Origin of the sequence: Streptomyces sp. NPDC057302 (assembly GCF_042667685.1) — a bacterium.
Lineage (GTDB): Bacteria > Actinomycetota > Actinomycetes > Streptomycetales > Streptomycetaceae > Streptomyces.
The window spans coordinates 1-55,906 of record NZ_JBHUZJ010000044.1; the positions used below are offsets into that span (position 1 = coordinate 1).

56 protein-coding genes (1 of these 56 cut by a window edge) are annotated in these 55,906 nt (G+C 71.2%); 34 read left to right on the forward strand and 22 right to left on the reverse strand.

What is annotated here, in order from left to right; genetic code table 11:
• Positions 1-17: 17 nt before the first annotated feature.
• Together ileS and ACFUPX_RS26990 are read right to left on the reverse strand one after the other, a co-directional pair.
• Positions 18-3,167, reverse strand: coding sequence for an isoleucine--tRNA ligase (ileS, locus tag ACFUPX_RS26985; RefSeq protein WP_383328014.1), 3,150 nt, complete (start codon positions 3,165-3,167; stop codon positions 18-20).
• Positions 3,168-3,533: 366 nt separating this feature from the next.
• Positions 3,534-3,725 carry a DUF1059 domain-containing protein gene (locus ACFUPX_RS26990; protein ID WP_383327836.1) on the reverse strand — a complete coding sequence of 64 codons (192 nt, stop codon included), beginning with the start codon at positions 3,723-3,725 and terminating at the stop codon, positions 3,534-3,536.
• A 329-nt stretch (positions 3,726-4,054) separates the two neighbouring features.
• Between ACFUPX_RS26990 and ACFUPX_RS26995 the strand changes: the two genes are divergently transcribed.
• From ACFUPX_RS26995 to ACFUPX_RS27015, 5 genes are all read left to right on the forward strand, one after another.
• Positions 4,055-4,954, forward strand: a complete 900-nt coding sequence (locus ACFUPX_RS26995; RefSeq protein ID WP_383327839.1) for a TraR/DksA family transcriptional regulator — start codon at positions 4,055-4,057, stop codon at positions 4,952-4,954.
• Between the two features lie 78 nt (positions 4,955-5,032).
• Entirely contained in the window at positions 5,033-5,629 is a 597-nt protein-coding gene (gene lspA, locus ACFUPX_RS27000; protein WP_383327842.1) for a signal peptidase II, read from the forward strand.
• 62 nt (positions 5,630-5,691) lie between these two features.
• Positions 5,692-6,633: an RluA family pseudouridine synthase gene (locus tag ACFUPX_RS27005; protein WP_383327845.1), complete on the forward strand. Its 942-nt coding sequence runs from the start codon at positions 5,692-5,694 to the stop codon at positions 6,631-6,633.
• Complete coding sequence (locus tag ACFUPX_RS27010) at positions 6,630-7,136, forward strand: GNAT family N-acetyltransferase (RefSeq protein WP_383327848.1); 507 nt, start codon at positions 6,630-6,632, stop codon at positions 7,134-7,136. Before ACFUPX_RS27005 ends, ACFUPX_RS27010 begins: the two co-directional genes overlap by 4 nt.
• Positions 7,137-7,237: 101 nt before the next feature.
• Positions 7,238-8,827: a Na+/H+ antiporter gene (locus ACFUPX_RS27015; protein WP_383327851.1), complete on the forward strand. Its 1,590-nt coding sequence runs from the start codon at positions 7,238-7,240 to the stop codon at positions 8,825-8,827.
• Positions 8,828-8,841: 14 nt separating this feature from the next.
• On the opposite strand, the gene ACFUPX_RS27020 is transcribed toward ACFUPX_RS27015, so the two are convergent.
• Positions 8,842-9,933, reverse strand: coding sequence for a mechanosensitive ion channel family protein (locus ACFUPX_RS27020; protein ID WP_383327854.1), 1,092 nt, complete (start codon positions 9,931-9,933; stop codon positions 8,842-8,844).
• A gap of 30 nt (positions 9,934-9,963) precedes the next feature.
• Between ACFUPX_RS27020 and ACFUPX_RS27025 the strand changes: the two genes are divergently transcribed.
• Positions 9,964-10,533 (forward strand): dienelactone hydrolase family protein, encoded by a 570-nt coding sequence (locus ACFUPX_RS27025; RefSeq protein WP_383327857.1) that lies wholly within the window; start codon positions 9,964-9,966, stop codon positions 10,531-10,533.
• A 16-nt stretch (positions 10,534-10,549) separates the two neighbouring features.
• Here ACFUPX_RS27025 and ACFUPX_RS27030 read toward each other — a convergent pair whose 3' ends face one another.
• From ACFUPX_RS27030 to ACFUPX_RS27045, 4 genes are all read right to left on the reverse strand, one after another.
• A complete protein-coding gene (locus ACFUPX_RS27030) occupies positions 10,550-11,995 on the reverse strand; it encodes a serine/threonine-protein kinase (protein ID WP_383327860.1) in 1,446 nt (481 codons plus the stop codon).
• Between the two features lie 99 nt (positions 11,996-12,094).
• Complete coding sequence (locus ACFUPX_RS27035) at positions 12,095-12,913, reverse strand: thioredoxin domain-containing protein (RefSeq protein ID WP_383327863.1); 819 nt, start codon at positions 12,911-12,913, stop codon at positions 12,095-12,097.
• Positions 12,914-12,957: 44 nt separating this feature from the next.
• Positions 12,958-13,647 (reverse strand): hypothetical protein, encoded by a 690-nt coding sequence (locus ACFUPX_RS27040; RefSeq protein ID WP_383327866.1) that lies wholly within the window; start codon positions 13,645-13,647, stop codon positions 12,958-12,960.
• Between the two features lie 79 nt (positions 13,648-13,726).
• The gene (locus ACFUPX_RS27045) at positions 13,727-15,055 is read right to left on the reverse strand and encodes a DUF2252 domain-containing protein (RefSeq protein ID WP_383327869.1); all 1,329 of its coding nucleotides are present in this window, start codon (positions 15,053-15,055) and stop codon (positions 13,727-13,729) included.
• A 190-nt stretch (positions 15,056-15,245) separates the two neighbouring features.
• Between ACFUPX_RS27045 and dnaE the strand changes: the two genes are divergently transcribed.
• Complete coding sequence (gene dnaE / locus ACFUPX_RS27050; protein WP_383327872.1) at positions 15,246-18,782, forward strand: DNA polymerase III subunit alpha; 3,537 nt, start codon at positions 15,246-15,248, stop codon at positions 18,780-18,782.
• A 103-nt stretch (positions 18,783-18,885) separates the two neighbouring features.
• On the opposite strand, the gene ACFUPX_RS27055 is transcribed toward dnaE, so the two are convergent.
• Positions 18,886-19,071, reverse strand: a complete 186-nt coding sequence (locus ACFUPX_RS27055) for a hypothetical protein (protein ID WP_383271199.1) — start codon at positions 19,069-19,071, stop codon at positions 18,886-18,888.
• 236 nt (positions 19,072-19,307) lie between these two features.
• On the opposite strand from ACFUPX_RS27055, the gene ACFUPX_RS27060 reads away from it, so the two are divergent.
• From ACFUPX_RS27060 to ACFUPX_RS27075, 4 genes are all read left to right on the forward strand, one after another.
• Positions 19,308-20,585 (forward strand): NYN domain-containing protein, encoded by a 1,278-nt coding sequence (locus ACFUPX_RS27060; protein ID WP_383327876.1) that lies wholly within the window; start codon positions 19,308-19,310, stop codon positions 20,583-20,585.
• A gap of 124 nt (positions 20,586-20,709) precedes the next feature.
• Complete coding sequence (locus ACFUPX_RS27065; protein ID WP_383327879.1) at positions 20,710-21,744, forward strand: ABC transporter ATP-binding protein; 1,035 nt, start codon at positions 20,710-20,712, stop codon at positions 21,742-21,744.
• A 52-nt stretch (positions 21,745-21,796) separates the two neighbouring features.
• Positions 21,797-22,615: an ABC transporter permease gene (locus ACFUPX_RS27070; protein WP_383327882.1), complete on the forward strand. Its 819-nt coding sequence runs from the start codon at positions 21,797-21,799 to the stop codon at positions 22,613-22,615.
• Between the two features lie 34 nt (positions 22,616-22,649).
• Positions 22,650-23,324, forward strand: a complete 675-nt coding sequence (locus ACFUPX_RS27075; protein ID WP_383327885.1) for a DUF2567 domain-containing protein — start codon at positions 22,650-22,652, stop codon at positions 23,322-23,324.
• Positions 23,325-23,441: 117 nt separating this feature from the next.
• Here ACFUPX_RS27075 and ybaK read toward each other — a convergent pair whose 3' ends face one another.
• From ybaK to ACFUPX_RS27095, 4 genes are all read right to left on the reverse strand, one after another.
• A complete protein-coding gene (gene ybaK / locus ACFUPX_RS27080; protein ID WP_383327888.1) occupies positions 23,442-23,954 on the reverse strand; it encodes a Cys-tRNA(Pro) deacylase in 513 nt (170 codons plus the stop codon).
• A gap of 33 nt (positions 23,955-23,987) precedes the next feature.
• Complete coding sequence (locus ACFUPX_RS27085) at positions 23,988-24,728, reverse strand: LON peptidase substrate-binding domain-containing protein (protein ID WP_383327891.1); 741 nt, start codon at positions 24,726-24,728, stop codon at positions 23,988-23,990.
• Positions 24,729-24,739: 11 nt separating this feature from the next.
• Positions 24,740-25,747, reverse strand: a complete 1,008-nt coding sequence (locus ACFUPX_RS27090; RefSeq protein ID WP_383327894.1) for a hypothetical protein — start codon at positions 25,745-25,747, stop codon at positions 24,740-24,742.
• 137 nt (positions 25,748-25,884) lie between these two features.
• Positions 25,885-27,399 (reverse strand): oxidoreductase, encoded by a 1,515-nt coding sequence (locus tag ACFUPX_RS27095; RefSeq protein ID WP_383328017.1) that lies wholly within the window; start codon positions 27,397-27,399, stop codon positions 25,885-25,887.
• A 251-nt stretch (positions 27,400-27,650) separates the two neighbouring features.
• On the opposite strand from ACFUPX_RS27095, the gene hisD reads away from it, so the two are divergent.
• From hisD to ACFUPX_RS27145, 10 genes are all read left to right on the forward strand, one after another.
• Complete coding sequence (gene hisD, locus ACFUPX_RS27100; RefSeq protein ID WP_383327897.1) at positions 27,651-28,985, forward strand: histidinol dehydrogenase; 1,335 nt, start codon at positions 27,651-27,653, stop codon at positions 28,983-28,985.
• Positions 28,982-30,094, forward strand: a complete 1,113-nt coding sequence (locus tag ACFUPX_RS27105; protein ID WP_383327900.1) for a histidinol-phosphate transaminase — start codon at positions 28,982-28,984, stop codon at positions 30,092-30,094. The genes hisD and ACFUPX_RS27105 overlap by 4 nt, the downstream gene beginning before the upstream one ends.
• Positions 30,091-30,684, forward strand: coding sequence for an imidazoleglycerol-phosphate dehydratase HisB (gene hisB / locus ACFUPX_RS27110; RefSeq protein WP_383327903.1), 594 nt, complete (start codon positions 30,091-30,093; stop codon positions 30,682-30,684). The genes ACFUPX_RS27105 and hisB overlap by 4 nt, the downstream gene beginning before the upstream one ends.
• A 4-nt stretch (positions 30,685-30,688) precedes the next feature.
• Positions 30,689-30,853, forward strand: a complete 165-nt coding sequence (locus tag ACFUPX_RS27115; RefSeq protein WP_202121127.1) for a hypothetical protein — start codon at positions 30,689-30,691, stop codon at positions 30,851-30,853.
• A gap of 15 nt (positions 30,854-30,868) precedes the next feature.
• On the forward strand, positions 30,869-31,513 hold the full coding sequence (gene hisH, locus ACFUPX_RS27120; RefSeq protein ID WP_383327907.1) for an imidazole glycerol phosphate synthase subunit HisH: 645 nt from the start codon (positions 30,869-30,871) through the stop codon (positions 31,511-31,513).
• A gap of 17 nt (positions 31,514-31,530) precedes the next feature.
• Complete coding sequence (priA, locus tag ACFUPX_RS27125) at positions 31,531-32,259, forward strand: bifunctional 1-(5-phosphoribosyl)-5-((5-phosphoribosylamino)methylideneamino)imidazole-4-carboxamide isomerase/phosphoribosylanthranilate isomerase PriA (RefSeq protein WP_383328020.1); 729 nt, start codon at positions 31,531-31,533, stop codon at positions 32,257-32,259.
• Positions 32,256-32,663 (forward strand): RidA family protein, encoded by a 408-nt coding sequence (locus tag ACFUPX_RS27130; protein WP_383327910.1) that lies wholly within the window; start codon positions 32,256-32,258, stop codon positions 32,661-32,663. The genes priA and ACFUPX_RS27130 overlap by 4 nt, the downstream gene beginning before the upstream one ends.
• A complete protein-coding gene (gene hisF / locus ACFUPX_RS27135) occupies positions 32,660-33,415 on the forward strand; it encodes an imidazole glycerol phosphate synthase subunit HisF (protein WP_383327913.1) in 756 nt (251 codons plus the stop codon). Before ACFUPX_RS27130 ends, hisF begins: the two co-directional genes overlap by 4 nt.
• A gap of 120 nt (positions 33,416-33,535) precedes the next feature.
• A complete protein-coding gene (locus ACFUPX_RS27140) occupies positions 33,536-34,141 on the forward strand; it encodes an ArsR/SmtB family transcription factor (RefSeq protein ID WP_383327916.1) in 606 nt (201 codons plus the stop codon).
• A 14-nt stretch (positions 34,142-34,155) separates the two neighbouring features.
• Positions 34,156-35,418, forward strand: coding sequence for an MFS transporter (locus ACFUPX_RS27145; RefSeq protein ID WP_383327919.1), 1,263 nt, complete (start codon positions 34,156-34,158; stop codon positions 35,416-35,418).
• A 23-nt stretch (positions 35,419-35,441) separates the two neighbouring features.
• On the opposite strand, the gene ACFUPX_RS27150 is transcribed toward ACFUPX_RS27145, so the two are convergent.
• On the reverse strand, positions 35,442-35,843 hold the full coding sequence (locus ACFUPX_RS27150) for a VOC family protein (RefSeq protein WP_383327922.1): 402 nt from the start codon (positions 35,841-35,843) through the stop codon (positions 35,442-35,444).
• Positions 35,843-36,478, reverse strand: coding sequence for a TIGR03085 family metal-binding protein (locus ACFUPX_RS27155; protein ID WP_383327925.1), 636 nt, complete (start codon positions 36,476-36,478; stop codon positions 35,843-35,845). Before ACFUPX_RS27155 ends, ACFUPX_RS27150 begins: the two co-directional genes overlap by 1 nt.
• Before the next feature lie 82 nt (positions 36,479-36,560).
• On the opposite strand from ACFUPX_RS27155, the gene hisI reads away from it, so the two are divergent.
• A complete protein-coding gene (gene hisI / locus ACFUPX_RS27160; protein WP_383327928.1) occupies positions 36,561-36,941 on the forward strand; it encodes a phosphoribosyl-AMP cyclohydrolase in 381 nt (126 codons plus the stop codon).
• Here the strand turns inward: hisI and ACFUPX_RS27165 are convergent.
• Entirely contained in the window at positions 36,922-37,386 is a 465-nt protein-coding gene (locus ACFUPX_RS27165) for a hypothetical protein (protein ID WP_383327931.1), read from the reverse strand. The two genes, hisI and ACFUPX_RS27165, sit on opposite strands and share 20 nt — an antisense overlap.
• Before the next feature lie 78 nt (positions 37,387-37,464).
• On the opposite strand from ACFUPX_RS27165, the gene ACFUPX_RS27170 reads away from it, so the two are divergent.
• The 10 genes from ACFUPX_RS27170 to lgt all read left to right on the forward strand — a co-directional run bounded on the left by ACFUPX_RS27170 (position 37,465) and on the right by lgt (position 45,851).
• Positions 37,465-38,967, forward strand: coding sequence for an anthranilate synthase component I (locus ACFUPX_RS27170; protein ID WP_383327934.1), 1,503 nt, complete (start codon positions 37,465-37,467; stop codon positions 38,965-38,967).
• Positions 38,951-39,643, forward strand: coding sequence for a TIGR02234 family membrane protein (locus tag ACFUPX_RS27175; protein WP_383327937.1), 693 nt, complete (start codon positions 38,951-38,953; stop codon positions 39,641-39,643). Before ACFUPX_RS27170 ends, ACFUPX_RS27175 begins: the two co-directional genes overlap by 17 nt.
• Positions 39,644-39,744: 101 nt before the next feature.
• Complete coding sequence (locus tag ACFUPX_RS27180; RefSeq protein WP_383327940.1) at positions 39,745-39,981, forward strand: HGxxPAAW family protein; 237 nt, start codon at positions 39,745-39,747, stop codon at positions 39,979-39,981.
• A 96-nt stretch (positions 39,982-40,077) separates the two neighbouring features.
• A complete protein-coding gene (locus ACFUPX_RS27185; RefSeq protein WP_383327943.1) occupies positions 40,078-40,521 on the forward strand; it encodes a DUF2752 domain-containing protein in 444 nt (147 codons plus the stop codon).
• A gap of 184 nt (positions 40,522-40,705) precedes the next feature.
• Positions 40,706-41,515 carry an indole-3-glycerol phosphate synthase TrpC gene (trpC, locus tag ACFUPX_RS27190; RefSeq protein WP_249590480.1) on the forward strand — a complete coding sequence of 270 codons (810 nt, stop codon included), beginning with the start codon at positions 40,706-40,708 and terminating at the stop codon, positions 41,513-41,515.
• 9 nt (positions 41,516-41,524) lie between these two features.
• Positions 41,525-41,746: a tryptophan biosynthesis modulator TrpM gene (gene trpM, locus ACFUPX_RS27195; RefSeq protein WP_383271168.1), complete on the forward strand. Its 222-nt coding sequence runs from the start codon at positions 41,525-41,527 to the stop codon at positions 41,744-41,746.
• Positions 41,747-41,847: 101 nt separating this feature from the next.
• Positions 41,848-43,134: a tryptophan synthase subunit beta gene (gene trpB, locus ACFUPX_RS27200; RefSeq protein ID WP_383327947.1), complete on the forward strand. Its 1,287-nt coding sequence runs from the start codon at positions 41,848-41,850 to the stop codon at positions 43,132-43,134.
• Complete coding sequence (trpA, locus tag ACFUPX_RS27205) at positions 43,131-43,946, forward strand: tryptophan synthase subunit alpha (protein ID WP_383327950.1); 816 nt, start codon at positions 43,131-43,133, stop codon at positions 43,944-43,946. The genes trpB and trpA overlap by 4 nt, the downstream gene beginning before the upstream one ends.
• Positions 43,947-44,008: 62 nt before the next feature.
• Positions 44,009-44,785 (forward strand): DsbA family protein, encoded by a 777-nt coding sequence (locus tag ACFUPX_RS27210; protein WP_383327953.1) that lies wholly within the window; start codon positions 44,009-44,011, stop codon positions 44,783-44,785.
• Between the two features lie 121 nt (positions 44,786-44,906).
• Positions 44,907-45,851, forward strand: coding sequence for a prolipoprotein diacylglyceryl transferase (gene lgt / locus ACFUPX_RS27215; protein WP_383327956.1), 945 nt, complete (start codon positions 44,907-44,909; stop codon positions 45,849-45,851).
• 60 nt (positions 45,852-45,911) lie between these two features.
• On the opposite strand, the gene ACFUPX_RS27220 is transcribed toward lgt, so the two are convergent.
• The 7 genes from ACFUPX_RS27220 to ACFUPX_RS27250 form a co-directional block, all read right to left on the reverse strand.
• A complete protein-coding gene (locus tag ACFUPX_RS27220; protein ID WP_383327959.1) occupies positions 45,912-46,745 on the reverse strand; it encodes an HpcH/HpaI aldolase/citrate lyase family protein in 834 nt (277 codons plus the stop codon).
• A complete protein-coding gene (locus ACFUPX_RS27225) occupies positions 46,742-47,929 on the reverse strand; it encodes a CaiB/BaiF CoA transferase family protein (protein ID WP_383327962.1) in 1,188 nt (395 codons plus the stop codon). Before ACFUPX_RS27225 ends, ACFUPX_RS27220 begins: the two co-directional genes overlap by 4 nt.
• Positions 47,926-48,834 (reverse strand): ribokinase, encoded by a 909-nt coding sequence (gene rbsK / locus ACFUPX_RS27230; RefSeq protein WP_383327965.1) that lies wholly within the window; start codon positions 48,832-48,834, stop codon positions 47,926-47,928. Before rbsK ends, ACFUPX_RS27225 begins: the two co-directional genes overlap by 4 nt.
• Positions 48,831-50,225 carry an ADP-ribosylglycohydrolase family protein gene (locus ACFUPX_RS27235; protein WP_383327968.1) on the reverse strand — a complete coding sequence of 465 codons (1,395 nt, stop codon included), beginning with the start codon at positions 50,223-50,225 and terminating at the stop codon, positions 48,831-48,833. Before ACFUPX_RS27235 ends, rbsK begins: the two co-directional genes overlap by 4 nt.
• Positions 50,222-51,409: an ADP-ribosylglycohydrolase family protein gene (locus ACFUPX_RS27240; RefSeq protein WP_383327971.1), complete on the reverse strand. Its 1,188-nt coding sequence runs from the start codon at positions 51,407-51,409 to the stop codon at positions 50,222-50,224. The genes ACFUPX_RS27235 and ACFUPX_RS27240 overlap by 4 nt, the downstream gene beginning before the upstream one ends.
• Entirely contained in the window at positions 51,360-52,520 is a 1,161-nt protein-coding gene (locus tag ACFUPX_RS27245; protein WP_383328023.1) for an ADP-ribosylglycohydrolase family protein, read from the reverse strand. Before ACFUPX_RS27245 ends, ACFUPX_RS27240 begins: the two co-directional genes overlap by 50 nt.
• 98 nt (positions 52,521-52,618) lie before the next feature.
• The gene (locus ACFUPX_RS27250; RefSeq protein WP_383327973.1) at positions 52,619-53,626 is read right to left on the reverse strand and encodes an ADP-ribosylglycohydrolase family protein; all 1,008 of its coding nucleotides are present in this window, start codon (positions 53,624-53,626) and stop codon (positions 52,619-52,621) included.
• A gap of 213 nt (positions 53,627-53,839) precedes the next feature.
• Here ACFUPX_RS27250 and ACFUPX_RS27255 point away from each other — a divergent pair, with 213 nt between their 5' ends.
• Both ACFUPX_RS27255 and gltB read left to right on the forward strand, forming a co-directional pair.
• Positions 53,840-54,571: a VIT1/CCC1 transporter family protein gene (locus ACFUPX_RS27255; protein WP_383327975.1), complete on the forward strand. Its 732-nt coding sequence runs from the start codon at positions 53,840-53,842 to the stop codon at positions 54,569-54,571.
• Positions 54,572-54,880: 309 nt separating this feature from the next.
• Positions 54,881-55,906: the start of a glutamate synthase large subunit gene (gene gltB / locus ACFUPX_RS27260; RefSeq protein WP_383327978.1), read on the forward strand. Its footprint extends 3,570 nt past the window's final position; only the first 1,026 of its 4,596 coding nucleotides appear in the window; its start codon is at positions 54,881-54,883; the stop codon falls past the right edge of the window.

A 55,906-nucleotide genomic window follows, 5' to 3' on the forward strand; every position in this document is an offset into this window, starting at 1 on the left:
GGCCTTCGTCGATGCGCTTACGCCTTGCGGAGGCGGAACGTCAGGGACAGCGACTCGTCCGTGAACGTCTCGCCGTACGCGTCGTCGGCCTCGCCCTGTCCGAAGTCCGTGGCGAGCACCTCGTCCGCGATCAGCTCGGCGTGGTCGGACAGGGCCGTGATCACGGCCGGGTCCGTGGAGGTCCAGCGCAGGGCGATCCGGTCCGCGACGTCCAGGCCGCTGTTCTTGCGGGCCTCCTGGATCAGGCGGATCGCGTCACGGGCGAGGCCCGCCCTGCGCAGCTCCTCGGTGATCTCCAGGTCGAGGGCGACCGTGGCACCGGAGTCGGACGCCACCGACCAGCCCTCGCGCGGGGTCTCCGTGATGATGACCTCGTCCGGGGCCAGCGTGATCTTCTCGCCGTCGACCTCGACCGATGCCGTGCCCTCGCGCAGGGCCAGGGACAGCGCGGCAGCGTCCGCGTCGGCGACGGCCTTGGCGACCGCCTGGACGCCCTTGCCGAACCGCTTGCCCAGGGCGCGGAAGTTCGCCTTCGCGGTGGTGTCGACCAGTGAGCCGCCGACTTCGGAGAGCGACGCGAGCGAGGAGACGTTGAGCTCCTCGGTGATCTGGGCGTGCAGCTCCGGGTTGAGCGACTCGAAGCCGGTGGCCGCGATCAGGGCGCGGGACAGCGGCTGGCGGGTCTTGACGCCCGACTCCGCGCGCGTGGCGCGGCCCAGCTCCACCAGGCGGCGGACGAGCACCATCTGGCGCGACAGGTCCGGGTCGATCGCCGACAGGTCGGCTTCCGGCCAGGACGTCAGGTGGACCGACTCCGGTGCGTCCGGTGTGACCGTCACCACCAGGTCCTGCCAGACCCGCTCGGCGATGAACGGCGTCAGCGGGGCCATGAGGCGGGTGACCGTCTCCAGTACCTCGTGCAGGGTGCGCAGGGCCGCCTTGTCGCCCTGCCAGAAGCGGCGGCGGGAGCGGCGTACGTACCAGTTCGAGAGGTTGTCGACGAACGTGGACAGGAGCTTGCCCGCGCGCTGGGTGTCGTAGCCCTCCAGGGCCTGGGTGACCTGGTCGGTGAGCGCGTGCAGCTCGCTGAGCAGCCAGCGGTCCAGGAGCGGGCGCTCCGCGGGCGCCGGGTCGGCGTCGCTGGGGGCCCACTTCGACGTACGGGCGTACAGGGCCTGGAAGGCGACCGTGTTCCAGTACGTGAGGAGCGTCTTGCGGACGACCTCCTGGATGGTGCCGTGGCCCACGCGGCGTGCCGCCCACGGGGAGCCGCCGGCCGCCATGAACCAGCGCACGGCGTCGGCGCCGTGCTGGTCCATCAGCGGGATCGGGTCCAGGGTGTTGCCCAGGTGCTTGGACATCTTGCGGCCGTCCTCGGCGAGGATGTGGCCGAGGCAGACCACGTTCTCGTAGGACGACTTGTCGAAGACGAGCGTGCCGACCGCCATCAGCGTGTAGAACCAGCCGCGGGTCTGGTCGATGGCCTCCGAGATGAACTGCGCCGGGTACCGGCTCTCGAAGAGCTCCTTGTTCTTGTGCGGGTATCCCCACTGCGCGAACGGCATCGAACCGGAGTCGTACCAGGCGTCGATGACCTCGGGGACGCGCGTCGCGGTCTCCTGGCAGGTCGGGCAGGGGAAGGTCACCGCGTCGATGTACGGGCGGTGCGGGTCGAGCTCCGACTGGTCGGTGCCCGTCAGGTCGGAGAGCTCGGCGCGGGAGCCCACACAGGTCAAGTGGCCTTCCTCGCAGCGCCAGATGGGCAGCGGGGTGCCCCAGTAGCGGTTGCGGGAAAGGGCCCAGTCGACGTTGTTGGTCAGCCAGTCGCCGAAGCGGCCGTGCTTGACCGAGTCGGGGAACCAGTTGGTCTTCTCGTTCTCCTGGAGGAGGCGGTCCTTGATGGCCGTCGTGCGGATGTACCAGGACGGCTGCGCGTAATAGAGGAGCGCGGTGTGGCAGCGCCAGCAGTGCGGATAGCTGTGCTCGTACGGGATGTGCTTGAAGAGCAGACCGCGGTCCTGGAGGTCCGCGGTGAGCTTTTCGTCGGCCTTCTTGAAGAAGACACCGCCCACGAGCGGGACGTCCTCCTCGAAGGTGCCGTCGGGGCGCACGGGGTTCACGACCGGGAGGCCGTACGAGCGGCAGACCTTGAGGTCGTCCTCACCGAAGGCGGGGGACTGGTGGACCAGACCGGTGCCGTCCTCGGTGGTCACGTAGTCGGCGTTGACCACGTAGTGCGCGGGGGCGGGGAACTCCACCAGATCGAAGGGGCGCTGATAGGTCCAGCGCTCCATCTCGGCGCCGGTGAAGGTCTGGCCGGTGGCCACCCAGCCCTCGCCGAGCGCCTTCTCGAGGAGCGGCTCGGCGACGACGAGCTTCTCGGAATCCGCCGAGCCGTTCGTCGCGACGACGTACGTGACGTCCGGGTGCGCGGCGACCGCGGTGTTGGAGACGAGGGTCCACGGGGTGGTCGTCCACACCAGGAGGGCGGCCTCGCCCGCGAGGGGCCCGGAGGTGAGCGGGAAGCGGACGAAGACGGAGGGGTCGACGACCGTCTCGTAGCCCTGCGCCAGCTCGTGGTCGGAGAGGCCGGTGCCGCAGCGCGGGCACCAGGGGGCGACGCGGTGGTCCTGGACCAGGAGGTCCTTGTTGAAGATCTCCTTCAGGGACCACCACACCGAGTCGACGTACTCGGGGTTCATGGTGCGGTACGCGTCGTCCAGGTCGACCCAGTAGCCCATACGGGTCGTGAGGTCGGCGAAGGCGTCGGTGTGCCGGGTCACGGAGTCGCGGCACTTGGCGTTGAACTCGGCGATGCCGTACGCCTCGATGTCCTTCTTGCCGTTGAACCCGAGCTCCTTCTCGACCGCGAGCTCGACGGGCAGGCCGTGACAGTCCCAACCGGCCTTGCGGGCCACGTGATAACCCCGCATGGTGCGAAAGCGCGGGAAGACGTCCTTGAAGACGCGGGCCTCGATGTGGTGGGCGCCCGGCATGCCGTTGGCGGTGGGCGGGCCCTCGTAGAACACCCACTCGGGGCGCCCCTCGGACTGCTCCAGGCTCTTGTCGAAGATCTTCTGCTCGCGCCAGAAGTCGAGCACGGCGTGCTCGAGGGCGGGCAGGTCGACCTGGGCGGGCACCTGGCGGTACTGCGGCTGCGTGTGCAACGGCTGCGTGTTCAACGCGCTTCCTCCGGCGGACGATTCCGTTCCGTCGGAGGGACGAGAGCCGCTTGTCGCGCTCCCGCGGTACCACCCTCCTTGGCCTCCCTGACGCGTGTGGCGTCCGGGAAAGCCCCCTCATTGGGGTAGCGATACCGGGTCTACTGGCCGGCGGCGGGCCCGGGGGCCCACTGCCGGTGGTTCTTCCGGCGGCTCAGGGGTGATCTTCGCGTCGTGCCTGCCCCCGGGCTCACACCGTCCCCGGGTCGCTCATGGCCGCGTACGCCGCTACTCGTCCCCATCCACGCTTCTCGCTCCGGCCAGTGTACGGGGACGGGGTGCACGGGGCCGACCGGATTTCGGGGCGCCGCCTCAGGCGTGCTGGGGGACCTCGTCCCGCAGGGAGTCACGGACCATCTTCCGCAGCTCGGGGCTGTCGGTGTGCCCGTGGACGGACACGGCGTGCTCGCTGGCGGCGCGGACCACTTCTTCCTCCTCGCCGGAGATGGCGAGGGAGCAGTTGGTCTCGCTCGGGAATTCGCGGCAGTCGGCTGTTTTACGCATGACGCACCTTCTCCTGTCATGACTTATTTTATGCCTGATTTCTGCCTAGAAACGGTCTCCGGGCCGGTCTCGTCGAGGCCCCTTCGAGGACCCTTCGGGACCGGGCCGACTGACCCGAATGGCGACATGCGGAGCGCCCGGATCCTGGCCCCTCGCACCGGCCGGATTACCCGGCTGGGAGCTGGGCACAACGCATGCATGCTCGCCGCGCCGGACCCGTGGGGCGGGCGTACCTAGCGGCGTGCCCCGTTGCCGCGGGCCCTGAGTCGATTTATCGTCCCAGCACGATTTGCGCGAGCAAGATCACAATATGTGAAGGGGCCGCGGCCATGGTGGCGAAGAAGACCGCCGTACAGCATTCGGCGTCAGGCAGCACCACGGGCGCGGCCACAGGGCGCGAGGAGCCCACGGGCGAGAACGGCGCGGCCGGGAAGACCACGAAGAAGGCGGCGGCCAAGAAGGCCGTCGCCAAGAAGGCGGCCGTCAAGAAGGCCGTCGCCAAGAAGGCGGTCGCCAAGGTCGCCGACGCGGGCAAGAAGACACCGGCCGGGGATGCCTCCGCCAAGGAGGCCGCCGCGGCAGAGAAGGCTCCCGCCGCGAAGAAGGCCCCTCCGGCGAAGAAAGCCGCTCCGGCGAAGAAAACAGCTGCCAAGAAGAGCACGGCCAGGAAGAGCACGGCCAAGAAGACGGCCGCGACAGCGGCCGAGGGTGCGGCTCAGGCCGCGGAGACGACGGGAGCCACGACAGTGGTCACGAAGAAGACTCCGGGCACGGCGACGGCAGCGAAGAAGCCGACCGCGGTGCCCAAAGCGCGTGTCGCCGCCGCGGAGCCGGGCGAGCTGGCCGTCCGGCCCGGCGAGGACCCCTGGACCCCGGAGGAGGTCGCTGAGGCCCGAGCGGAGCTCCAGAGCGAGGCGCTGCGGCTCGGATCCGAGATCTCCTCCTCCGAGGACGCCCTCGCGGGTCTGATGCGGGACTCCGGGGACGGCGCGGGCGACGACGACGCGGACACCGGCACGAAGAACATCACGCGGGAACACGAGATGTCGCTGGCCGCCAACGCGCGCGAGATGCTCGAACAGACCGAGCGCGCCCTGGAGCGGCTCGACGCCGGTACGTACGGCATCTGCGAGAACTGCGGCAATCCCATCGGCAAGGCGCGCATGCAGGCCTTCCCTCGCGCGACCCTGTGCATGGACTGCAAGCAGAAGCAGGAACGACGCTACTGAACACGGCCTGACCACCTGCTCCCGCACGTGTGTGCATTACCCTCGTCCCCAGTCAGGTACCTAGGTCGAGGGACTCACGTGGCAGAGGCGGAGCGCATCATCGGTACGCCGGACAACCCTGAGGCGGCGGGGCAGGACGAGAAGGCTTCGTCCGACGAGCAGGTCTCGCCGGACGAGCAGCGGCCCAAGGGCAAGCGCAAGATCCTCGTCCTGTTCGCGGTGGCCGTGCTCGCGTACGCCCTGGACCTCGTCACCAAGATGATCGTCGTCGCGAAGCTGGAGCACCACGAGCCGATCGAGATCATCGGTGACCTGCTGCAGTTCAACGCCATCCGGAACGCGGGCGCGGCCTTCGGGATGGGTGAGGCCTTCACCGTCATCTTCACCTGCATCGCGGCGGCCGTGATCGTGGTGATCGTCCGCCTGGCCCGCAAGCTCTACAGCCTGCCGTGGGCGATCGCCCTCGGCATGCTGCTCGGCGGCGCCCTGGGCAACCTCACCGACCGGATCTTCCGTGCTCCCGGAGTGTTCGAGGGAGCGGTGGTCGACTTCATCGCGCCGAAGGGCTTCGCGGTGTTCAACCTCGCGGACTCGGCGATCGTGTGCGGCGGCTTCCTGATCGTGATTCTCTCCTTCCGCGGCCTGGACCCGGACGGGACCGTCCACAAGGACTGAGCAGGGTTCCGGGCGGGGGCTCGTGGTGCGGGAGTGTCGGTGGCCTCCTGCATACTCAATGGGTGAGCACGATTCCCGAGATCCGTACCCTGCCCGTGCCGGACGGCCTGGAGGGCGAGCGCGTCGACGCCGCCATCTCTCGCATGTTCGGTTTTTCCCGCACGAAGGCCGCCGAGCTGGCGGCGGCAGGCAAGGTGATGGTCGACGGCAGCGTGGTCGGCAAGTCCGAGCGTGTGCACGGCGGCGCCTGGCTGGAGGTGGAGATGCCGCAGGCGCCCGCTCCGGTGCAGATCGTCGCCGAGCCCGTCGAGGGCATGGAGATCATCCATGACGACGACGACATCCTCGTGATCGTCAAGCCGGTCGGCGTGGCCGCGCACCCGAGCCCCGGCTGGACCGGCACCACGGTGATCGGTGGCCTCGCGGCCGCCGGGTACCGCATCTCGACCTCCGGAGCCGCCGAGCGCCAGGGCATCGTGCACCGCCTCGACGTGGGCACCTCCGGTCTGATGACGGTCGCCAAGTCGGAGCGCGCGTACACCTCCCTGAAGCGGCAGTTCAAGGAGCGCACGGTCGACAAGCGTTACAACGCGCTGGTGCAGGGCCACCCCGACCCGATGAGCGGCACGATCGACGCCCCCATCGGGCGCCACCCGAACCACGACTACAAGTGGGCGGTCACGGCCGAGGGCAAGCCCTCCGTCACGCACTACGACCTCATCGAGGCGTTCCGCGCGGCCTCGCTGCTCGACATCAAGCTGGAGACGGGGCGCACGCACCAGATCCGCGTGCACATGGCGGCCCACCGCCACCCGTGCGTGGGCGACCTGACGTACGGCGCCGACCCGACGTTCGCCAAGCGGCTCGGCCTCACCCGCCAGTGGCTGCACGCGGTGCGGCTCGGCTTCGAGCACCCCGGTGACGGGCAGTGGGTGGAGTTCGAGAGCACCTACCCGGACGACCTCCAGCAGGCCCTCGACCGGGTGCGGGCCGAGAGCGAATGAGCACCGGGGTCAGCTGCCGGGTAGCGGCCGAAGCCGACGACCTGGAGGCCTGCTTCAGGGTCCGCAAGGAAGTCTTCGTCGTCGAGCAGCAGGTCCCCGAGGATCTTGAGTACGACGCGTACGACGCCGGGGCCGTGCACGTGCTCGCGGTCCGCGAGGACGGGCTGCCGCTGGGCACGGGCCGCCTGCTGTCCGGCGCCGCCGCCGCGGCGAAGAACGGCGGAGACCCCGACGTGGGCGCGCTCGGCCGGCTCGCGGTGACGCGGGCCGCGCGCGGACTCGGAGTCGGTGCGGCCCTGGTGCGGGCGATCGAGGACGCGGCACGCGCGCGTGGCCTCACCGCGATCGACCTGCACGCGCAGACGCACGCGCTGGGGTTCTACGAACGGCTGGGGTACGTCGTCTACGGCCCCGAGTTCCCGGACGCGGGCATCCCGCACCGGGCGATGCGCAAGCCGCTGGACCAAGGCGCTGTCTCTCCGCCCGGCTCTCCTGGCGCGTAAGGGCTCCGAGGGGCATTGGCCCGGTTCGCGGTGAATGCGTGGCAGGGTTGAGGTCTTGATCGTCCCAGCCTCGAACTGTCTCAACCGCCAAAGGACGCACCGTGGATCAACTGGCGCTGCTGCTCGTCCTTCTGCTCGGCGCCGTCGTGACGGTGCCGCTGGGGGACCGGCTCGGGCTGCCCGCGCCCGTGCTCATGACGCTGGCCGGGATCGTTCTCGCCTTCGTCAGCTGGGTCCCGAACGTCGAGCTCCCGCCCGACTACATCCTCCCGCTGGTCCTTCCCCCCTTGCTGTACGCGTCCGTCCAGCGCACCTCCTGGCGGCAGTTCGCGGCCAACAGACGCCCCATCTTCCTGCTCGCCGTGGCCCTCGTCTTCGTCACGACGGCCGCGGTCGCCGCCATCGCCAACTCGGTCGTACCCGGGCTGCCGATCGCCGCCGCCGTGGCGCTCGGCGCGCTCGTGGCGCCGCCCGACCCGGTCGCCGCGACCGCCGTCGCCGGATCGCTCGGGCTGCCGCGGCGGCTCGTGTCGATCCTGGAGGGGGAGGGCCTCTTCAACGACGTCACGGCGATCGTGCTCTACCACGTGGCGATCGCGGCGGCGGTGAGCGGAACGTTCTCGTGGCCTTCGGCGGTGGGGCAGCTGGTGCTCTCCGCGGTGGTCGCCGTCGCCATAGGGCTGGCGCTGGGCTGGCTCACCAACAAGCTCATGGGGCTGCTCGGCGAGGCCACCCTGCAGACCGGCCTGACGCTGCTCGTGCCCTTCGTGAGCTACGTCCTGGCCGAGGAGCTGATGGGCTCCGGAGTCCTCGCCGTACTGACCACCGCGCTCTACCTCGCGGAGCACGCCGCCGACGCCGACGACGTGCTCGGGCGGATCACCGGGCAGACGTTCTGGCAGATCGTCGACACCCTGGTCACCGGCGTCGCCTTCGGCCTCATCGGGCTCGAACTGCACAACGTCTTCGGCACGGCGAGCGGCCGTGAGGGGCAGATGATCGGCTGGGGAGCGGCGGTCGTCGCGGTCGTCATCGGCGTACGCCTGATGTGGCTGCTGCCCGCGACCTGGCTCGCCAAGCGGCTGCACAAGCTGCGGGACATCGACGAGGAGATCCCGACGACCTGGCGCGAGACCGTGGTCATGTGGTGGTCCGGGATGCGCGGCGTGGCATCGGTCGCCCTCGCGCTCGCCATTCCGCTGAAGACGGAGAACGGGGATCCCTTCCCGGCCCGTGACGAGATCATCTTCATCGCCTTCTGCGTCATCATGGCGACCCTCGTCGTCCAGGGGCTCACGCTGCCCTGGCTGGTGCGCAAGCTCGGGGTGCGCGCGGACACCGACGTCGAGCGGGCCATCGAGCGGGACCTCGCCATCCGGGCGGCCAAGGCGGCCAAGCGCCGCCTCAAGGAGATCGAAGAGGTCGAGGAGCTCCCGGAGGACCTCTCGGAGCGGCTGCTGCGCGGGGCCTTCGACATCGGGGCCAGGATCAGCCCCGACATCGTCGACGACGAACGGCGCGAGCGGTACTCCAAGCGCGCCGACCGCCTCAAGGCGGTCCAGCGCATCCAGCGCGACATGATGTCGGCCGCCCGCCACGAGATCCTCGCCGCGCGCAGCGAACCCGGCGCCGATCCCGAGATCGTCGACCGGGTCCTGCACCAGCTGGACGTACGCAGCCTGCGGTCCTGACCGGGGAGCGGGGTTCAGCCCCGGCCGGTGCGCGGCACGATCGGCGGGGGCGGATGCGGGGGCTCGTCCTGGGGCGGCAGTTCGGCCCAGGCCGTGTTGACCCGTGGCAGCGCGTACGCGTGGTGCTCGGTCAGCCAGCGGATCAGGTGCTCGCGCACGGTGACCCGCACCGTCCAGATGTCGTCGGCGTCCTTGGCGGTGACCAGGGCGCGGACCTGGATCGTGTTCGGCGTCGTGTCCGTGACCGCAAGGCCCCAGTCCCTGCCGTCCCAGGAGGCGCACTCGCGCAGGATGTCCTGGAGCTTCTCCCGCATCTGCGTGATGGGCGCCGTGTGGTCCAGCTGGAAGAAGACCGTGCCGGTCATCTGGGAGCCGCCGCGCGACCAGTTCTCGAAGGGCTGCGAGACGAAGTACGACACCGGCATCGTGATCCGGCGCTCGTCCCAGGTCCGCACGGCGAGGAAGGTCAGCGTGATCTCGTCGACCGTGCCCCACTCGCCGTCCACGACGACGGTGTCGCCGATCCGCACCATGTCGCCGAAGGCGATCTGCAGCCCGGCGAAGAGATTGGACAGCGTGGACTGGGCGGCGACACCGGCGACGATGCCCAGTACGCCGGCGGACGCGAGCAGCGAGGTCCCGGCCGCCTGCATGGCGGGGAACGTCAGGAGCATCGCCCCGACGGCCACGACGCCGACGACCGCGGTGACCACCCGCTGGATGAGGGTGACCTGCGTACGCACCCTGCGGACGCGGGCCGGATCGCGGTGGGCGCCGGCATAGCGGGAGTAGGTCGCCTCGACGACGGCCGTCGCGATGCGGACGAGGAGCCAGGCCACCGACCCGATGAGCACCAGGGTCAAGGTCTGCGCGATACCCGCGGAATGGTCCTTGGCGATCTTGGCCTGTTCGAACGAGCCGCGCAGCAGTGCGGCACAGAGGGACAGTTGGAGTGGCAGCCGGCAGCGGCGCAGCAGACCCCACAGTGGGTTGTCGGGGTGGCGGTCATCGGTCCGGCGCAGCAGCACATCGGCCAGCCAAACCACGGCCAGCGTGAGCACGACCGAGCCGCCGACCACGATCAACGGACGCAGTACGTTCTCCATGCCCCCGAGGGTAGGTGGCACGATGGCCTCATGAACATCATGCTTTTCCACTCGACGTACGGGCTGCGGCCCGCGGTGCACGCGGCGGCCGACCGGCTGCGCGCCGAGGGACACGAGGTGACGACGCCCGATCTGTTCGAAGGGCGCACCTTCGCCACCGTCGAGGAAGGCATGGCCTTCAGGGACGAGCTCGGCAAGGAGGAGCTCCTGAAGCGGGCGATTCTGGCCGCCGCGCCCTACTCCGAGCGGGGTCTGGTCTACGCCGGGTTCTCCTTCGGCGCCGCCACCGCGCAGACCCTCGCCCTCGGCGACGACAAGGCCCGCGGTCTGCTGCTCCTGCACGGCACGTCCGACATCGCGGAGAACGCGACGGCGGACGAGCTGCCGGTGCAGCTGCACGTCGCCGAGCCGGACCCGTTCGAGACGGACGACTGGCTGAGCGCGTGGTACCTCCAGATGGGGCGGACCGGGGCCGACGTCGAGGTCTACCGCTACGCCGGGGCCGGTCACCTCTACACCGACCCCGACCTGGACGACTACGACGCCGAGGCCGCCGAGGCGACCTGGCGGACGGCGATCGGCTTCCTGGAGACCCTCTAGCCGCTGCCGCGACGGCTCAGGGGCGCGTGCAGCGGCCCACCGGGGCGCTCGCGGGCGGCTTGCACTGCAGGCCGTAGTCGCCGCCGCTGGAGCTGAGGTACCGCCCGACGCATTCGTCGCCGGCCGTCCTGCCGCGCTCGGCGCAGAACCGCAGGGCGGCGCGGCCGTCCGCGAAGGGCCCGGGAGCGTAGATCACCCAGAAGCCCGGCCGCAGCGAGGCGTAGTCGTCCGTGCGCAGATACCGCGCCTCCGGCACGTCCTCGCGCACGGCCGCCAGCCTGCGGTCACGAACTGCCGTGCCGGAGCCGACCGGCTCGGAGAAGAGCTGGGCCATCCAGCTGCCCGACGCGGCCGGGGCGTCGGGGGAGCCGTCCGGGCTCTCGGGTTTCCTCACGGCCTCCGGTGACGCCTTGGGTGAGGCCGCGGAGGTGCTCCCGCCGCCCTTGCCCTCGTCTCGGCCCGTCCCCGTCCCGTCCCGCAGCGCGAGCACCAGCGCGGCGCCGGCCGCCAGGGCGAGCACCACGGAGACCGCCGCGACGATCATCGGCGTACGTCTTCGGGGCTCGGCGGGCTGCGGCCCCGCCGTGACGGCGGGCCGCGCCGAAGCCTGCGTCGGCTGCCAGGAGGTCCCGTCCGCCACGGCGGCGAGCATCGCGTCCAGGCGCTCCGCGTCCGGGCGCAGCGCCGGATCCCGTACGAGCAAGGCGCTCAGGACCGGCGTGAGGGGACCGGAGCGTACCGGGGGCGGCACCGGGTCGTCGAGCACCGCGGCGAGCGTGGCGAGCGTCGTGGCCCTGCGCAGCGGGCTGACGCCCTCCACGGCGAGGTAGAGGACGAGGCCGAGCGACCAGAGGTCGCCCGCCGGGCCCTCGCCCGTGCCGCGGATGCGCTCGGGCGCGATGTACTCCGGGGAGCCGATCAGGTCGCCGGTCGCGGTGAGCTGCGTGGAGCCCTGCAGCGAGGCGATGCCGAAGTCCGTGAGGACGACGGAGACGCCCGGGCCGCCGGGGGTCTCACCCCGCAGCAGTACGTTGGCGGGCTTCACGTCCCGGTGCAGGATGCCCGCCGCGTGGGCGACGCGCAGCGCCGAGAGCAGCTCGCGGCCGAGGCGCGCCGCCTCGCGCGGCGCCAGCGTGCCCTGCTCCAGGAGGTCCTGGAGCGTGCGGCCCGGCAGCAGCTCCATCACCAGCCAGGGATGCGGGCCCGTGTCCACGATGTGATGGATCGTCACCACATGCGGGTGGTTGAGCCGGGCGAGCGCCCTGGCCTCGCGCAGCACCCGCTCCCGCAGGACGCGCGACTGCTCGCCCGTGAGGTCCCGCTCCGCGGGCCGTACCTCCTTGACGGCGACCTCGCGGTGCAGCACGGTGTCGCGCGCCCGCCACACCGTGCCCATGCCCCCGCTGCCGAGCCGCTCCAGCAGCTCGAAGCGCCCGTCCACCACGTCCCCCTGGCCACTCATGTCACCAGCGTAGAGGGCGGTACGAGGCGAAAGAGCGGGCGAACCGTGAAACGTTCGCCCGCTCTTGGCCTGCCGCTCGGCGTGCGGCCTTCGGTCCGGTCAGCCCTTGAGCGCCGCGTCGATGGCCGTCTTGTAGTCCTCGACCGTCGAGGGCGCGTTCTTCTTGTCGGAGCCGGTCAGCTTCTTGCCGTCCATGACGAAGGAGGGGGTGCCGTCGACGCCGTCCTTGTTGTCGTCGAACTTCTTCGACATCTCAAGGGCCCAGCGGTCGTACGTGCCGTCCTTGACGTCCTTCGCGAAGGTCTTGCTCTTCTTGAGCTCGGGGACCTCGTTCGCGATCTTGGTCAGAACCGAGTCGTCCGCGAACTTGTCGTCCGTCTCGGTGGGGTGGTTCTCCTTGGAGAACAGGGCCTTCTTGTAGTCGAGGAAGGCCTGGTCGCTCACGTTCAGGGCGGCGCCGAGCGCGCTGAGCGCGTTCTTGGAGCCCTCGCCGCTGAGGTTGCCGTCGAGGAACGTGGCACCGATGAACTCGATCTTGTACTTGCCGTCCTTCAGGTCCTTCTCGACCGTCGGGCCGACCGTCTGCTCGAAGCTGGCGCAGACCGGGCAGCGCGCGTCCTCGTAGACCTTGAGGGTCTTCTTGGCGCTGTCCTTGCCCAGGGTGACGGTCGTGCCGTCGGTGCCCGAGGAGTTCGCCGGCTTGACCAGCTTCTCGTCCTTGGCGGCGTCCCAGTGGCCGGGCTTGTTGGACTGCATGACGGCGTAACCGACGCCGCCGGCGATCGCGAGGACCGCGACGACGGAGACGCCGACGATCAGCGAACGCTTGCGCTTCTCGCGCTTGCGCTCGGCTTCCTGCTGGGCGCGGATCCGCTCGCGGGCCGCCGACTTGGCCGCCTGGCTGTTGCGCTTGCTCATGATGATGTTCTCCGTAGGGGTGACATGCGTGGGGACGGTGGTGCTCAGGCGAAGACGGCCGAGCACGGCGGTCCACGCCGTCCCACGAAGTGCACGAGAAGCCGCGTACGCGCGCTCCGGGCCCGGGGCGCGGTGCGCGGGGCGCGGCGCGGCGGCCGAAGGCCGATGCCCACCGCGGCGACCGCGACGAGCAGCGGCCGGAAGGTGGCGGCGGCCACCGCGCGCAGGACCTGGGCCAGGGCGCGCTCGCCGCGCCGCAGCCAGGCCGCCGCGAGCAGGCCGACCCCGATGTGCGCGCCGAGCAGCAGCCAGGCGGTGCCCGGGTCCGCGTCGGCGAGCAGCACGGCGGCGGCGCGGTGTCCGTCGCCGCCGGTCATCTGCGCCAGTGGCGTACCGACGCTGCCGCCGCCGCACAGCACGTCGAAGCCGACGGAGCGCAGCGGGCCCGCGACGGGGCCGCCCGCCTGGCCGTAACAGACGTGCTGGCCCGTGGTGAACACCGTGTCGGCGGCCAGTTCCAGGGGGATCAGCAGGGCGGCGATCCGGCCGTATCCGCGCTCGCGTCCCGCCAGGGCGTACGCGATGACGAAGACCGCGGCGGCGATCACCGCGACGGTGGTCAGCGGCAGCGGCGCCCGGGACAGCAGGACGTGCGACGCGGCGGAGAGCGTCACGACGAGCGTCGTGAAGAGCGCCGCGCGCACGGCTCTGAGCTGGGTCCCGGATATGTCCATCGCGAAGCCGAGTGTGCCATGTGCTCCCGTAAGGCAGCCCTAAAGGGTGCCTATGAGTCGCACGGCGTCGTCTTCGTGCCTACAGCCCCGGAATCCGGCCGTTGCGGAACAGGTCGACGAAGATCTGGTGGTCCTTGCGGGCCCGCGCGCCGTACTCGTGCGCGAAGTCCACGAGGAGGTCGCCGAAGCCCTCTTCGTCCGCCGCGATGGCGGCGTCGATCGCGCGCTCCGTGGAGAACGGCACCAGGTCCGAGTGGCCGCTCTCGTCGTCCGCGGCCGAGTGCATCGTGGCGGTGGCGCGGCCCAGGTCGGCGATGACCGCGGCGATCTCCTCCCAGTCGTCGATGTCCGACCAGTCCAGGTCCACGGCGTACGGAGAGACCTCGGCGACCAGCTGCCCGGAGCCGTCCAGCTCCGTCCAGCCGAGCCACGGGTCCGCGTGCGCCTGGAGCGCGCGCTGCGAGATGACCGTGCGGTGGCCTTCGTGCTGGAAGTAGTCACGGGCCGTGCCGTCGGTGATGTGGCGCGATACGGCCGGGGTCTGGGCCTGCTTGAGGTAGATCACGACGTCGTTCTCCAACGCGTCGCTGTTGCCCTCCAGGAGGATGTTGTACGAAGGCAGGCCCGCGGAGCCGATGCCGATGCCGCGGCGTCCGACGACGTCCTTCACCCGGTACGAGTCGGGGCGGGTGAGGGAGGACTCGGGCAGCGTCTCCAGATAGCCGTCGAAGGCGGCGAGGACCTTGTAGCGAGTGGCCGCGTCGAGCTCGATGGAACCGCCGCCCGGGGCGAAGCGGCGCTCGAAGTCGCGGATCTCCGTCATGGACTCCAGGAGCCCGAAGCGGGTCAGCGAGCGCGCGTCGCGCAGCGCGTCCAGGAGCGGGCCCTGGGCGGTGTCCAGGGTGAAGGGCGGCACCTCGTCGCTCTTGGCGCCGGTGGCCAGGTCGTGGATCCGCTCGCGGTAGGCCGCCGCGTAGATCCGCACCAGGTCGGTGATCTGTTCGTCGCTGAGCGCCTTCGTGTACCCGATCAGGGCCGCGGAGGCGGCGAAGCGCTTCAGGTCCCAGGTGAAGGGGCCCACGTACGCCTCGTCGAAGTCGTTCACGTTGAAGATCAGACGGCCCTGGGCGTCCATGTACGTGCCGAAGTTCTCCGCGTGCAGGTCGCCGTGGATCCACACCCGTCCCGTGCGCTCGTCCAGGTAGGGACCGCCGTGCTGCTCGCGCTCCAGGTCCCCGTAGAAGAGGCAGGCCGTACCGCGGTAGAACGCGAAGGCGGAGGCGGCCATCTTCCGGAACTTCACCCGGAACGCGGCGGGGTCCGCTGCGAGCAGCTCGCCGAACGCGGTGTCGAAGACGGAGAGGATCTGCTCGCCGCGCTGCTCAGCGGTGGGCTGCGGTTCCGACATCGCGGGGTGCCTCCAGGTAACAGGTGGTGCCAGGTCGTGCATGACATTTGGGACAGGCGTTCCGACCTGTCCAACGCACGACGGTACCCCCGAGTGCCCGTCGCTTGTCAGTGCTCCGGATTAGACTTCCACGCTGTCCCCCCAGACTGCCCGCAGTCGGTTGCCCGATGTTCTTTGGAGGCCTCCCGTCGTGACCAAGCCGCCCTTTACGCACCTCCATGTCCACACCCAGTACTCGCTGCTGGACGGTGCCGCGCGGCTGAAGGACATGTTCAACGCCTGTAATGAGATGGGCATGACGCATATCGCCATGTCCGACCACGGCAACCTGCACGGGGCGTACGACTTCTTCCACTCGGCGCAGAAGGCGGGCGTCACGCCGATCATCGGCATCGAGGCCTATGTGGCCCCGGAGTCCCGGCGCAACAAGCGGAAGATCAAGTGGGGCCAGCCGCACCAGAAGCGTGACGACGTGTCCGGTTCGGGTGGTTACACGCACAAGACGATCTGGGCGGCGAACAGCACCGGTCTGCACAATCTCTTCCGGCTCTCCTCGGACGCGTACTCGGAAGGCTGGCTGCAGAAGTGGCCGCGCATGGACAAGGAGACGATCTCCCAGTGGTCGGAGGGCCTGATCGCCTCCACCGGGTGTCCCTCCGGGGAGCTCCAGACCCGCCTGCGCCTCGGCCAGTACGAGGAGGCCCGCAAGGCGGCGGGCGAGTACCAGGACATCTTCGGCAAGGACCGCTATTTCCTGGAGCTGATGGACCACGGCATCGACATCGAGCGCCGGGTCCGCGACGACCTGCTGAAGATCGGCAAGGAGCTGGGCATCCCGCCCCTGGTCACGAACGACTCGCACTACACGTACGCGCACGAGTCGACCGCTCACGACGCCCTGCTCTGCATCCAGACCGGCAAGAACCTCTCGGACCCGGACCGCTTCCGCTTCGACGGCACCGGCTACTACCTGAAGTCCACGGACGAGATGTACGCCATCGACTCCTCGGACGCCTGGCAGGAGGGCTGCCGCAACACGCTGCTGGTGGCCGAGCAGATCGACACCACCGGGATGTTCGAGAAGCGCGACCTCATGCCCAAGTTCGATATCCCGGACGGCTTCACCGAAGTCACCTGGTTCCAGGAGGAGGTCCGGGTCGGCATGGGCCGCCGCTACCCGGACGGTGTCCCCGACGACCGGCAGAAGCAGGCCGAGTACGAGATGGACATCATCATCCAGATGGGGTTCCCCGGGTACTTCCTCGTGGTCGCCGACTTCATCATGTGGGCCAAGAACAACGGCATCGCGGTGGGACCGGGCCGAGGCTCCGCGGCCGGCTCGATCGTCGCGTACGCCATGGGCATCACCGACCTCGACCCGATCACGCACGGACTGATCTTCGAGCGGTTCCTCAACCCCGAGCGCGTCTCCATGCCCGATGTCGACATCGACTTCGACGAGCGCAGGCGCGTCGAAGTGATCCGGTACGTGACCGAGAAGTACGGCGCCGACAAGGTCGCCATGATCGGCACGTACGGAAAGATCAAGGCGAAGAACGCCATCAAGGACTCCGCGCGCGTGCTCGGATATCCGTACGCGATGGGCGACCGCCTCACCAAGGCGATGCCCGCCGACGTCCTCGGCAAGGGCATCGACCTCTCCGGCATCACCGACACCAAGCACCCCCGCTACAGCGAGGCGGGCGAGATCCGGGGGATGTACGAGAACGAACCGGACGTGAAGAAGGTCATCGACACCGCCAAGGGCGTCGAGGGCCTGGTCCGGCAGATGGGTGTGCACGCGGCCGGCGTCATCATGTCCAGCGAGCCGATCGTCGACCACGCCCCGCTCTGGACGCGGCACACGGACGGCGTCACCATCACGCAGTGGGACTACCCCCAGTGCGAGTCGCTCGGCCTGCTCAAGATGGACTTCCTGGGCCTGCGAAACCTCACCATCATGGACGACGCCGTCAAGATGGTGCGGGCGGGCAAGGGCATCGACCTGGAGATGCTCTCGCTGCCGCTGGACGACCCCAAGACCTTCGAACTGCTCTGCCGCGGTGACACCCTCGGTGTCTTCCAGTTCGACGGCGGCCCGATGCGTTCGCTGCTCCGCCAGATGCAGCCCGACAACTTCGAGGACATTTCCGCCGTCTCGGCCCTGTACCGGCCGGGCCCGATGGGCATGAACTCGCACATCAACTACGCGGAGCGCAAGAACGGCCGCCAGGAGATCACGCCGATCCACCCGGAGCTCGAAGAGCCCCTGAAGGAGACGCTCGGCCTGACCTACGGCCTCATCGTGTACCAGGAGCAGGTGCAGAAGGCCGCGCAGATCATCGCCGGCTACTCGCTCGGTGAAGCCGACATCCTGCGCCGCGTGATGGGCAAGAAGAAGCCCGACGAGCTGGCGAAGAACTTCGTCCTCTTCCAGGAGGGAGCGAAGAAGAACGGCTTCTCGGACGCCGCGATCCAGGCCCTGTGGGACGTCCTGGTGCCCTTCGCCGGATACGCGTTCAACAAGGCGCACTCCTCCGCGTACGGCCTCGTCACGTACTGGACCGCCTACCTCAAGGCGAACTACCCCGCCGAGTACATGGCGGCGCTGCTCACCTCGGTCAAGGACGACAAGGACAAGTCGGCCGTCTACCTCAACGAGTGCCGGCGCATGGGCATCAAGGTGCTCCCGCCGAACGTGAACGAGTCCGTGCACAACTTCGCCGCGCAGGGCGACGACGTGATCCTCTTCGGCCTGGAAGCGGTCCGCAACGTCGGTACGAACGTGGTCGAGTCGATCGTCCGCTCGCGCAAGGCCAAGGGGAAGTTCGCCTCGTTCCCCGACTACCTCGACAAGGTCGAGGCCGCCGCCTGCAACAAGCGGACCACGGAGTCTCTGATCAAGGCGGGCGCCTTCGACACCATGGGGCACACCCGCAAGGGCCTGACCGCTCAGTACGAGCCGATGATCGACAACGTCGTGCAGGTCAAGCGCAAGGAGGCGGAAGGGCAGTTCGACCTCTTCGGCGGGGGCGACGAGGGCGGCGACGAGCCGGGCTTCGGGCTCGACGTGGAGTTCTCCACCGACGAGTGGGAAAAGACGTATCTGCTCGCCCAGGAGCGGGAGATGCTCGGTCTGTACGTCTCCGACCACCCGCTCTTCGGCCTGGAGCACGTCCTGTCCGACAAGGCGGACGCGGGCATCGGGCAACTCACCGGCGGTGACTACTCGGACGGCTCGATCGTCACCATCGGCGGCATCATCTCCGGCCTCCAGCGCAAGATGACCAAGCAGGGCAACGCCTGGGCGATCGCCACGGTCGAGGACCTCGCGGGCTCCATCGAGTGCATGTTCTTCCCGGCGACCTATCAGCTGGTCTCGACCCAACTCGTCGAGGACGCGGTGGTGTTCGTCAAGGGCCGCCTCGACAAGCGCGAGGACGTGCCGCGCCTGGTCGCGATGGAGATGCAGGTCCCCGACCTGTCGAACGCGGGCACCAACGCGCCCGTCCTGATCACCATCCCGACGGTGAAGGTGACCCCGCCGATGGTCACCCGCCTCGGCGAGATCCTCAGCCACCACCGGGGCAACAGCGAGGTGCGGATCAAGCTCCAGGGGTCGCAGAAGACCACGGTGCTGCGGCTCGACCGCCACCGGGTGCAGCCGGATCCCGCCCTTTTCGGTGACCTGAAGGTGCTGCTCGGCGCGTCCTGTCTGGCCGGATAGGCCGGGTACGTCGCACCCGTCTGACGTCTGTCCGACAGCTATGTGAAGGGGCGCACCCGGAAGTCCGGGTGCGCCCCTTCACGCATGTACGCCTGCGTGCGCGTCAGTTGTGGCCGAAGCGACGCTGGTGCTTGCGGGCGACCTCGGCCGGGCTGCCCTGGGACTGAACCGCGGACTGAACCCGCTGCTCGGCCTGCTCCGCAGACGACTTGGCCTGCTCCTGCGCCTGCTCCGCGGCCGAAGCGCGGTTCTGGTCGTCGCCCTGCTTGCGGTTCTTGTTCTTGGCCATAGTGATCTTCCTCCTGAAGGAAATCTGGGGGCCAGGACGCGACCAGATTCACATATGGCGACAAGCTGCGCATTTCAGAGAATTACCGTGCGTAATAAGGCCTGTCGGAGAGTGAAGACGAGATACGCCACGCCGAAGATCGAGTTCCGGCCGTTAACCTCCGCCGGGTCGGGCAGACTCGAAGGAAACCCGAACCATTACTTCCAGGGAATCTCCAGGGAAAGAGGGTGGATCGCGTGGACCGTTGCATCGTCCTGGTGGACGCCGGGTATCTGCTGGGTGCCGCCGCGAGTCTCCTCGCGGGCGAGCCGTCCCGGTCCCGGATCACCGTCGATCACACCGCCCTGATCCAGGGCATCCGTGAGCGCGCGGAATCTGACACCGAGCGCCCCCTGCTCCGGATCTACTGGTTCGACGGAGCCCCCGACCGCGTACCGCAGCCCGAGCACCGCAGGCTGCGGGTCATGCCGCGGGTGACGGTCCGGCTCGGCGCCCTGACCCGCAGCGACGGACGGTGGGCCCAGAAGGGCGTCGACGCCGCCATGCACGCCGAGCTGACGGAGCTGGCCCGCAACCGCGCCTGCTCGGACATCGTGCTCGTCACCGGCGACGGGGACCTGCTGCCCGGCATGATGGCCGCCAAGGAGCACGGCGTCGCCGTCCACCTGTGGGCCGTGCAGGCCGCCGACGGGGACTACAACCAGTCCGAGGACCTCGTCGCCGAGGCCGACGAGCGCCGCGTCCTGGACCGGACCTGGATCACCAAGGCCGTCCGCCCCAAGGAGCTCACCGGCGTCTGCGCGCCCCCGCCGGTCCCGCGCCCCGAGATCGCCGCGATCCTCTCCGCGCCCCTGCCCGAGTCCGCGCTCGCCGCCAGCGCCCAGCGGGCCGCCGACGAGGCCGCCGGGGTCCAGCACGGACAGCACGTCGAGCACGGCCAGCACGCTCAGCACGCCGAAGCCGGGGCCAACGGCGACAGCGGCGGCGCCCACCACCCGCCGGGCAGGGGCGTGCCCACCCCCAAGGACCTGGCCGCCCTGCGCGGCCCCGGCACGCAGGCCGCCTCCCCGCACCCCACCAACGCGACGCTGCGGTGGTCCTCCGACAAGGGCTGGGTGGAGCGCCCCGGCGGCGCCGCCGAGAGCCCGGAGGCCGCCGCCCTGCCGACGCTCGCCCAGCTGACGACCGCCGAGCAGCGCTGGGCCGACCGCGAGGAGGACATCACCACCGTCGGCGGTGATCCTTTCGAGGTCGGGCAGGTGTTCGCGCGCCGCTGGATGGCCCGCCTGCCGGAACAGCACAACCTCCAGAAGCTCTCGACGATGTACCCGCGCATCCCGCACCGCGTCGACGGCGAGCTCCTGCGGTACGCGGCCCGCTTCGGTCTGCTCGCCCACAAGGACGACCAGATCGACGAGCACGACAGGTACGCGATCCGGGCGGGCTTCTGGCGCGAGATCGACGTCCACACGGCGGTCGAGCACGCCCCGGTGGGCGACCGCTCCGGCGAGTGACCGAACGGGTGCACGAACGGGCGCACGAACGAGGGGCGGAACACGCCCCGCGGACGACTGATACGGGGCGTACGGGACGCCCCGGGCGTCGCGGCGGACACGGGACCCCGTACCCTCGTCCTTCGTGAGTACGCGCTCGGTACAGGCAGTCCGACAGGGGCTCCGACACGGTCACGGCAGCGATGCCGTCTGCGCGGTGCGCGACCTCGTCAAGACGTATCCCGCCGCCCGTGGCAGGCGCGGCACGCCCGCGACCCCCGAGGTGCGGGCCACCGACGGCATCAGCCTGGAGGTCAGGCGCGGCGAGATCTTCGGCCTCCTCGGACCCAACGGCGCCGGCAAGTCCACCCTCGTACGCCAGCTGACCGGCCTGATGCGGCCCGACAGCGGGAGCGTCGAGATCCTCGGGCACGACATCCTGCGCCACCCCGAGCGGGCCGCGCGGCTCCTGGCGTACCTGGGGCAGGAATCCACCGCGCTCGACGAGCTGACCGTCTCGCTCGCCGTCGAGACGACCGCGCGGCTGCGCGGCCTCGACGTGCGTGCGGCGCGGGCCGAGCGGGACGGCGTACTCGAAGAGCTCGCGCTCACCCCGCTCGCCTCGCGGCCCCTGAAGAAGCTCTCCGGCGGCCAGCGCAGGCTCGCCTGCTTCGCCACCGCCCTGGTGGGGGAGCGGCCACTGCTCGTCCTCGACGAGCCGACGACCGGCATGGACCCCATCGCGCGGCGCGCCGTGTGGGGCGCGGTCGACCGGCGCAGGGCCGAGCACGGCACGACGGTGCTGCTCGTCACCCACAACGTCATCGAGGCCGAGACGGTCCTGGACCGCGTCGCCGTGCTCGACCACGGCAAGGTCATCGCCTGCGACAGCCCGCTGGGGCTCAAGGAGCAGGTCGCGGGCGAGGTGCGGGTGGAGCTGGTCTGGCGGGAGCGGGCGCCGCTCGACGTCCCCGAGGTCGCCGCGCTGCGCTCGTCCGCGGTGGAGTCCGGGCGGCGGTGGTCGTTGCGGCTCGCGCCCGACGAGGCGCGCGCCGCTGTCGCCGCCGTCACCGGCGGGGCCGCCTTCGCGGCGCTGGACGATTTCACCCTGGCCACTCCCAGCCTGGAGGATGTGTACCTTGCCCTGGGTGGCAACGGGGAAGGGCTGGTGAAGGGGTGACCCTCTCCGCGGCCCGGCGCAGTGACGAGAACATCAGCAGGAGGGGCGTTCGATGAGTGCGGTTCCTTTGGAAGCCGCAGTGCGGGCCGACGACCGTGAGCAGCAGGGCGACGCCGCGGCGCCCCTGGGGCCCCGTGCGCGGCTGTTCCCCTCGCTCGCGGCCGTCTACCGGGCGCAGTTGTCCCGGGCGCGGGTCGCGCGGATTCCGCTGCTCTTCGTCGCCACCTTCCAGTCCGTCGGGATCATGATCCTGATGCGGGGCGTCGTCGACGGGGGCGGTGAGGCGCGTGCCGTCGTCGCCGGGTCCTCCGTGCTCGTCGTCGCCTTCGTCGCGCTCAACCTGCTCGCCCAGTACTTCGGGCAGCTGCGGGCCGACGGCGGCCTCGACCACTACGCGACGCTGCCCGTGCCGCCCGCCTCGGTGGTCCTGGGCGCCGCGGCCGCCTACGCCTCGTTCACCGTGCCGGGCACGCTCGTCACCGCGGTCGTCGGATGCGGCCTCTTCGGGCTTCCGCTGGCGAACCTGTGGGTGCTCGCCGCGGTGATCCCGCTGGCCGGTGCCGCGCTCGCCGGGTTCGGTGCCGCCCTGGGACTGCTCGCGCCCCGGCCCGAACTGGCCACGCTGCTCGGCCAGTTGGGCATGTCGGCCGCGCTGCTCCTCGGTGTGCTCCCGGCCGAGCGGATGCCCGGCTTCCTGCAGTACGCCCGTGACCTGCTGCCCTCGACGTACGGAGTCGAGGCGTTCGCCCGAACTTTCGGGCCGGATCCGGACTGGGCGGCCGTCGCTCTCGATCTCGCCGTCTGCGCGGGGGTCGGCGTCGCCTCGCTGGCGATCGCCACCTGGGCCTACCGCCGAGCGGCTGTGCGGTGACGCGGTCCTCGGGCAGGACTGGCACCATGTGTGGGTGACTGCACCGCTGACGCCCTCCCAGCCGCCCCGTGACCAGCCCCCGCACGACCCCTGGCAGCAAGCCGCTCAGCCGTCCGGAGCCGTTCCCACGTCGGCTCCCGAGGAGGACGGTCCTGACATGAAGACCGAAGTGCGGCAGGCCGCGGTGATCATGGTCGCGGTGGCTGTCTGTGGCGTACTGCTCGGCCTCCTGTGGATGTGGCTCGCGCCGCGGGTTCCGCTGGTGGCCGACAGCGAGGCGGTGTTCCTCAAGGACACCGAGGGCGAGCAGGCGATCGGGGTCGACGGAACGTTCACTCTGCTCGCACTGGCATTCGGCGCGGTGAGCGGCGCCGTGGTGTTCCTGCTCCGCAAGCGGGGCGGCATCCCGCTGGTCGTCGGGCTGACGGCCGGAGGGCTGCTGGCCGCGGTGATCGGCTGGCGGCTCGGCATCTTCCTGGGGCCGGAGACCGACGTCGTCGCCCATGCGAAGTCCGTGGGCAAGGGCGTTTCCTTCGACGCGCCCCTGGAGCTCAAGGCCAAGGGCGCGCTGCTCGCCTGGCCCGTGGCGGCGCTGCTGATCCACCTCGGGCTCACCGCGCTCTTCGGACCGCGGGACCCCGAGCCCTACCCCCTGCCCTACGGGGATCCGGACCGGGCCGACGGAAGCCAGGACTCCACCGGGGCGTGACGTCAGGCGGGGCGCCTCCCGTGGTTCGCCTTGCCCTTGCGTACCCGCCACTTCCTCTTGCGCGTCTTCTTCGACATGAGGGTGGTACTAGTCGAGCAGCCGCTCCCCGTCGAGGGTCTATTCACGCCCGATCGGGGCCAGTACCGCGCCCGTGAGGCGCGCCAGGTCGCCGGGGGCCAGTTCCACTTCCAGGCCCCTGCGGCCCGCCGAGACGCAGATCGTGGCGTGCGCCGGGGCCGAGTCGTCCAGGACCGTGCGGAGCTTCTTGCGCTGGCCGAGCGGCGAGATGCCGCCCCGTACGTACCCCGTGGTGCGTTCGGCGGCCGCGGGGTCCGCCATCACCGCGCGCTTGCCGCAGACCGCCGTGGCCAGGGCCTTGAGGTTCAGGGTGCCCGCCACGGGGACCACGGCCACCGTCAGCTCGCCGTCGACCTCGGCGACCAGGGTCTTGAAGACCCGGTCGGGGGAGACGCCCATGGCCTGCGCCGCCTCCTCGCCGTACGAGGGGTGCGCGGGGTCGTGCTCGTAGGCGTGCACGGTGTACTCGGCGCCCGCCGCGGTGAGGGCGACCGTCGCCGGGGTGCCGCCCGTGCCCGGCTGCTTCTGCTGTTTCTTCTGCTTCTTCGCCAAAGCGCTCGCGCCTTACGTCAGTTGCGGCTCGTGTCAGTTGAGACTCGTGGTGCCGCGCGTGAGGTCCGTCGCGGGCAACGACGGCAGATTACGGATGATCGCGGTCTCCGCGCGAAGGAGTTTCAGCTCCTCGTGCAGGCGCGATGCCGTGTCCGGCGCCTCCAGGAGCCGCTGCTTCGTGGGGGTGTCGAGGACGGCCGCCGCCGCGACCAGATACGACACCACGGACGGGTCGTCCGGCAGATCGGCGCCGGTTGACAGGGACCGCTCGCGGGCCCCCGCGAGGCGCTTCTGGTAGGCGCGGAACGCCCGCAGGACGCCCTCGGCGAGGGCGCCCGCCTCCTCGCCGGGATCCTCGGGCAGCTCCTCGACCTCCGCGGTCAGGAAGGCGCCCGAGGCGTCCACCGAGTGCAGGCGTACGCGTGAGGTGCCGGTGGCGAGGACCTCGAAGCCGCCGTCGGCGCGCTCCCTGATCGTCGCCGCGTCCGCGACGCAGCCCACCGCGTGGAACGCCTTGAGCGGGTCGTCGCCGAAGCCGGCGGTCGGCCCCTGCTCGGGCTGGGAGGTGGGGTCGGGAAGGCCCGGGGCGCTCGGCGCCACCTCCAGGCCGTCGCGGATCGCGACGACCGCGAAGAGGCGCTGCTCCTCGTCGGGAGTCTTGAGCAGATCGCGCATCATGGCGCGATAACGCTCCTCGAACACGTTCAGCGGGAGCACGAGTCCCGGGAACAGCACCGAGTTGAGCGGGAAGAGCGGAAGCCGGACGGTGGTCACGAGCCTCAAGCCTAATGGTCGTCGGGGCGCGGGCGTCCGCCACCGGTGCGCAGCGGGGTCCCGGAGGCCACTTCGATGCGTATCCCGTCGCGCAGTTCCAGGAACTGGCCGAGCGGATCGTCGGCCATGCGGTCCCAGGGGAAGGAGGTCGCGTAGGCCCCGATGAGGCGCAGTTGTTCGAGGGCGTCGCTCCATCGCTCCAGGCGTACGAGGACGTAGGCGAGGAGGTTGCGGACCTCAGCGGGCCAGGGATCCCCGGCGTCGTACTCCAGGGACACGGCGATCCCGAGGTCCGCCGCGGCGTCCAGGCGCTCGCGCGGCACGCTGCCCGAGGCGCTGGTGAGATACGCGAACGCGGCCCGCGCGGGCAGCGCCTGGATCAGCGAGCCCGGCAGCGCGTCCCGGGCGGCGCGCTCGGCGAAGTCGAAGCACTGGCGGTGCGAGCCGTACCAGGCGGCCGAGAGGTACTGCAGCGCCGAGGCGTGGCAGCCGTAGTGGTGCGAGGAGCGGTGCACCGCCTCGGCCCAGATCTCGTCGAAGACCGAGTGCGGGGCATGGGTGCCGCGCGCGTGGTCCAGGGCGATCCGCCACGGCACGGGGTCGCGCGGGTCGGCTTCGGCGGCAGCGGTGAGCAGGGGAGCCGTCTCGCGCAGGAGCTCGGCGCGGGCCGGTGACTCCCAGCCGCGGACGACCGCGAGCTCGGCCTTGACGAGCAGCGCGTCCGGGTCGTGCGGCGCGGCGAACTGCCAGTCGTCGAACCACTCCGAGCGGGAGCGGGCGAAGGCGGCCAGACGCGTCGTGTAGCGGTCGCGGTTCTCCCATTCGTTGCCCTCGCGGGTCATGGCGAGCAGCTTGGCCGCGGGGTCGTAGTCGCCGCGGCCCGCGGCGACCAGGGCGGGGCCGAGCCGGTCGTCGGGCGCGTCGAGGAGCACCTCGTCGTCGGGGGTCAGACCGGAGGCCAGGAGCGGGGTGTTCCTGACCATTCGTGCGGTGCGGATCAGGGCGCGCAGGAGTGCCATCGTGTGGATATTGAAAACCGCAGGTCGGGGCAGTACCAGGGGGCGGGCGGTGAAGCTTTCGTATCGGTCGTCAGGTTGCCTGGACCATGGTCAAGGAATGGCAAAATATCTGCTCCCCGCGGGCCCGCCGGCCCCCTTCAGTTCCTGCGCAGCAGCCTCGTCGCCCCGGCCGCGACCGTCGTCGCGAGCACCCAGCCGAGCAGGATGAGGATCGCCGAGAACCACTGCCAGCCGCCGCGCAGCTGCCAGTAGCTGTCCTGGCCGAGGTTGATCACCGGGAGCAGCAGGTCGAGGGAGAAGAGCGCGGGGTTCCAGTTCGGGTGCTCGCCCGGTTTGATCGCCGGGTGGTCGGCGCGGCTGAAGGCCACCGCGCTCACCGCCCACAGCACCGCCATCCAGAGGGCCGCCCGGCCGGGCCGGTAGCCGTAGGCCACCGTCCAGTCCTGGGCGAAGCCCCAGAGCTTGGCCGCGAGCGGCAGGGTCTCGCGGCGGCGGCGCTGCTTGGCGAGCAGGACCTCGCGGGCGTCGGCGTCCTCGCCGCCGTTGCGCAGGACGGTGGCCAGCTTCTCGTACGGCTCGGGGTTGTACTCCGCGGTCGCGGCCGCCACCCAGCTCAGCCGCCGGGAGAGCGGGAAGCTGCCGAGCGGGACGAGGTTCTCGTAGCTGAAGCCGCCCATCTGGAGGCCGCCGGGGCCCGGCCAGCTGGTCGACTTGTCGATGAGGTTGACGACCTTCATGCCGGACAGGATGACCTTGCCGCGCTGCGGGGCCTCGCCGAGGAAGCGCAGCTCGGGGGTCTGGACGCGGCGCAGCGACACCTCCTGGTCGTTCTCCAGGACGAAGCGCGCCTGGGCCAGGTCGACGGCGTCGCCGAAGCGCCCGTCGTCGAGCCGGATGCCGCCCTGGCACTCGAAACGCTGGACGCGGGTGCCGCGCGGGGGAGTCGTGCCGCTGGTCATCGGGGGGTCGCCGAGCGCGGCGGGCGTCATGTAGAGCGTGCGCTCCACGGTCATCTGCGGGGCGTTGAGCGCCCGCTGGCCGTACGGATTGGCGAGCTTGCTGCCGCGCAGGCTGAAGGAGACGCCGATCTTCGCGCCGCGCAGGCTCAGCTGGCCGTGCGACTCCATCATCTCGGCCTGGAGGTCCTGCCCGACCGAGAGCCCGTCGCCCATGATCGAGTTGCCGCGCCGGTCGCGGTAGATCACGGCCTGGTTGATCAGCAGGTCGGTGCCGATCTGGGCGTCCGTGAGCCGCATGCCGTTGTGGATGCGGCAGCGCGGCAGATGCAGGTCGCCCTCCGTGTGCACGCGGGCCGCCTCCACGCGCGGGATCGAGCAGTTGACCAGGCGCAGCGTGGTGAACTTGGCCTCGGGGACGAGCACTTCCTTCTCGAAGCGGCAGTGCTTCAGCTCGGCGTAGGGATGGATCTCGCCGCCCGCCAGATCGAGTACGTCCGTGATCTGGAGGCCCGAGAGCTTCAGCGACGAGACCCGGCCCGAGAGCGCGGGCGGCCCTTCGAGGAGCAGCCAGCACACGATGCGCGCACGCACGCTGCGTTCCGGACCCCAGGGGTGGCCGCCGTGCGGATCGTCCGCCATCGCGTCGCCCGACCTGAGGTCGTAGACGCTGCCGTTGCGGAAGGCCTGCCACATGCCGATCTCGGCGGCGGTCAGTCCGTCCGGCGGGTCACCGATGCCGGTGTCGTCGACCACTGCTGTCGTCCTCCCCGTACTGCGCTGCCGTACTGCGATCCCGTGTCGCGACGCGCTTGTGTCTCGTACACCTGTTTCATGCCCGCTCAGTGACGGGCTGAACGCTAGTGGTGAACGTGGTCTTCCGGGATCTATATCAGCCAGTGATACGGGCGTCCGACCCGGAATGACGGTCTGAGAGAATTGGCCACGTGATCTCCCGAATCGATCTGCGCGGCGACGCCCTCCCCGAGGGCCCCGCCCTGCGCGCCCTGCTGCCCCGTGCCGACTTCGACGTCGCGGCCGCCCTGGAGAAGGTGCGGCCCATCTGCGAGGACGTGCATCATCGTGGCGACGCGGCGCTGATCGAATACGCGGAGAAGTTCGACGGGGTACGGCTGACGCAGGTCCGTGTCCCCGCGAGCGCCATCGCCGCGGCCCTGACCGGCCTCGACCCGGTCGTGCGCGAGGCCCTCGAGGAGTCGATCCGGCGGGCCCGCATCGTCCACCGCGAGCAGCGCCGCGCCCCGCACACCACCCAGGTCGTGCCCGGCGGCTCGGTCACCGAGAAGTGGGTGCCGGTCGAGCGCGTGGGGCTCTACGCGCCGGGTGGCCGCTCGGTCTACCCGTCCTCCGTGATCATGAACGCGGTCCCGGCCCAGGAGGCCGGCGTCGAGTCGATGGCGCTCGCCTCCCCGCCGCAGAAGGACTGCGGTGACTTCAGCGGACTTCCGCACCCGACGATCCTCGCCGCCTGCGCCCTCCTCGGCATCGACGAGGTGTACGCGGTCGGCGGCGCCCAGGCCGTCGCGATGTTCGCCTACGGCACCGAGACCTGCGCCCCGGCCAACATGGTCACCGGCCCCGGCAACATCTGGGTCGCCGCCGCCAAGCGCTACTTCACGGGCCGCATCGGCATCGACACCGAGGCGGGCCCCACCGAGATCGCGGTCCTCGCCGACGACACGGCCGATGCCGTGCACGTCGCCTCCGACCTGATCAGCCAGGCCGAGCACGACCCGCTCGCGGCAGCCGTCCTGGTCACCGACTCCCTGGCCCTGGCCGACGCGGTCGCCAAGGAGCTGGAGCCGCAGGTCGCGGCGACCAAGCACGTCGAGGACCGGATCGCCCCCGCCCTCGCGGGCAGGCAGTCCGCGATCGTCCTGGTCGACGGTTTGGAGGAGGGCCTGCGCGTCGTCGACGCGTACGGCGCCGAGCACCTGGAGATCCAGACCGCCGACGCGGCGGCCGTCGCCGACCGGGTGAAGAACGCGGGCGCGATCTTCGTCGGCCCGTGGGCGCCCGTCTCGCTCGGCGACTACTGCGCGGGCTCCAACCACGTCCTGCCGACCGGCGGTTGCGCCTGCCACTCGTCGGGGCTCAGCGTCCAGTCGTTCCTGCGCGGCATCCACATCGTCGACTACACCCGCGACGCGCTCGCCGACGTCGCCCACCACGTGGTGACGCTGGCGGAGGCCGAAGACCTCCCCGCGCACGGCGCGGCGGTCAAGGCCCGCTTCGGGTGGAAGGTGCCGGAGACCAAGTGACCAACATCGACGATCTCCCCGTACGCGACGAACTGCGCGGCAAGTCCCCTTACGGCGCCCCCCAACTCGACGTCCCCGTACGCCTGAACACGAACGAGAACCCGTACCCGCTCCCCGAGCCGCTCGTCGAGCGCATCGCCGAGCGCGTGCGCGAGGCGGCCCGCGACCTCAACCGCTACCCCGACCGGGACGCGGTCGAGCTGCGCACCGAGCTCGCCCGCTACCTCACGAACACCGGCGGCCACGCGGTCACCCTCGCCAACGTCTGGGCGGCCAACGGCTCGAACGAAGTCATCCAGCAGCTCCTGCAGACCTTCGGCGGGCCCGGACGCACCGCCATCGGTTTCGAGCCCTCGTACTCGATGCACGGCCTCATCGCGCGCGGCACCGGCACGGGCTGGATCTCGGGCCCCCGCGGCGAGGGCTTCACCATCGACGCCGACGCGGCGGCGAAGACCATCGCCGAGAACCAGCCGGACGTCGTCTTCATCACCACGCCCAACAATCCCACGGGCAACGCGGTCTCGGCCGACACGGTGATCGCGCTCTACGAAGCCGCGCAGGCCGCCAAGCCCTCGATGGTCGTGGTCGACGAGGCGTACGTGGAGTTCAGCCACGGCGACTCGCTCCTCCCGCTGCTCGCGGGACGGCCGAATCTCGTCGTCTCGCGCACCATGTCGAAGGCCTTCGGAGCGGCCGGGCTGCGCCTGGGCTACCTCGCCGCCGACCCGGCCGTCGTCGACGCCGTACAGCTCGTACGCCTGCCGTACCACCTGTCGGCGATCACCCAGGCCACCGCGCTCGCCGCCCTGGAGCACACCGACACGCTCCTGAAGTACGTCGAGCAGCTCAAGGGCGAGCGCGACCGGCTGGTGAGCGAGCTGCGTGCGATCGGCTACGAAGTGATCGACTCCGACGCCAACTTCGTCCAGTTCGGGCGGTTCGACGGCGAAGGGGCCTCCCACCAGGTCTGGCAGCGGATCCTCGACCGGGGCGTCCTGGTCCGGGACAACGGAGTACCCGGCTGGCTGCGTGTCAGCGCCGGAACCCCCGAAGAGAACGACGCGTTCCTCGATGCGGTACGCGAACTGAAGAAGGAGCAGGCATGAGCCGCGTTGGACGGGTCGAACGGACCACGAAGGAGACGTCGGTCCTCGTCGAGATCGATCTCGACGGCACCGGCAAGGTCGAGGTGTCGACGGGTGTCGGCTTCTACGACCACATGCTCGACCAGCTCGGCCGCCACGGCCTCTTCGACCTCACGGTCAAGACCGAGGGCGACCTGCACATCGACACGCACCACACCATCGAGGACACCGCCCTCGCCCTGGGCGCCGCCTTCAAGCAGGCGCTCGGCGACAAGGTCGGCATCTACCGCTTCGGCAACTGCACCGTCCCGCTGGACGAGTCGCTCGCCCAGGTGACCGTCGACCTGAGCGGCCGCCCCTACCTCGTGCACACCGAGCCCGAGACCATGGCGCCGATGATCGGCACGTACGACACGACGATGACCCGGCACATCCTGGAGTCCTTCGTCGCGCAGGCCCAGATCGCCCTGCACGTGCACGTGCCCTATGGCCGCAACGCCCACCACATCGTGGAGTGCCAGTTCAAGGCCCTCGCCCGCGCGCTGCGCTACGCATCGGAGCACGACCCGCGCGCCGCCGGGATCCTCCCCTCCACGAAGGGCGCGCTGTAAAGCCATGACCGGTCTCAACACCATCCTGATCGTCGTCGGTCTCTTCCTGATCGGCGGCATCATCTCCTTCGTCAAGCAGGGGATGCCCAAGAGCCTGATCACGCTGCTCTCCATCGGCGCGGCCATGTGCATCGTCGCGGGCGTCATGCGGCTCGACTACTGGAACTGAGGGGACGCAGCCGAGATGAGCACTCCCCAGAAGAAGGTCGTCGTCTTCGACTACGGCTTCGGGAACGTCCGTTCCGCCGAGCGCGCCCTCGCGCGCGCGGGCGCGGAGGTCGAGATAACCCGTGACTACGACACGGCGATGAACGCCGACGGCCTCCTCGTCCCCGGCGTCGGCGCCTTCGCCGCCTGCATACAGGGGCTCAAGGAGGCGCGCGGCGACTGGATCGTGGGCCGAAGGCTCGCGGGCGGCCGTCCCGTGCTGGGCATCTGCGTCGGCATGCAGATCCTCTTCGCGCGCGGCATCGAGCACGACGTGGAGGCCGAGGGCCTCGACGAGTGGCCCGGCACCGTCGAGCCGCTGAAGGCCGACATCGTCCCGCACATGGGCTGGAACACGGTTCAGGCGCCCGAGGGCTCGCAGCTGTTCGCGGGCCTGGACGCCGATGCCCGCTACTACTTCGTGCACTCGTACGCCGTGCACCACTGGGACTTCGAGGCGGGCAACCCCGCCTTCCGCGCGCCCAAGGTCTCCTGGACCACGCACGGCGAGCCCTTCGTGGCCGCCGTCGAGAACGGCGCGCTGTGGGCCACGCAGTTCCACCCCGAGAAGTCCGGCGACGCCGGCGCCCAGCTCCTCACCAACTGGATCGGAACCCTCTAGGAATGTCAGGGATTTCTGTGAGCAAGCTCGAACTCCTCCCCGCCGTCGACGTCCGCGACGGCCAGGCCGTGCGTCTGGTCCACGGCGAGTCCGGATCGGAGACCTCCTACGGCTCCCCGCTGGAGGCCGCCCTGTCCTGGCAGCGGTCGGGCGCCGAGTGGCTGCACCTGGTCGACCTGGACGCCGCGTTCGGCACCGGCGACAACCGCGCGCTGATCCGCGAGGTCACCGAAGCCATGGACATCAAGGTCGAGCTGTCCGGCGGCATCCGCGACGACGACACGCTCGCCGCGGCCCTGGCCACCGGCTGCACCCGCGTGAACCTCGGCACCGCGGCCCTGGAGACCCCCGACTGGGTCGCCAAGATCATCGCCGAGCACGGCGACAAGATCGCGGTGGGCCTCGACGTCCGCGGCACGACGCTGCGCGGCCGTGGCTGGACCCGCGACGGCGGCGACCTCTACGAGACCCTGGCGCGCCTCGACTCCGAGGGCTGCGCCCGCTACGTCGTCACCGACATCGCCAAGGACGGCACGCTGCAGGGCCCGAACCTGGAGCTCCTGCGGGGCGTCTGCGCGGTCACGGACCGCCCGGTCGTCGCCTCCGGCGGGGTGAGCAGCCTCGACGATCTGCGCGCGATCTCCGAGCTCGTCCCGCAGGGCGTCGAGGGCGCGATCGTCGGCAAGGCGCTGTACGCGAAGGCCTTCACGCTCGAAGAGGCCCTGGCCGCGGTGGCGTCGTCATGAGCGACGTCGTACGCCGGGTGAGCTCGGGCGGGCCCTGGGAGGAAGCCATCGGCTACTCCCGCGCCGTCGAGCTGCCCAACGGCCTCGTCCTGGTGTCGGGTTGCACGTCGGTGGTGGACGGCGTCATAGACGCCGGGACCCCCTACGAGCAGGCGGCCAACGCCTTCCACGTCGCCGTCGAGGCGCTCAAGCAGCTGGGCCTGGGCCGTGAGCACGTCGTACGCACCCGCATGTACCTGACCCACGCGCGGGACGTGGAGGAGGTCGGCAGGGCCCACAAGGAGCTCTTCGACGACGTCCGCCCCGCCGCTTCGATGCTCATCGTCTCCGGCTTCATCGACCCGAGCCTGGTCGTCGAGGTCGAGGTGGAGGCCTACGGCCCGCGGGCAGGTGGCGCGGAATGACACTCTCCGTACGGGTCATTCCCTGCCTCGACGTGGACAACGGCCGCGTCGTCAAGGGCGTCAACTTCCAGAACCTGCGCGACGCGGGCGACCCCGTCGAGATGGCCAAGGTGTACGACGCCGAGGGCGCCGACGAGCTCACCTTCCTCGACATCACCGCGTCCTCGGGCAACCGCGAGACGACGTACGACGTGGTCCGCCGCACCGCCGAGCAGGTCTTCATCCCGCTCACGGTGGGCGGCGGCGTCCGCACGGCGGAGGACGTCGACAAGCTCCTGCGGGCCGGCGCGGACAAGGTGGGCGTGAACACGGCCGCCATCGCGCGGCCCGAGCTGATCCGCGAGATCGCGGAGCGGTTCGGGCGTCAGGTGCTGGTCCTGTCGGTCGACGCGCGGCGGACTCCGTCCGGGGGCTTCGAGGTCACCACCCACGGCGGCCGCAGGTCCGCCGGGATCGACGCCGTCGAGTGGGCGCACCGGGCCGCCGAGCTGGGCGCGGGGGAGATCCTGCTCAACTCGATGGACGCGGACGGCACGAAGGACGGCTACGACATCGAGATGATCGCGGCGGTACGGCGTCATGTCACCGTCCCGGTCATCGCGTCCGGCGGCGCGGGCCGCCTGGACCACTTCCCGCCGGCGATCGCGGCGGGCGCGGACGCGGTGCTCGCCGCGTCGGTCTTCCACTTCGGGGATCTGCGGATCGGTGAGGTCAAGGAGACGCTGCGGGGGGCCGGGCACCCGGTTCGCTGAGCGGCGTTCTTCGCGTATGCCCCGGTCACTGGGTGGCCGGGGCTTTTCGCCGTGGAGATGCGAAGCGAAACTTGCGCAATTTATATTGCGCAAGTTTTCTTTCCTATCTACGGTGAAGGCATGAACGACAAGCAGCCCGAGCCCGGCGGCGAGCCTCGCCGCATCACCGATGTCGGCACGCTCAAGGCGTTGGGGCATCCGCTGCGTCTGAGGGTCTACGGCACGCTCCGGGTGGCCGGTCCGTCGACCGCGTCACAGCTGGCGGGGCAGGTCGACGAGGCCGTCTCGCTGGTCAGCTACCACCTGCGCAAGCTGGCCGAGCACGGGCTCATCGAGGAGGCCGACGTGCAGAGCGAGGACGCGCGGGAGCGGTGGTGGCAGGCGGCGCAGGACAGCCTGAGCTTCCGCCACGAGGACTTCAAGGACTCGCCCGAGGGGGCCGCCACGCACGCGGCCGTCCTGCGCAGCCTGATCGCGTACCGCAGGGAGCAGTACGAGACCTACCTGGACCAGCAGGAGGCGTGGGGCGCCGAATGGCGCCTGGCCGCCGACCAGTCGGACTTCCTCGCCCGCCTGAACCCCGCCGAGCTGAAGCGGCTCAACGCGGAGATCCATGCCCTGGTCAGGACGTACGAGGAGCAGGGCAAGGCCGCCGAGGCGGCGGGCGACACCGAAGGGCGCGAGAACGTCGCCGTGCATATGGCCAGCTTCCCCTTCCGGCTCTGAGAGGGCTGCCCCACATGACCACCACGGACATACGCGAGACTCCCGCTCCGGAGAAGCCCGCGCACCGGGACGGCAATGTTCTGCGCTGGCTCGGCGCGTACAGCGCGTCCGCGATCGGCGACAACGTCTTCTACATCGCCCTGTCCTGGGCCGCCATCCAGTCCGGGAGCCCCGCGCAGGCGGGTGTGGTCATGGCCGTCAGCGCCGTGCCGCGAGCGCTCCTGATGCTGGGCGGGGGAGTCGTCGCCGACCGGTTCGGGCCCCGCAGGGTCGTCATCGGCGGCGACGCGGTGCGGTGCGTCGCGGTGTTCGCGGTGGCGGGGCTGCTGCTCGGGGCGAGCCCCGGCGTGTGGCTGCTCGCCGCGCTCGGGTTCGTCTTCGGCGTGGTCGACGCCCTGTTCATGCCCGCGGTGGGCGCGCTCCCGGCACGCATCACGGGGCGCGGCCAACTGGCCCGCGTGCAGGGCATGCGGGGCCTCGTGATCCGTCTCGCCAACGTCGTGGGGGCGCCGCTCGGCGGTCTTGGCATCGCGCTCGGCGGCTCGGCCACGGCGTTCGCCGTCGCCGGGCTGCTCTTCGCGGTGTCACTGCCGCTGCTGGTGGGCGTCCGCGTCGGGAAGCTGCCGGCCGAGGCGGGGCCGCAGGGGGCAAGGACCGCGTGGAGCGAGCTGGGGGACGGGCTCCGGTACATCCGACGGCACCGGATCCTCGCCCCGCTGATGGTCGTCGTCGCCCTCGCGGACCTGGGCTTCGTCGGCCCCCTGAACATCGGGCTCACCCTGCTGGCCGACGAGCGTGGCTGGGGCGCGTCCGGGGTGGGCCTGGTCCTCGCCGGGTTCGGCGCGGGGGCCGGGGGTTCGGCGCTCCTGCTGACCGTGCGGGGGCGGCTGCCGCGGGCCGGGGTCGTGCTGTGCGCGACGTGCGCCGTGGGAGCCGTGGGGATCGCAGCCATGGCGTATGTGCCGAGGCTGCCGGTCGCGGCCGGGGTGGCGCTGCTTGTCGGTCTCCTGGTGGGGCTCACCGGGGCCCTGTCCGCCGCGCTGATGCAGACCGAGGCGGACCCCGCGTACATCGGCCGGGTCACCGCCGTCGGTGGACTGGTCAGCCTGGGTGTGGCGCCGCTGACGTACCCCCTGACGGGATGGGCCGCGGGCATCTGGGGCACGGCGCCCGTCTTCACCGCGAGCGCGGCCACGTGCGCGCTCGCCGGGGTGTACGGACTCTGCTCGCGAGGGCTGCGGGCGGCCGAACTGCCGACCGCCCCTCCCCGCCCGTGAGATCCGCGACCCGCGACCCGCGGCTACGTCGCGGAAGCGGCCTGCATCAACTGCACCAGGTTCCCGACGGAGTCATCCAGCACCGCGGTGATCACCGGCCCCTGCTCCTCGGGCCCCTGAGTGAACCGCACCCCGAGGCCGACCAGCCGCTCGTGCTCGGCCCGGACGTCGTCGACCCCGAAGACGATGCACGGGATCCCCGCCTCGTGCAGCGCCTTGCGGTAGGGATCCTTGATGGGGCCCTCGCCGGGCTCGAGCAGCAGCTCCACGTCCTGCCCGCCGCCCGCCGCTCCCACCGTGACGAAGACCGCCCCGCCGACCATGTCGACGTGGTGCCGGGTCTCGAAGCCCAGTACGTCCGTGTAGAAGGCGTGCGCCCTGGCGACGTCGTCCACGTACACACCGGTCATCGCGACCCGGATCATCAGAGGCCCAGTTGCTTCGTCTCGTGCAGTCGGGCGATCGCGTCCTTGTCCCCGTCCAGTTCGACGTGGGCCGCTTCCTGCCGTCCGTGCACGAACATCAGCAGCTCGGAGGGCTCCCCGGTCACCGTCACCACGGGGGTGCCGCGGTGCGCCACCGCCGTCTGGCCGTCCGGGCGCCGCAGGACCATGCCCACCGGCGCCTTGCGGCCCATCAGGCGGGCCATCCGCTCCAGGCGGGACCACAGGGCGTCCGAGAAGACCGGGTCGAGCTCGCGCGGGGTCCAGTCGGGCTGGGCGCGGCGCACGTCCTCGGTGTGGACGTAGAACTCGACGGCGTTCGACGCCTCGTCGATCTGCTTGAGGGAGAAGGGCGAGAAGCGTGGCGGGCCCGTCCTGATCAGCTGGATCAGTTCCTCGTACGGCTTCGCGGCGAACTCGGCCTGCACCCGCTCCAGGCGCGAGGCCAGCTGCTTGATCAGCAGCCCGCCCGCGGCGTCCGCGCGGCGCTCGCGGACCACCACGTGGGCCGCGAGATCGCGGGCGTTCCAGCCCTCGCAGAGGGTGGGGGCATCAGGGCCCTGCGCCTCCAACAGATCGGCGAGAAGAAGTCGTTCACGCTTGGCATGGGTCGACATGCCACCCAGCCTACGACTCGGCACGTGGTCCGCCCAGTGGACCGGGCCCGGCGGGGTGGCCGGAGCGCGGCACAATGGCCCCATGACCGTCACGCCCCCGCCCAGCAGCCTCGCCCCCGACATCGCCGCCCGCCTCAAGCGCGGCGCGGACGGGCTCGTACCCGCCGTCGCCCAGCAGTACGACACCGGCGAGGTCCTGATGCTGGGCTGGATGGACGACGAGGCGCTGCACCGCACGCTCACCACCGGGCGCTGCACCTACTGGTCGCGCAGCCGCCAGGAGTACTGGGTCAAGGGCGACACGTCCGGGCACTTCCAGTACGTGAAGTCCGTCGCCCTGGACTGCGACGCGGACACCGTCCTGGTCCAGGTCGACCAGATCGGCGCCGCCTGTCACACGGGCACCCGCACGTGCTTCGACTCCGACACCCTCACCGTGTCCTTCACCGGCACCGAAGCGTGATCGTCTCGCCGTCGCGCAGCACGACGCGGGTCGGATCGGCCCAGCGGCGCCCGGCGACGTCGGCATCGCACTTCTCCCGTACGCCGCTCACGCCCCACTCGGTCATGAACTGACCCAGGGTGAAGTCCCGCCACCGCTCCGACTCCACGTGCAGGGTGCCGGTCGTGTCGTGCGTGTGCAGCGGGCTGTAGCGGGGCTTGGGCCCCGAGCGGTCGATGCCGATGTCCGCGGGGACGGTGACGGGGCTCGCGCCCGAGTACACCTTCAGGGTGGTGTGGATGTGCATGTCCATCGCCTCGGAGTCGAGCATCTCCAAGCCGGCCGCCCGGACCCTCTCGGGTACGTCCTTGGGGGCGGGCCACACGACGGGGCCGGGGGCGGCGGCCGCGAACGCGGTCGAGGCGAGGACGAGGGCAAGGGCGGGCAGCGTACGGCGGTTGGTCATCGTCCCGTTCTAGTGGCCCGCGTTCCGCCTGTCGGCCCGCGACACCGTCCGCCACCCGCACGGCCGTAAGCTCCTCCCATGGATCTCGAGACCTTCCGCAAGCTCGCGAGCGACCGCCGAGTGATCCCCGTCAGCCGCAGGCTCCTCGCGGACGGTGACACTCCCGTCGGGCTCTACCGCAAGCTGGCCGCAGAGCGGACCGGCACGTTCCTCCTGGAGTCCGCGGAGAACGGCCGCTCCTGGTCTCGCTACTCCTTCGTGGGCGTCCGCAGCGCCGCCACCCTCACCAGCCGCGACGGCGAGACCCACTGGATGGGCACACCGCCCGTCGGCGTCCCCACCACCGGCGACCCGCTGGACGCCCTGCGCGCCACCGTCGAAACCCTGCACACCCCCCGCGACCTGGCGTCCGGGATGCCGCCCTTCACCGGCGGCATGGTCGGGTACCTCGGCTACGACATCGTGCGGCGCCTGGAGAAGATCGGCCCCGGCGAGCGGGACGACCTCCAGCTGCCCGAGCTGACCATGCTGCTCACCAGCGACCTCGCCGTGCTCGACCACTGGGACGGCTCCGTGCTCCTGATCGCCAACGCGATCAACCACAACGACCTGGAGACGGGCGTCGACGAGGCGTACAGCGACGCCGTCGCGCGCCTCGACGCCATGGAGGCCGACCTGTCGCGGCCCGTCTCCCAGCCCCCGGCCGCCCTGCCGCCGTCCGAGCTCCCTCAGTACACCGCCCTGTGGGGCGGCGAGCAGTACCAAGAAGCCGTCGAGGACATCAAGGAGCGCATCCGCGCGGGCGAGGCCTTCCAGGTCGTTCCCTCGCAGCGCTTCGAAACCCCCTGTGACGCAAGCGCGTTGGACGTCTACCGCGTGCTGCGGGCCACCAACCCGTCGCCGTACATGTACCTCTTCCGCTTCGACGGATTCGACGTCGTCGGGTCGTCCCCCGAAGCCCTCGTCAAGGTCGAGGACGGCCGCGCCATGGTGCACCCCATCGCGGGCACCCGGCCGCGCGGCGCCACCCCGCAGGAGGACCAGGCGCTGGCCGACGAGCTGCTCGCCGACCCCAAGGAGCGGGCCGAGCACCTGATGCTGGTCGACCTGGGCCGCAACGACCTGGGGCGCGTCTGCGAGCCCGGCTCGGTCGAGGTCGTCGACTTCATGTCCATCGAGCGGTACTCGCACGTCATGCACATCGTCTCGACGGTCACCGGCCAGGTCGCCGGGGGCCGCACCGCCTTCGACGTCCTCACCGCCTGCTTCCCCGCGGGCACCCTCTCCGGCGCCCCCAAGCCCCGCGCGATGCAGATCATCGACGAGCTCGAACCCTCCCGGCGCGGCCTCTACGGCGGGTGTGTCGGATATCTCGACTTCGCCGGCGACTCCGACACCGCCATCGCCATCCGCACCGCGCTCCTGCGCAAGGGCACGGCATACGTCCAGGCGGGCGCCGGGGTCGTCGCCGACTCCGACCCCGTGGCCGAGGACACCGAGTGCCGCAACAAGGCGGCGGCGGTCCTGCGGGCCGTCCACACGGCGAACCGGCTGCGGCGCCCCGATGGACGTGAGGGATAGTGGAGGGGTGACTTCAGCCGTACCACCGCCCCGCACCCAGGCTGCCGACGCCGACGCCGACGCCGTGCCCGAGACCCGGGCCCAGCGCAGCGGTCGCCGCAGCATCGCCGTGGCCCTGCTGTCCGGCGCGGTCGGCGCGGCCCTGACCCTGCTCGCCTCCCGCCAGACCTGGGCCGACGGCACCGCTTCCGTGGCCGGCGGCGAACTGCCGCTGAGCGCCACGGGCAGCGATGTCACGGGCGTGCCCGCGGCCCTGGCGATAGTGGGCCTCGCCGCGCTCGTCGCCGTCTTCGCCGTCCGCAGGGCCGGGCGGCTGCTGGTCTCGCTGCTGCTCGCGCTGAGCGGCGCGGGCATCGTGGCCTCCGCCCTGCTCGCCGCCGACGACAGCGGCGCACTCGACGAGAAGGCGGCCGAGGCCTCCGGCGACGCCGCCACCACGATCGGTGATCTCAGCCACACGGCCTGGCCGTACGCGGCGGCGGGCGCGGGTGTGCTGCTCCTGATCGCCGGGCTGCTCGCCCTGACGTACGGCAGGTCCTGGCCCGCGATGTCGGGACGCTACGAACGCGACGGCGCGCCGCGCCCCCGCAAGGCGCCGCCCACGGTGGACCCGGACCGGCCCGAAGACCTGTGGAAGGCCCTCGACCGCGGCGAGGACCCGACGCGCGAGGCATGACCCCGGGCTCACGCCCGCGCGCGAGTACGGAACAATGGTGAGGGGAGCGCTGGGCTCACCTCACGCAGCACAGCCACGCACACAGCAACGAGGAGCAAGCCATGTCGGGCAGCAGCCACGGACACACCCCGGCCGCCTGGACCGGTGTCATCATCGCCTTCATCGGTTTCTGCGTATCGGGTGCCTTCATGGTGATGGCCAACCCGCTGGGCTTCTGGGCCGGCATGGTCATCATCGTCGCCGGTGGCGTCGTGGGCATGATCATGCGTGCCGCGGGCCTCGGCCAGGCCAAGCGCCAGCGCCAGCCGCAGGGGCAGCTCGCGCACTCCGAGGTCTGAGCTTCACCGACGTACGTGGGAGGCGGTCCCGGCAGGCGCCGGGGCGGCCTCCTTCCGCGTTTCCCTGCCGGGCAGGGGACGCCGCCGAAGGGCACAATGCATCGGGTGAACGCCGAACCCGAGAGCGCCGCACCACCCGTCGGCCCCGCACTGCGGCGCCTCGCCGTGCCCGTCGGTGTGCTCGGCTCGGTGATCGCCGCCTTCGCCTACGTCGGGACGGTCGACCCGAACGAGCCGGGCCACTACCCCGCCTGTCCGCTGCTCCAGCTCACCGGCGTGTTCTGCCCCGGCTGCGGCGGACTGCGCAGCGCCCACGCCTTCGTCCACGGAGACCTCACCACGGCCCTTGGCGCCAACGCGCTCGCCGTCGTGGGCTACGGCGTCTTCGCGGTCGTATGGACCCTCTGGGCGGCCCGCGCGGCGCGTGGACGACGGCTGCGGATCGAGTTGGGACCCGCACAGCTGTACGGAATCGGGGTCCTCATCGCCGTTTTCACCCTCGTGCGCAATCTGCCGTTCGGGGCATGGCTGCACCCCTGAATGCCGAGAAAGCGCAGGCCGCGGGCCTATCGGGTGTCCAGGTGCTGGGACTGGCGTCAACCGGATGCGGGGCCTTCGCCCTCCTGCGGATACCATCGCAGTGACCATCGGAATGCCTGATGAGGCAGCCGAACAGCTTGAGGTTCAAACAGCAGCTTCACCGTCAGGGAAGGGGGCCGCTCGCGTGAGTGTGCTCGACGAGATCATCGACGGAGTCCGTGCCGACCTCGCGGAACGGCAGGCGCGCGTCAGCCTCGACGAGCTCAAGGAGCGCGCGGCCAAGGCTCCCGCGGCCAAGGACGGGGTCGCCGCGCTGCGCGGCGACGGCGTCAAGGTCATCTGCGAGGTCAAGCGCTCCAGCCCGTCCAAGGGCGCGCTCGCCGCGATCGCCGATCCGGCCGGGCTCGCCGCCGACTACGAAGCGGGCGGCGCCGCCGTCATCTCCGTGCTCACCGAGGAGCGCCGCTTCGGCGGTTCGCTCGCCGACCTGGAGGCCGTCCGGGCCAAGGTCGACATCCCGGTGCTCCGCAAGGACTTCATCGTCACCTCGTACCAGCTGTGGGAGGCGCGTGCCTACGGCGCCGACCTCGCCCTGCTGATCGTGGCAGCCCTGGAGCAGCCCGCCCTGGAGTCGCTCATCGAGCGCGCCCATTCGATCGGCCTCACGCCGATCGTCGAGGTGCACGACGAGGACGAGGCCGAGCGGGCCGTGGACGCGGGCGCGCGGGTCATCGGCGTCAACAACCGCGACCTCAAGACCCTGAAGGTCGACCGCTCCACCTTCGAGCGCGTCGCGCCCGAGCTGCCGGACAGCGTCGTCAAGATCGCCGAGTCCGGTGTGCGCGGGCCGCACGACCTCATCGCGTTCGCCAACGCGGGCGCCGACGCGGTGCTCGTGGGCGAGTCCCTGGTGACCGGACGCGACCCCAAGGGCGCGGTCTCCGACCTCGTCGCCGCGGGCGCGCACCCCGCCCTTCGCCACGGGCGGAGCTGACCCCTCCCGATGACCGCCTTCGCCCGCCTCGCACCCGGCTGCCGCCCTCGCGGTTGCCGGGCGCCCGCGCGGCGCGTGCACGGCCGCAGGGTGCGGTACGTCATCGGCGATGAGCCGGGTCAGGTGAACGGGATGCGATGGCCGAGCGCCCCGTCAGGGGCGCGGGGAACTGCGCGACCAGCCACGGCGTCGCGTCGGCCGGACGAATCGTCTGCCCTGCACGGCGCGTAGCCGTCCTCACCCCGGTGGGGCTTGCTCGCGCAGTTCCCCGTGCCCCTGGCGGGGTCGATCGCATCCGCAGATCACCCATTCACGCCACGTGAGGTAGAGGCATGCCCAGCGAGTACTTCCACCCCGACCCAGAGGGTCACATCCCCAGCGCCGAAGGCTACTTCGGCGCCTTCGGCGGCAAATTCATCCCGGAGGCCCTCGTCGCCGCCGTGGACGAGGTCGCCGTCGAGTACGAGAAGGCCAAGAGCGACCCCGAGTTCGCCCGCGAGCTCGACGACCTCCTGGTCAACTACACCGGCCGCCCCAGCAGCCTCACCGAAGTGCCCCGGTTCGCCGAGCACGCCGGGGGCGCCCGCGTCTTCCTCAAGCGCGAGGACCTGAACCACACCGGCTCGCACAAGATCAACAACGTGCTCGGCCAGGCCCTGCTCACCAAGCGCATGGGCAAGACCCGCGTCATCGCGGAGACCGGCGCCGGACAGCACGGCGTCGCCACCGCCACCGCCTGCGCGCTCTTCGGCCTCGAATGCACCATCTACATGGGTGAGATCGACACCGAGCGCCAGGCCCTGAACGTGGCCCGCATGCGCATGCTCGGCGCCGAGGTCATCGCCGTGAAGTCCGGCAGCAGGACCCTGAAGGACGCCATCAACGAGGCGTTCCGCGACTGGGTCGCCAACGTGGACCGCACGCACTACCTCTTCGGCACGGTGGCCGGCCCGCACCCCTTCCCCGCCATGGTGCGCGACTTCCACCGCGTCATCGGGGTGGAGGCCCGCGGCCAGATCCTGGAGCGCGCCGGACGCCTGCCCGACGCCGCCGTCGCGTGCGTGGGCGGTGGCTCGAACGCCATCGGCCTCTTCCACGCCTTCATCCCGGACGCGGACGTCCGGCTCATCGGGTGCGAGCCCGCGGGCCACGGCGTCGAGACCGGCGAGCACGCGGCCACGCTGACCGCCGGTGAGCCCGGGATCCTGCACGGCTCACGGTCGTACGTACTCCAGGACGAGGAAGGGCAGATCACCGAGCCCTACTCGATCTCCGCCGGGCTCGACTACCCGGGCATCGGCCCCGAGCACGCCTACCTCAAGGACAGCGGCCGCGGCGAGTACCGCGCGGTCACCGACGACGCGGCCATGCAGGCCCTGCGCCTCCTGTCGCGCACCGAGGGCATCATCCCGGCCATCGAGAGCGCCCACGCGCTCGCCGGGGCGCTCGACGTCGGCAAGGAGCTGGGCAAGGACGGGCTGATCATCATCAACCTGTCCGGGCGCGGCGACAAGGACATGGACACGGCCGCACGCTACTTCGGCCTGTACGACACGGACGCCGCCGTCGAGGCGGACGCGGCCGGTACCGGCGCGGAGATCGAGGGGGACGCCAAGTGAGCGGCAACATCCAGCTGTTGGACGAGACCCTGGCGGCCGCCAAGGCCGAGGGGCGCTCCGCCCTCATCGCCTACCTCCCGGCCGGGTTCCCGACCGTGGACGGCGGCATCGCGGCCATCAAGGCCGTCTTCGAGGGCGGCGCCGACGTCGTGGAGGTCGGCCTGCCGCACAGCGACCCCGTCCTGGACGGTCCCGTCATCCAGACCGCCGACGACATCGCGCTCAAGGCGGGCCTGAAGATCGTCGACGTGCTGCGCACGGTGCGCGAGGCCCACGAGGCCACGGGCAAGCCGGTGCTCGTCATGACGTACTGGAATCCGATCGACCGCTACGGCGTCGAGCGCTTCACCGCCGAGCTCGCCGAGGCGGGCGGCGCCGGGTGCATCCTGCCCGACTTGCCCGTCCAGGAGTCCGCGCTGTGGAGGGAGCACGCCGAGAAGCACGGCCTGGCGACGGTCTTCGTCGTCGCGCCGAGCAGCAAGGACGCGCGCCTGGCCACGATCACGGCGGCCGGTTCCGGCTTCGTGTACGCGGCCTCGCTGATGGGCGTCACGGGCACCCGCGCCTCCGTGGGGGAGCAGGCGCAGGAGCTGGTGCGGCGCACCAAGGCCACCACCGAGCTGCCGGTCTGCGTCGGCCTCGGGGTCTCCAACGCCCGCCAGGCCGCCGAGGTCGCGGGCTTCGCCGACGGTGTGATCGTGGGCTCCGCCTTCGTCCAGCGGATGCTCGACGCGCCGGACGAGGCCGCGGGACTGGACGCCGTCCGCGCGCTCGCGGCCGATCTCGCCCAGGGAGTTCGCGGCAACGCGTAACTCGTACGGGTGGACCTGGGACCGGGGAGGCTGCTCGCGCCTCCCCGGTTCGTTGGCGGGGTGTGAGCGAGAAGAACCGTGAGGGAAAGCGCGCGGCCCGCGACCGGCTGGCGGAAGATCGAGAGCGGCAGAAGTCGCGGGACAAGCGGCGCAGGGTGTTGATCGTGGGTGCCGCCGTCGTGGGCGTGCTCGCGCTCGCCGCCGTGGCGGGTCTGGTCGCTGCCAACTCGGGCGACGACAAGGACACTTCGAGTCCCTTGTCGGTCCCCAAGGGGGCGACCGGCGAGGACCGGCTCGCAATCCCCGTCGGCAAGGAGAGCGCCAAGTCCACCCTCACCATCTGGGAGGACTTCCGCTGCCCCGCCTGCAAGCAGTTCGAGGACATGTACCGCAAGACGATCCACGAGCTCACCGGCAAGGGCCAGCTCAAGGTCGAGTACCACCTGGCGACGATCATCGACGGGAACATGGGCGGCAGCGGCTCCCTGCGCGCGGCCAACGCGGCGGCCTGCGCCCAGGACGCCGGTAAGTTCACCCCGTACCACGACGTGCTGTTCACGAACCAGCCGCCGGAGACGGACGACGCGTTCAGCAAGAACAGCAAGCTGATCGAGCTCGCCGGCAAGGTGGACGGCCTCGTCGACGACTCCTTCAAGAAGTGCGTGGACGACGGCAAGCACGACAGCTGGGCCACCAAGTCGAACAAGGCCTTCCAGGACGCGGGCCTCCAGGGCACGCCCAGCGTGCTCCTCGACGGCAAGAACATCTTCGGTGACCAGAAGAATCCGCTGACCCCGGCCAAGCTGAAGGCGAAGGTCGAGGAGGCCAACAGGGGCTAGCGGCGCCTGGCGGCGCCGCGAGGCGGGGCTCTAACGGGGCCCCGTCACGCGACCCTGTTATGGAGACGTAGCCGGGCTGGTTGCCTTGGGCACCGCCCGGCACGGTAGCGTCGGACCTGCCATGGACCTTGCCTTCATTCCCAGCCCGTCGCGCGGTGTGGTCGAACTCGGACCCATTCCGCTGCGCGGCTACGCGTTCTGCATCATCATCGGCGTCTTCGTCGCCGTCTGGCTCGGCAACAAGCGGTGGATCGCTCGCGGAGGCCGCTCAGGCACCGTGGCCGACATCTCCGTCTGGGCCGTGCCGTTCGGCCTCGTCGGCGGGCGTCTCTACCACGTGATCACGGATTACCAGCTGTACTTCAGCGAGGGCCGTGACTGGGTGGACGCCTTCAAGATCTGGGAGGGCGGCCTCGGTATCTGGGGCGCGATCGCGTTCGGCGCGGTCGGTGCCTGGATCGGCTGTCGCCGGCGTGGCATCCCGCTGCCGGCCTGGGCCGACGCCCTCGCCCCCGGCATCGCCTTCGCCCAGGCGATCGGCCGCTGGGGCAACTGGTTCAACCAGGAGCTCTACGGCAAGGCCACGGACCTGCCGTGGGCGCTGAAGATCACGTCGGCGGAGGACGGCCGGGTGCCCGGCACTTACCACCCGACGTTCCTCTACGAATCCCTCTGGTGCATCGGCGTCGGCTTCCTGGTCATCTGGGCCGACCGCCGCTTCAAGCTGGGACACGGCAGGGCGTTCGCGCTGTACGTCGCGGCGTACTGCGCCGGGCGCGGCTGGATCGAGTACATGCGGGTCGACGACGCGCACCACATCCTGGGTGTTCGCCTCAACGTGTGGACCGCCATCGCGGTGTTCGTGCTCGCCGTCGTGTACTTCGTGCTCTCCGCGAAGAAGCGCCCCGGGCGCGAGGAGATCGTCGAGCCTGTGCCTGCCGATGAGGCGGCCGCGGAGGTTGCGGACAGCGACGACGCGAAGCCGTCCGAGGAAGCTGACGCCTCGGGGGACGCAGAAGACAAGGACAAGGACAAGGACGGAGCCGAGTCGGCCAAGAAGGGCTGACACGCTCCCTGCTTCGTACGCCGACGGGGCCGCCGGATCACTGATCCGGCGGCCCCGTCGCTATGGGCGCCGCCGCGCCAGATCGAGGACCCGCCGCGCGCCCTCCACCACGGCCTTGTCCACGAAGGTGCCGTCCGCGAGTGCCAGGGCGCCCGACTCCGTCGTGGACGCCTTGACGATCTGCTCGGCGTGGTCGACCTCCTCCGGCGTGGGGAGGTAGGCGCGTTCGATGGCGGGGAGCTGGCGGGGGTGGATCGCGGCGCGGCCCAGGAAGCCGAGGGAGCGGCCGTGCGCGCAGGACGCCGTCAGGCCCTCGATGTCACGGATGTCGGTGAACACCGACTGCGCGGGCGGTGCCAGACCCGCCGCCCGCGCGGCCACCACCACCCGAGAGCGGGACCAGTCCAGGCCCGCGTCGTCCCGTACACCCAGGTCCGCGCGGAGGTCCGCCTCGCCGAGCGAGAGCCCGTGCAGGGCCGGGTGCGCGGTGGCGATGGCGAAGGCGTGCTCCAGGCCCACGGCCGATTCGATGAGGGCGTGCAGGCGGGGGGCGCCGCCGTCCGCGGGGGCCGACCGCTCGGCGACGCGCACGACGTCGGCGGGGCAGGTCACCTTGGGCAGCCGGAGACCGGACACCCCGGGGAGGTGGGCGATCGCCGCGAGGTCGGCCTCGGCCAGCGGCCCGTCCAGGGCGTTCACGCGGACGTGGACCGGGACGGCGTGGACCTCGCGGAGCAGCTCGGCCGTCGCCGCTCGCGCGTACTCCTTGCGGTCGGGGCCGACCGCGTCCTCCAGGTCGACGATGACGGCGTCGGCGCCCGCGAGCAGCGCCTTCGCCACCACGGCCGGACGGTCTCCGGGCGCGTACAGCCAGGTCAGAGGCGTGTCCCTCACAGTGCGCCCTCCTCGCGCAGGCCCGCGATCTCCCCGCCCGTCAGGCCCAGTTCGGTCAGGACCGCCTCCGTGTCCGCTCCGTGCGGGCGGCCCGCCCAGCCGATCGAGCCCGGGGTGTCGGAGAGGCGGAACAGGACGTTCTGCATGCGCAGCGGGCCGAGCTCCGGGTCGTCGACCGTGGTGAGGGTGTCCAGGGCCGCGTACTGCGGGTCCGTCATGACGTCGCGTACGTCCTGGATGGGAGCGACCGCCGCCTCCGCCTTCTCGAAGGCCTCGATCACCTCGTCGCGGGTGTGCAGGGCGATCCAGCCGCCGACCGCCCCGTCCAGCACGTCCGCGTGGGCCGCGCGCTCCGCGCCCGTCGCGAACCACGGCTCGGAGATCAGCTCCGGGCGGCCCACCAGGCGCATCACGCGCTCCGCGATCGACTGGGCGGACGTGGAGACGGCGACCCAACTGCCGTCCGCCGTGCGGTAGGTGTTGCGGGGGGCGTTGTTGGTGGAGCGGTTGCCGGTGCGGGGCTGTACGTGGCCGAGCTGGTCGTACCAGAGCGGCTGCGGGCCCAGGACCGTGAGGATCGGCTCGATGATCGCCATGTCGACCACCTGGCCCTTGCCCGTCCGGTCGCGGGCCGCGAGCGCCGTCATCACCGCGTACGCCGTCGCGAGCCCCGCGATCGAGTCGGCGAGGCCGAAGGGCGGCAGGGTCGGCGGCCCGTCCGGCTCGCCCGTGATCGCGGCGAAGCCGCTCATCGCCTCGGCGAGCGTGCCGAAGCCGGGGCGCCGCGAGTACGGCCCGAACTGGCCGAAGCCCGTGACGCGGGTCAGGACCAGGCGGGGGTTGGCGCCGCTCAGCTCCTCCCAGCCCAGGTCCCACTTCTCCAGGGTCCCCGGGCGGAAGTTCTCGACGATCACGTCCGCCGTGGCGGCCAGGCGCAGCAGGGTCTCGCGGCCGCCGGGGGTGGAGAGGTCGAGCGTCATGGTGCGCTTGTTGCGGCCCAGGAGCTTCCACCACAGGCCGATGCCGTCCTTCGACGGGCCGTGGCCGCGGGACGGATCGGGTCTGCGCGGGTGCTCCACCTTGATGACCTCCGCGCCGAAGTCACCGAGCATCGTGGCGGCGAGGGGGCCCGCGAAGAGCGTCGCCAGGTCGAGGACGCGCAGGCCGGTGAGGGGCGCGGTCATGATGCCGTGCCGTTCGTCTGCGTGTCGATCTCGGCGCGGAACGGCATGGACGACGACGCCCCCGGGCGCTGGACGGAGAGAGCCGCCGCCGATGACGCCCAGGCGAGCGCGTCCGGTACGGAACCGCCCTCGGCGAGGGCGACCGCGAGGGTGCCGACGAACGTGTCGCCCGCGCCGGTGGTGTCCACGGCGGTCACGTGCGGGGCCTCGACCAGGACCGGTTCGGCGCCCCGGGCCGCGTACAGGCTGCCGCGCGCGCCGAGCGTGACGACGACCTCGGGAACCTGGGAGAGGAGCGAACGGGCGGCGGCCTCCGGGTCGGTCAGGCCGGTGAGGGCCGCCGCCTCGTGCTCGTTGGGCACCAACAGGTCGATGGAGTCGAGGAGTTCGGAGCCCAGGGGCTGGGCCGGAGCGGGCGTGAGGATGGTGCGTACGCCGTGCCGCCGCGCGGCCTGCGCGGCGGCGAGCACCCCCTCGACGGGGATCTCCAGCTGGAGCAGCAGGGCGTCGGCGGAGGCGATCAGGCCCTCGTCGCCGGGGGCGAGCGCGGTGAGCGTGGCGTTGGCGCCCGGGATGACGACGATGGCGTTGCCGCCCTCGTCGTCGACCACGATGTGCGCGGTGCCGGTGGCCGCGGTGTCGACGGTGCGCAGCAGGTCGGTGTCGACGCCGGAGTGGTCGAGCGCGGCACGCAGCTGGGTGCCGAAGGCGTCCGCGCCGACCGCGCCGATCATCGACACGGCGTCGGCGCCCGCGCGGGCCGCGGCGACGGCCTGATTGGCGCCCTTGCCGCCGGGGAGCGTGCGGAACTCGCGCCCGGTGACGGTCTCTCCGCGCTGCGGGGCCTTGGCGACGTACGCGACGAGGTCCATGTTCGTGCTGCCGAGCACGGCGATGTGGGTCATGGGGTGGGGACCTCCTGGGCGATTTCGGGGAGTGCGGTGAGCGTGGGGAGTGCGGGGAGTGCGGCGAGTTCGGTGGTGAGGTCCGAGAGGGTGTCGAAGCCGACGCCGTCGAAACCGGCGATCGAGCTGGCGAGGCGGTTCTTGAGCGGGGCGGTCCAGCGGTCGGGCAGCGCGTCCGGGTGGCCCGCGAGCAGGCCCGCGATCGAGCCCGCGGTCGCGCCGTTCGAGTCGGTGTCCCAGCCGCCGGAGACCGCGCGGGTGATCGAGCCGGTGAAGTCGCCTTCTGCGTGGGTGAGGGCGGCGGCCAGGAGGGCGGCGTTGGGGATGACGTGGACCCAGTGGTGGTGGCCGTAGGCCGCGTGCAGCTTGTCCACCACCTGGTCGAAGTCCCTTGTACATGCGGCCAGTTGGATGCCGTGCCGGACCGCGCGGGACAGGCGTGAGTCCGGCGGTACGACGCCGAGGCCCGCGCGTAGGCAGTGGTGGACGTCTCCGGTGCCTGCCGCCGCCTCGGCGATGGTGGCCGCCGCGAACATCGCGCCGTACACGCCGTTGGCGGTGTGGGTGAGGCAGGCGTCGCGGTACGCGCTGTCGGCTGCCGCCGCGGGGGAGCCGGGGTTGGTCCAGCCGTGGACGTCGGCGCGGATCAGGGCGCCGATCCATTCGCGGAAGGGGTTGTGGTGGGTGGCGGTGTGCGGGGGCTCGATGCCGTTGAGGAGGTTGCGGTAGGCGATGCGTTCGGCGGTGAAGGTGCGGGCCGCGGGGAGCTCGTCCAGCCAGAGCGTTGCCACGTCCGTGGTGGTGAAGTGTCTGCCGTGGCGTTGGAGGAGGCGGAGGTTGAGGAGGGGGTAGTTGAGGTCGTCGTCCTCGGGCATGCCGTTGATGTTTTCGGCGAGGGAGGTCGTGGCGGAGCGTTTGTTCCAGGGGTGGTTCCTCAGGAGGTCCCGGGGGACGCCCCTCTGCGTGAACCAGCTGCTCAGGGGCCAGTTTCCCGTTGCTTTGGCCAGGCTTCTGATGGCGGCCAGGGGGAGCTTCTCCACTGGTTTGCCGAGGAGGCAGCCTGCGGCTCGGCCTAGCCAGGCGGCGTGCAGGCGGGGGCGCAGGGCCTCTTTCTCCGGTGCGGCCGGGTGGGTGGCGTTGCGCCCACCTGGTCCGCCCTGCGGAACGCCCGCCCACAGCGGCGAGGACAGTTCGTCCAAGAGCTGTACGGCCAGGGCCCGGAGCTGGGGGGACGGCGCGGTCGGGGACGCGCCCGCTCTGGGTGGGGCCAGGTGGCCGCCCGCTGTGAGCCAGCGGGTGCGTACGGAACTTGTGTCCTTGCCCTCCTCCTCCGACTGGCGGAGTTCGTGGCCGACCAGGTCCTCCGGCTGGACCCAGGTGAGGCGGATCATGGGGCGGCCGTCAGGGTCGCGTACGCCGACTCGTGGGCGCGGCGGCGCCGGACGTCGCGGGTAAAGATCTCCTGGGTGACCTCCGCGAGCGTCCTCGCCGGGGCGTGCAGATCCAGGCGGCTGGCCTCCGCGACCGTCTTGGACCACTCGTGCGGGGCGCCCGAGCCCAGGGCGCCTGCGAGCGCGCCGCTCATCGTGGCGATGGAGTCGCAGTCACGGCCGTAGTTGACCGAGCCGAGGACCGTGTGGCGGTAGTCGCCGTCGCCCACCAAGAGCATGCCGAGCGCGATCGGGAGTTCCTCGATGGCGTGCAGACGGGAGGGGCGGCGGGCGCCGAGGGACGGGGCCCGGTAGTCCGTGCCGACCGTGTCGAACGGGGTCACCGCGGTGCGCAGCGGGACGAGCGCCGACTCGAAGTCCCGGTGGTGGGCGGCCACTTCGACCACCGACTCGATCGCGGCCCGCGTGCCGTCCTTGGCCAGGGAGAGCGCGGTGTCGATGACCGAGGTGGGCGTCGCGCCCGGTGCGCAGGCCGCCGCCACCGCCGCGGCGAAGACCGCTGCCGCCTCACGTCCGTACGACGACTGGTGCGCGCCCGCGACGTCGAGGGCCTCGGCGTACGCGGCCCGCGGGTTCGCCGCGTTGACCAGGCCGACCGGCGCCATGTACATCGCCGCACCGCAGTTGACGATGTTGCCGGTGCCCGCCTCGCGCGGGTCGACGTGGCCGTAGTGGATGCGGGCGACGATCCACTTCTCGGCGAGGAAGATCCGGTGGAGGGGGATCGCCTCGGCTTCGAGCTCCGGGATCCAGCGGGGGGTGGTCATGAGGTCCGGGACCAGGTGGTCGGCGACCGCGTAGGCGTCCAAGTGGTCGCGGACGGTGGCGTACACGCGGATGAGCGCGTGCGTCATCAAGGTGTCGTCGGTGACGTTCCCGTCGCCCTTGTGGTAGGGCGCGATGGGGCGGGCGGTACGCCATCGGTCGCCGTTCCAGGGACCGACGATGCCGTGTACGCGACCGCCGTGCCGCTCGACGATCTGCTCGGGGGAGTAGCCCTCGACCGGGCCACCCATGGCGTCGCCGACGGCGGCGCCGACCAGGCAGGCGGTGATGCGGTCGGGGAGGGGCAGGTCAGTGGGGGGCAGTTCGGCGAGCGGTGTCCGGGGCGTTGGTGACGTCATGTCGGAATTGTCCTCCCGGAGCGGTCAGTTCCGTGGCTGCAAGACGCCCGGCGAGTTCCACCAGGTCGGTGCCCGCGAGGCGGGGGAGCGCGCAGCCGGAGAGGGTGCGGCAGGCGTCGCGCCAGGAGTCGGGGATCGCGGCGGCCGTGCCGAGCACGCCGGTCAGGGCCCCCGCGAGGGCGGGCGCGGAGTCGGCGACGCGGGAGAGGCAGGCGGCGGCGGGCACCGCGTCGCGGATGCGGCCGCGGGCGGCGGTGGTCAGTGCGAGGGCGACCGGGACGGTCTCGGCGGCGGCGATGCCGTAGCTGTAGACGTGGTCGACGATCTGGTGCTCCAGGAGCGGGACGAGGCCGAACGCGCCGTCCCGCTCGGGCTGGGCGCGGGCGAGTTTGACGGCGTGCCAGGCGTTGCGGCCGATCTCGGTGTGCTCGGGGAGCTGGGCGAGAGCGGCGTCCACGGTCGCGTCGACGTCCGCGCCGCCGAGTGCCGCCGCGATCGCCGCGGCCATGGCGCGGGCGCCGTGCACGCCGTCGCCGTCCTGGGTGTAGCGGGCGTCGAACTCGGCGAGGGCGGCGGCCTGTTCGGGGTCGCCGGGGTGGACCAGGGCGAGGACGCAGGCGCGTACGCAGGCGGCGTCGTCGAAGAAGTGGGGGTTGTCGTGGCCGGTGGCGGGCGGGCGCAGCCCCGCGGCGAGGTTGCCGAGGCCCGCGCGGACGGAGATGCGGGCGCGCAGGGGGAGTACCGCGGACTCGACCTCGGGGGCGCGGGCCGCCGCGACGGCGATGGCGCCCGCGAGGTTGTTCCAGGCACGGTCCAGGGCCGCGCGGACCTCGCGGCTTTGGGAGAGCTGGGGCCCGTGCGCCGCGCGGAGCAGTGCCTCGGCGGTGAAGGCGGCCCATTCGGCGTCGTCCGAGGGTCCCAGGCGAAGGGGTTCCGGGGGCTGGTTGAGGGCGATGGGCACGGGGAGGGTGGTGGTGGCGTTCTGCTCGGCGAAGGTGTCGAGTTCGCGGGTGAGTCTGCGGGTCCACTCGGGCATCCGGGCGGCACGGTGCCTGGCGGCGGGCCACCCGGCGGCGTCACCTGCCGCGAGGCCCAGGAGCAGCCCCTCGATTCTCGGAGCGCCGGCCGTGTCCTCACCGGGAGCCGCTGCGGGGCAAACGGCTGGGTGGGCGGGAGAGATCCGGCGCGAGGCGCCGGGCTCGTCGCCGCTCACGAGACCCCCCGGTCAGAAACAAGCAGGTCCGCCACGTCCAGCACGTGATGCCCCCGCATCGACGGCAGGCAGCTCCCCCGCGCAGGCCCGATCGCGGCCGCCCACGGCGGCGGAATCGCCGAAGCCCCGCACGACGCCCCGGCCAGCGCCCCAGCAACCGCCGCGGTCGTGTCCGCGTCCCGCCCCATGTTGACGGCGGTCAGCACCGCCTCCGAGAAACGGCCGGAGGCCGCCGCGTACGCCCCGAAGGCGAGCCCCACCGCCTCGGGGGCGAGGTCGGTCCAGGGATAGCCGCCGATCACCACGGCGGAGCGCACCGCCCGCTCCCCCCGGTGCGCCACCGTCACCGCCCGCCGCAGCGAACGGGACGTCCAGCAGTCCATCGGGATGACGGACAGGGCCGCGGCCACCACGGAGTCCACCGCCGCCCCGACCATCGCCGCCGCCACCCCCGCGGCCACCGCCTGCCCGCCGTAGATGCCCTCGCCGTCATGGCTGACCGAGCCGTCGATCGCCACGAGCCGGGCCGCTTCGGCGGGGCGGCCCGCGGCGAAGACCCCGAAGGGAGCGGCCCGCATCGCGAGACCGTCGCTCCACGCGTGCCGGTGCTGCGCCGAGATGGGCGCCGCGAGACCACGGCGCAGGTTCTCCAGCGTGCCCCGTTCGCTGAAGCCCGCGCCCCGGAAGGGCCCTTCGTCCAGGTCCGCGATCCACTCGTGCCAGGCCGCCTCGACGTGCGCGACGGTGAGCGCCGAGCCGTGCCGGGCGAGGAGGAGCCCGGAGAAGATCGCGTACTCGGTGTCGTCCGTGCCCGCCGGGTGTTCGGCGACGTACCCCGTGATGCGTCCCCAACGGCGGCGGATCTCCGACGGCTTCATGTTCTCGGCGGGCGCGCCCAGCGCGTCGCCGACCGCAAGGCCGAGGAGCGCGCCGCGCGCCCGCTCTCCCAGGCCGATCACTCCAGTAACGCCGGTAACTCCGGTCACACCGGTCGAGCTCGTCATGCCGTGCCTCCATCGTGCCGAGACGTGTGCCTGTATCTCTGCCACGCGGCGCCCCCGACGCGAGCATCCGCACCGCCGACGTCACCCCTGCGACCCATGCGATCACCGGTTCGATGAACCCCCGTTCGCGCAGGTAAGTACGGCCTTCCTTGCTGGCGAGGGCGTTTTTTCGCGCGTACTTTCGAGATCGTCCAAGCACTGAGGGGGCCCACCATGGCGATCATCGAGACCGAAGCGACGCTGCACGAGGCGCATCGCGACAACCACACCCACCGCGACGTGAACGGCGGCTGGCTGCGCCCCGCCGTGTTCGGGGCGATGGACGGGCTGGTGTCCAACCTCGCCCTGATGACGGGTGTCGCGGGCGGAGCCGTGTCGCAGCAGACGATCGTCGTCACGGGCCTGGTCGGCCTCACCGCCGGCGCCTTCTCCATGGCGGCCGGCGAGTACACCTCCGTCGCCTCGCAGCGCGAGCTCGTCCAGGCCGAACTCGACGTGGAGCGGCGGGAGTTGCGCAAGCACCCGGCGGACGAGGAGAAGGAGCTCGCCGCGCTGTACGAGTCCCGTGGCGTCGAGCCCGGCCTGGCCCGCGAGGTCGCCAAGCAGCTGTCCAAGGACCCCGAGCAGGCCCTGGAGATCCACGCGCGCGAGGAGCTGGGCATCGATCCCGGCGATCTGCCCTCGCCGACCGTCGCCGCGGTCTCCTCCTTCGGCGCCTTCGCGCTCGGCGCCCTGCTTCCCGTGCTGCCGTATCTGCTGGGCGCCGACACGTTCTGGCCCGCCCTGGTGCTCGCCCTGATCGGGCTCTTCGGCTGCGGTGCCGTAGTGGCGAAGGTGACCGCGCGGTCCTGGTGGTTCAGCGGACTTCGGCAGCTGGCGCTCGGCGGCGCGGCGGCCGGTGTGACGTACGCCCTGGGCAGCTTGTTCGGTACCGCCGTAGGATGAACCCTTGCAGTCCTATGCGGGATCATGCATAAGTAATCGTTACTCGGCGGTTTCGAGTCCTTAACCACCGGGCATGAGCCGTAAGCGCTGCGGGCAATGAGGCCTGTGCCGCTCTCGGGCCCTCGGTCATGGATCTGTCCGCATCGGTCCCCTCCTTGTCGCTCTCCACACTTATGAGCGATGTCCACATGGTGGAATGAGCTATCCGCTTTTCGAGAAGCGTTCCATCATGTAACCTGCACGAAATTTCGCCTGGGCCAACGTCGTCCCACGCTTTTTGCCTATGCCACGACGACGACGGGAGAGCCAATGCGTACGCACGCCTGGTCGCCCATGGACGGTCGCCCCGCCCCTCAGGGCATGTACGACCCCCGTAACGAGCACGACGCCTGTGGTGTCGGGTTCGTGGCCACCCTCACCGGTGTAGCCAGCCATGAGCTGGTCGAACAGGCGCTGACCGTACTGCGCAATCTCGAACACCGTGGTGCCACCGGCTCCGAGCCGGATTCCGGCGACGGCGCCGGCATCCTGCTCCAGGTCCCGGACGCCTTCCTGCGCGAGGTCACCGGATTCGCCCTTCCCGAGGCCGGGTCCTACGCCGTCGGCATCGCCTTCCTGCCGGTCGACACGGCGGGTACGACCGAAGGGGCCGTCTCACAGATCGAGACGATCGCTTCGGAAGAAGGCCTGACGGTCCTCGGCTGGCGCGACGTTCCCGTCGCCCCCGAGCTGCTCGGAGCCACCGCCCGCTCGACGATGCCGGTCTTCCGGCAGATCTTCGTGGCCGACGGCGAGAGCTCCGGTGTCGCGCTGGACCGCAAGGCCTTCGTGCTGCGCAAGCGCGCCGAGCGTGAGGCCGCGACGTACTTCCCCTCGCTCTCCGCCCGGACCATCGTCTACAAGGGCATGCTGACCACCGGCCAGCTGGAGCCGTTCTTCCCCGACCTGTCCGACCGCCGTCTCGCCACGGCCGTCGCGCTCGTCCACTCACGCTTCTCCACGAACACGTTCCCGAGCTGGCCGCTCGCACACCCGTACCGCTTCGTCGCGCACAACGGCGAGATCAACACGGTCAAGGGCAACCGGAACTGGATGCGGGCGCGCGAGTCGCAGCTCGCCTCGGACCTGTTCGCCTCCGCGGGCGAGCGCAGCACCGACAAGCTCGATCGCGTCTTCCCGATCTGCACGCCGGACGCCTCCGACTCGGCATCCTTCGACGAGGTGCTCGAACTCCTCCACCTCGGTGGACGTTCGCTTCCGCACTCCGTCCTGATGATGATCCCCGAGGCGTGGGAGAACCACGGCTCGATGGACCCGGCCCGCCGCGCCTTCTAC

Coding starts and splice junctions, on each gene's coding strand:
- ACFUPX_RS27235 (WP_383327968.1), bottom strand. CDS start 50,225: ATGATCCGCCTCACCTGGGTCCAGCCGGAGGACCTGGTCGGCCACGAA.
- ACFUPX_RS27030 (WP_383327860.1), bottom strand. CDS start 11,995: ATGAGTGGCCAGGGGGACGTGGTGGACGGGCGCTTCGAGCTGCTGGAG.
- ACFUPX_RS26990 (WP_383327836.1), bottom strand. CDS start 3,725: ATGCGTAAAACAGCCGACTGCCGCGAATTCCCGAGCGAGACCAACTGC.
- ACFUPX_RS27185 (WP_383327943.1), top strand. CDS start 40,078: ATGCATCGGGTGAACGCCGAACCCGAGAGCGCCGCACCACCCGTCGGC.
- hisF (WP_383327913.1), top strand. CDS start 32,660: ATGACACTCTCCGTACGGGTCATTCCCTGCCTCGACGTGGACAACGGC.
- ACFUPX_RS27140 (WP_383327916.1), top strand. CDS start 33,536: ATGAACGACAAGCAGCCCGAGCCCGGCGGCGAGCCTCGCCGCATCACC.
- ACFUPX_RS27025 (WP_383327857.1), top strand. CDS start 9,964: ATGAACATCATGCTTTTCCACTCGACGTACGGGCTGCGGCCCGCGGTG.
- ACFUPX_RS27170 (WP_383327934.1), top strand. CDS start 37,465: ATGGATCTCGAGACCTTCCGCAAGCTCGCGAGCGACCGCCGAGTGATC.
- ACFUPX_RS27070 (WP_383327882.1), top strand. CDS start 21,797: ATGAGTGCGGTTCCTTTGGAAGCCGCAGTGCGGGCCGACGACCGTGAG.
- ACFUPX_RS27155 (WP_383327925.1), bottom strand. CDS start 36,478: ATGTCGACCCATGCCAAGCGTGAACGACTTCTTCTCGCCGATCTGTTG.
- lgt (WP_383327956.1), top strand. CDS start 44,907: ATGGACCTTGCCTTCATTCCCAGCCCGTCGCGCGGTGTGGTCGAACTC.
- ACFUPX_RS27130 (WP_383327910.1), top strand. CDS start 32,256: ATGAGCGACGTCGTACGCCGGGTGAGCTCGGGCGGGCCCTGGGAGGAA.
- ACFUPX_RS27150 (WP_383327922.1), bottom strand. CDS start 35,843: ATGATCCGGGTCGCGATGACCGGTGTGTACGTGGACGACGTCGCCAGG.
- ACFUPX_RS27250 (WP_383327973.1), bottom strand. CDS start 53,626: ATGACGAGCTCGACCGGTGTGACCGGAGTTACCGGCGTTACTGGAGTG.
- ACFUPX_RS27040 (WP_383327866.1), bottom strand. CDS start 13,647: ATGGACATATCCGGGACCCAGCTCAGAGCCGTGCGCGCGGCGCTCTTC.
- trpM (WP_383271168.1), top strand. CDS start 41,525: ATGACCGCCTTCGCCCGCCTCGCACCCGGCTGCCGCCCTCGCGGTTGC.
- ACFUPX_RS27010 (WP_383327848.1), top strand. CDS start 6,630: ATGAGCACCGGGGTCAGCTGCCGGGTAGCGGCCGAAGCCGACGACCTG.
- hisB (WP_383327903.1), top strand. CDS start 30,091: ATGAGCCGCGTTGGACGGGTCGAACGGACCACGAAGGAGACGTCGGTC.
- ACFUPX_RS27255 (WP_383327975.1), top strand. CDS start 53,840: ATGGCGATCATCGAGACCGAAGCGACGCTGCACGAGGCGCATCGCGAC.
- ACFUPX_RS27090 (WP_383327894.1), bottom strand. CDS start 25,747: ATGGCACTCCTGCGCGCCCTGATCCGCACCGCACGAATGGTCAGGAAC.
- ACFUPX_RS27175 (WP_383327937.1), top strand. CDS start 38,951: ATGGACGTGAGGGATAGTGGAGGGGTGACTTCAGCCGTACCACCGCCC.
- hisI (WP_383327928.1), top strand. CDS start 36,561: ATGACCGTCACGCCCCCGCCCAGCAGCCTCGCCCCCGACATCGCCGCC.
- ACFUPX_RS27180 (WP_383327940.1), top strand. CDS start 39,745: ATGTCGGGCAGCAGCCACGGACACACCCCGGCCGCCTGGACCGGTGTC.
- ACFUPX_RS27240 (WP_383327971.1), bottom strand. CDS start 51,409: ATGACGTCACCAACGCCCCGGACACCGCTCGCCGAACTGCCCCCCACT.
- ACFUPX_RS27095 (WP_383328017.1), bottom strand. CDS start 27,399: ATGTGGCAGGCCTTCCGCAACGGCAGCGTCTACGACCTCAGGTCGGGC.
- ACFUPX_RS27045 (WP_383327869.1), bottom strand. CDS start 15,055: ATGTCGGAACCGCAGCCCACCGCTGAGCAGCGCGGCGAGCAGATCCTC.
- hisH (WP_383327907.1), top strand. CDS start 30,869: ATGAGCACTCCCCAGAAGAAGGTCGTCGTCTTCGACTACGGCTTCGGG.
- ACFUPX_RS27055 (WP_383271199.1), bottom strand. CDS start 19,071: ATGGCCAAGAACAAGAACCGCAAGCAGGGCGACGACCAGAACCGCGCT.
- rbsK (WP_383327965.1), bottom strand. CDS start 48,834: ATGACCCACATCGCCGTGCTCGGCAGCACGAACATGGACCTCGTCGCG.
- ACFUPX_RS26995 (WP_383327839.1), top strand. CDS start 4,055: ATGGTGGCGAAGAAGACCGCCGTACAGCATTCGGCGTCAGGCAGCACC.
- ACFUPX_RS27035 (WP_383327863.1), bottom strand. CDS start 12,913: ATGAGCAAGCGCAACAGCCAGGCGGCCAAGTCGGCGGCCCGCGAGCGG.
- trpB (WP_383327947.1), top strand. CDS start 41,848: ATGCCCAGCGAGTACTTCCACCCCGACCCAGAGGGTCACATCCCCAGC.
- ACFUPX_RS27225 (WP_383327962.1), bottom strand. CDS start 47,929: ATGACCGCGCCCCTCACCGGCCTGCGCGTCCTCGACCTGGCGACGCTC.
- ACFUPX_RS27165 (WP_383327931.1), bottom strand. CDS start 37,386: ATGACCAACCGCCGTACGCTGCCCGCCCTTGCCCTCGTCCTCGCCTCG.
- ACFUPX_RS27115 (WP_202121127.1), top strand. CDS start 30,689: ATGACCGGTCTCAACACCATCCTGATCGTCGTCGGTCTCTTCCTGATC.
- ACFUPX_RS27020 (WP_383327854.1), bottom strand. CDS start 9,933: ATGGAGAACGTACTGCGTCCGTTGATCGTGGTCGGCGGCTCGGTCGTG.
- ACFUPX_RS27145 (WP_383327919.1), top strand. CDS start 34,156: ATGACCACCACGGACATACGCGAGACTCCCGCTCCGGAGAAGCCCGCG.